At 72.1% G+C, this 57,061-nt stretch carries 48 protein-coding genes and 2 pseudogenes (1 of these 50 cut by a window edge); 23 read left to right on the top strand and 27 right to left on the bottom strand.

Annotated features, from left to right (window positions below):
• The 4 genes from ABZ562_RS32205 to ABZ562_RS32190 form a co-directional block, all read left to right on the top strand.
• Positions 1–681: the 3' portion of an FAD-dependent oxidoreductase gene (locus ABZ562_RS32205; protein ID WP_361486411.1), read on the top strand. Its footprint begins 624 nt before the window's first position; only the last 681 of its 1,305 coding nucleotides appear in the window; the start codon falls outside the window, past its left edge; its stop codon occupies positions 679–681.
• A gap of 79 nt (positions 682–760) precedes the next feature.
• On the top strand, positions 761–2,227 hold the full coding sequence (gene mptB / locus ABZ562_RS32200; RefSeq protein WP_361486408.1) for a polyprenol phosphomannose-dependent alpha 1,6 mannosyltransferase MptB: 1,467 nt from the start codon (positions 761–763) through the stop codon (positions 2,225–2,227).
• Entirely contained in the window at positions 2,224–3,462 is a 1,239-nt protein-coding gene (locus tag ABZ562_RS32195) for a glycosyltransferase 87 family protein (protein ID WP_361486406.1), read from the top strand. Before mptB ends, ABZ562_RS32195 begins: the two co-directional genes overlap by 4 nt.
• A 28-nt stretch (positions 3,463–3,490) precedes the next feature.
• Positions 3,491–4,465, top strand: a complete 975-nt coding sequence (locus ABZ562_RS32190) for a lysylphosphatidylglycerol synthase transmembrane domain-containing protein (protein ID WP_361486403.1) — start codon at positions 3,491–3,493, stop codon at positions 4,463–4,465.
• Positions 4,466–4,483: 18 nt separating this feature from the next.
• Here the strand turns inward: ABZ562_RS32190 and ABZ562_RS32185 are convergent, their stop codons facing one another.
• On the bottom strand, positions 4,484–5,602 hold the full coding sequence (locus ABZ562_RS32185; protein WP_361486400.1) for a CapA family protein: 1,119 nt from the start codon (positions 5,600–5,602) through the stop codon (positions 4,484–4,486).
• A gap of 161 nt (positions 5,603–5,763) precedes the next feature.
• Here ABZ562_RS32185 and ABZ562_RS32180 point away from each other — a divergent pair, with 161 nt between their 5' ends.
• A complete protein-coding gene (locus tag ABZ562_RS32180) occupies positions 5,764–7,815 on the top strand; it encodes a phosphocholine-specific phospholipase C (protein ID WP_361486397.1) in 2,052 nt (683 codons plus the stop codon).
• 47 nt (positions 7,816–7,862) lie between these two features.
• On the opposite strand, the gene ABZ562_RS32175 is transcribed toward ABZ562_RS32180, so the two are convergent.
• The 4 genes from ABZ562_RS32175 to ABZ562_RS32160 form a co-directional block, all read right to left on the bottom strand.
• Entirely contained in the window at positions 7,863–8,834 is a 972-nt protein-coding gene (locus tag ABZ562_RS32175) for an antibiotic biosynthesis monooxygenase (protein ID WP_361486394.1), read from the bottom strand.
• Between the two features lie 4 nt (positions 8,835–8,838).
• Positions 8,839–11,556 (bottom strand): molybdopterin-dependent oxidoreductase, encoded by a 2,718-nt coding sequence (locus ABZ562_RS32170; RefSeq protein ID WP_361486392.1) that lies wholly within the window; start codon positions 11,554–11,556, stop codon positions 8,839–8,841.
• Entirely contained in the window at positions 11,553–12,380 is an 828-nt protein-coding gene (locus ABZ562_RS32165) for an FAD binding domain-containing protein (RefSeq protein ID WP_361486389.1), read from the bottom strand. The genes ABZ562_RS32170 and ABZ562_RS32165 overlap by 4 nt, the downstream gene beginning before the upstream one ends.
• Before the next feature lie 115 nt (positions 12,381–12,495).
• On the bottom strand, positions 12,496–13,392 hold the full coding sequence (locus ABZ562_RS32160) for an AraC family transcriptional regulator (RefSeq protein ID WP_361486387.1): 897 nt from the start codon (positions 13,390–13,392) through the stop codon (positions 12,496–12,498).
• 126 nt (positions 13,393–13,518) lie between these two features.
• Here ABZ562_RS32160 and ABZ562_RS32155 point away from each other — a divergent pair, with 126 nt between their 5' ends.
• From ABZ562_RS32155 to ABZ562_RS32145, 3 genes are read left to right on the top strand one after another with little or no spacing between them, the layout of a single operon-like run.
• Entirely contained in the window at positions 13,519–14,100 is a 582-nt protein-coding gene (locus ABZ562_RS32155; RefSeq protein WP_361486385.1) for a non-oxidative hydroxyarylic acid decarboxylases subunit B, read from the top strand.
• Positions 14,101–14,113: 13 nt separating this feature from the next.
• Entirely contained in the window at positions 14,114–15,538 is a 1,425-nt protein-coding gene (locus tag ABZ562_RS32150; protein ID WP_361486382.1) for a non-oxidative hydroxyarylic acid decarboxylases subunit C, read from the top strand.
• A gap of 36 nt (positions 15,539–15,574) precedes the next feature.
• Entirely contained in the window at positions 15,575–15,823 is a 249-nt protein-coding gene (locus ABZ562_RS32145) for a non-oxidative hydroxyarylic acid decarboxylases subunit D (RefSeq protein WP_361486379.1), read from the top strand.
• A gap of 53 nt (positions 15,824–15,876) precedes the next feature.
• Here the strand turns inward: ABZ562_RS32145 and ABZ562_RS32140 are convergent.
• From ABZ562_RS32140 to ABZ562_RS32110, 7 genes and pseudogenes are all read right to left on the bottom strand, one after another.
• Positions 15,877–16,011, bottom strand: a pseudogene (locus ABZ562_RS32140) (TetR family transcriptional regulator); the annotation flags it as partial.
• Between the two features lie 21 nt (positions 16,012–16,032).
• Positions 16,033–17,064: a class I mannose-6-phosphate isomerase gene (locus ABZ562_RS32135; RefSeq protein ID WP_361486377.1), complete on the bottom strand. Its 1,032-nt coding sequence runs from the start codon at positions 17,062–17,064 to the stop codon at positions 16,033–16,035.
• Positions 17,065–17,171: 107 nt separating this feature from the next.
• Entirely contained in the window at positions 17,172–18,185 is a 1,014-nt protein-coding gene (locus ABZ562_RS32130; RefSeq protein WP_361486375.1) for a tagatose 1,6-diphosphate aldolase, read from the bottom strand.
• The gene (locus ABZ562_RS32125) at positions 18,182–19,516 is read right to left on the bottom strand and encodes an ADP-dependent glucokinase/phosphofructokinase (protein ID WP_361486372.1); all 1,335 of its coding nucleotides are present in this window, start codon (positions 19,514–19,516) and stop codon (positions 18,182–18,184) included. Before ABZ562_RS32125 ends, ABZ562_RS32130 begins: the two co-directional genes overlap by 4 nt.
• Complete coding sequence (locus ABZ562_RS32120) at positions 19,513–20,379, bottom strand: carbohydrate ABC transporter permease (protein WP_361486369.1); 867 nt, start codon at positions 20,377–20,379, stop codon at positions 19,513–19,515. Before ABZ562_RS32120 ends, ABZ562_RS32125 begins: the two co-directional genes overlap by 4 nt.
• Before the next feature lie 3 nt (positions 20,380–20,382).
• Complete coding sequence (locus ABZ562_RS32115) at positions 20,383–21,402, bottom strand: sugar ABC transporter permease (protein ID WP_361486367.1); 1,020 nt, start codon at positions 21,400–21,402, stop codon at positions 20,383–20,385.
• A complete protein-coding gene (locus ABZ562_RS32110) occupies positions 21,402–22,742 on the bottom strand; it encodes an ABC transporter substrate-binding protein (RefSeq protein WP_361486365.1) in 1,341 nt (446 codons plus the stop codon). Before ABZ562_RS32110 ends, ABZ562_RS32115 begins: the two co-directional genes overlap by 1 nt.
• Positions 22,743–22,936: 194 nt before the next feature.
• Between ABZ562_RS32110 and ABZ562_RS32105 the strand changes: the two genes are divergently transcribed.
• Positions 22,937–23,746 carry a DeoR/GlpR family DNA-binding transcription regulator gene (locus ABZ562_RS32105; protein ID WP_361486362.1) on the top strand — a complete coding sequence of 270 codons (810 nt, stop codon included), beginning with the start codon at positions 22,937–22,939 and terminating at the stop codon, positions 23,744–23,746.
• Between the two features lie 71 nt (positions 23,747–23,817).
• Here the strand turns inward: ABZ562_RS32105 and ABZ562_RS32100 are convergent.
• Positions 23,818–24,006: pseudogene (locus ABZ562_RS32100) on the bottom strand (FAD-dependent oxidoreductase); the annotation flags it as partial.
• Positions 24,007–24,032: 26 nt separating this feature from the next.
• Here ABZ562_RS32100 and ABZ562_RS32095 point away from each other — a divergent pair.
• Together ABZ562_RS32095 and ABZ562_RS32090 are read left to right on the top strand one after the other, a co-directional pair.
• Complete coding sequence (locus ABZ562_RS32095) at positions 24,033–24,452, top strand: IclR family transcriptional regulator C-terminal domain-containing protein (protein WP_361486360.1); 420 nt, start codon at positions 24,033–24,035, stop codon at positions 24,450–24,452.
• A gap of 227 nt (positions 24,453–24,679) precedes the next feature.
• Positions 24,680–27,376 (top strand): carbohydrate-binding protein, encoded by a 2,697-nt coding sequence (locus tag ABZ562_RS32090; protein ID WP_361486357.1) that lies wholly within the window; start codon positions 24,680–24,682, stop codon positions 27,374–27,376.
• A 37-nt stretch (positions 27,377–27,413) separates the two neighbouring features.
• Here the strand turns inward: ABZ562_RS32090 and ABZ562_RS32085 are convergent, their stop codons facing one another.
• Entirely contained in the window at positions 27,414–28,358 is a 945-nt protein-coding gene (locus tag ABZ562_RS32085) for a LysR substrate-binding domain-containing protein (protein WP_361486355.1), read from the bottom strand.
• 128 nt (positions 28,359–28,486) lie between these two features.
• Here ABZ562_RS32085 and ABZ562_RS32080 point away from each other — a divergent pair, with 128 nt between their 5' ends.
• Entirely contained in the window at positions 28,487–29,368 is an 882-nt protein-coding gene (locus tag ABZ562_RS32080; RefSeq protein ID WP_361486353.1) for an alpha/beta hydrolase, read from the top strand.
• Positions 29,369–29,451: 83 nt separating this feature from the next.
• Here ABZ562_RS32080 and ABZ562_RS32075 read toward each other — a convergent pair whose 3' ends face one another.
• Complete coding sequence (locus tag ABZ562_RS32075) at positions 29,452–30,219, bottom strand: hypothetical protein (protein WP_361486350.1); 768 nt, start codon at positions 30,217–30,219, stop codon at positions 29,452–29,454.
• Between the two features lie 137 nt (positions 30,220–30,356).
• Between ABZ562_RS32075 and ABZ562_RS32070 the strand changes: the two genes are divergently transcribed.
• Positions 30,357–30,863: a DUF664 domain-containing protein gene (locus ABZ562_RS32070; RefSeq protein WP_361486348.1), complete on the top strand. Its 507-nt coding sequence runs from the start codon at positions 30,357–30,359 to the stop codon at positions 30,861–30,863.
• An 81-nt stretch (positions 30,864–30,944) separates the two neighbouring features.
• Entirely contained in the window at positions 30,945–31,706 is a 762-nt protein-coding gene (locus ABZ562_RS32065; protein ID WP_361486478.1) for a metalloregulator ArsR/SmtB family transcription factor, read from the top strand.
• Between the two features lie 24 nt (positions 31,707–31,730).
• Here ABZ562_RS32065 and ABZ562_RS32060 read toward each other — a convergent pair whose 3' ends face one another.
• Together ABZ562_RS32060 and ABZ562_RS32055 are read right to left on the bottom strand one after the other, a co-directional pair.
• Positions 31,731–32,999 carry an MFS transporter gene (locus ABZ562_RS32060; RefSeq protein WP_361486346.1) on the bottom strand — a complete coding sequence of 423 codons (1,269 nt, stop codon included), beginning with the start codon at positions 32,997–32,999 and terminating at the stop codon, positions 31,731–31,733.
• Complete coding sequence (locus ABZ562_RS32055; protein WP_361486344.1) at positions 32,999–33,700, bottom strand: pentapeptide repeat-containing protein; 702 nt, start codon at positions 33,698–33,700, stop codon at positions 32,999–33,001. Before ABZ562_RS32055 ends, ABZ562_RS32060 begins: the two co-directional genes overlap by 1 nt.
• 191 nt (positions 33,701–33,891) lie before the next feature.
• Here ABZ562_RS32055 and ABZ562_RS32050 point away from each other — a divergent pair, with 191 nt between their 5' ends.
• The 4 genes from ABZ562_RS32050 to ABZ562_RS32035 are packed head-to-tail and all read left to right on the top strand — an operon-like array spanning position 33,892 to position 38,070.
• Entirely contained in the window at positions 33,892–34,944 is a 1,053-nt protein-coding gene (locus ABZ562_RS32050; RefSeq protein ID WP_361486342.1) for a LacI family DNA-binding transcriptional regulator, read from the top strand.
• 24 nt (positions 34,945–34,968) lie between these two features.
• On the top strand, positions 34,969–36,249 hold the full coding sequence (locus ABZ562_RS32045) for a sugar ABC transporter substrate-binding protein (protein WP_361486339.1): 1,281 nt from the start codon (positions 34,969–34,971) through the stop codon (positions 36,247–36,249).
• Positions 36,250–36,259: 10 nt separating this feature from the next.
• Positions 36,260–37,246 (top strand): sugar ABC transporter permease, encoded by a 987-nt coding sequence (locus ABZ562_RS32040; protein WP_361486336.1) that lies wholly within the window; start codon positions 36,260–36,262, stop codon positions 37,244–37,246.
• On the top strand, positions 37,243–38,070 hold the full coding sequence (locus ABZ562_RS32035; RefSeq protein ID WP_361486334.1) for a carbohydrate ABC transporter permease: 828 nt from the start codon (positions 37,243–37,245) through the stop codon (positions 38,068–38,070). The genes ABZ562_RS32040 and ABZ562_RS32035 overlap by 4 nt, the downstream gene beginning before the upstream one ends.
• Positions 38,071–38,082: 12 nt before the next feature.
• On the opposite strand, the gene ABZ562_RS32030 is transcribed toward ABZ562_RS32035, so the two are convergent.
• Genes ABZ562_RS32030 through ABZ562_RS32015 form a run of 4 tightly spaced genes read right to left on the bottom strand, consistent with a single transcriptional unit; the run spans position 38,083 to position 44,162 of the window.
• Positions 38,083–41,046, bottom strand: a complete 2,964-nt coding sequence (locus tag ABZ562_RS32030; RefSeq protein ID WP_361486331.1) for a glycoside hydrolase family 2 TIM barrel-domain containing protein — start codon at positions 41,044–41,046, stop codon at positions 38,083–38,085.
• Positions 41,046–41,900: a carbohydrate ABC transporter permease gene (locus tag ABZ562_RS32025; RefSeq protein ID WP_361486328.1), complete on the bottom strand. Its 855-nt coding sequence runs from the start codon at positions 41,898–41,900 to the stop codon at positions 41,046–41,048. Before ABZ562_RS32025 ends, ABZ562_RS32030 begins: the two co-directional genes overlap by 1 nt.
• 10 nt (positions 41,901–41,910) lie before the next feature.
• Positions 41,911–42,882, bottom strand: coding sequence for a sugar ABC transporter permease (locus ABZ562_RS32020; RefSeq protein ID WP_361486326.1), 972 nt, complete (start codon positions 42,880–42,882; stop codon positions 41,911–41,913).
• Positions 42,879–44,162 carry an extracellular solute-binding protein gene (locus tag ABZ562_RS32015; RefSeq protein WP_361486475.1) on the bottom strand — a complete coding sequence of 428 codons (1,284 nt, stop codon included), beginning with the start codon at positions 44,160–44,162 and terminating at the stop codon, positions 42,879–42,881. Before ABZ562_RS32015 ends, ABZ562_RS32020 begins: the two co-directional genes overlap by 4 nt.
• Positions 44,163–44,289: 127 nt before the next feature.
• On the opposite strand from ABZ562_RS32015, the gene ABZ562_RS32010 reads away from it, so the two are divergent.
• From ABZ562_RS32010 to ABZ562_RS31995, 4 genes are read left to right on the top strand one after another with little or no spacing between them, the layout of a single operon-like run.
• The gene (locus ABZ562_RS32010) at positions 44,290–45,039 is read left to right on the top strand and encodes a DeoR/GlpR family DNA-binding transcription regulator (protein WP_361486472.1); all 750 of its coding nucleotides are present in this window, start codon (positions 44,290–44,292) and stop codon (positions 45,037–45,039) included.
• Positions 45,036–46,382: a 6-phospho-beta-glucosidase gene (locus tag ABZ562_RS32005; protein WP_361486324.1), complete on the top strand. Its 1,347-nt coding sequence runs from the start codon at positions 45,036–45,038 to the stop codon at positions 46,380–46,382. Before ABZ562_RS32010 ends, ABZ562_RS32005 begins: the two co-directional genes overlap by 4 nt.
• Before the next feature lie 11 nt (positions 46,383–46,393).
• Positions 46,394–49,507, top strand: coding sequence for a glycoside hydrolase family 38 C-terminal domain-containing protein (locus ABZ562_RS32000; RefSeq protein ID WP_361486321.1), 3,114 nt, complete (start codon positions 46,394–46,396; stop codon positions 49,505–49,507).
• Positions 49,508–49,512: 5 nt separating this feature from the next.
• Positions 49,513–50,781 (top strand): alpha-L-fucosidase, encoded by a 1,269-nt coding sequence (locus ABZ562_RS31995; protein WP_361486319.1) that lies wholly within the window; start codon positions 49,513–49,515, stop codon positions 50,779–50,781.
• Positions 50,782–50,794: 13 nt separating this feature from the next.
• Here ABZ562_RS31995 and ABZ562_RS31990 read toward each other — a convergent pair whose 3' ends face one another.
• The 6 genes from ABZ562_RS31990 to ABZ562_RS31965 form a co-directional block, all read right to left on the bottom strand.
• On the bottom strand, positions 50,795–51,964 hold the full coding sequence (locus ABZ562_RS31990) for a damage-control phosphatase ARMT1 family protein (RefSeq protein WP_361486317.1): 1,170 nt from the start codon (positions 51,962–51,964) through the stop codon (positions 50,795–50,797).
• 34 nt (positions 51,965–51,998) lie between these two features.
• Positions 51,999–52,844 carry a pentapeptide repeat-containing protein gene (locus ABZ562_RS31985; protein ID WP_361486315.1) on the bottom strand — a complete coding sequence of 282 codons (846 nt, stop codon included), beginning with the start codon at positions 52,842–52,844 and terminating at the stop codon, positions 51,999–52,001.
• 86 nt (positions 52,845–52,930) lie between these two features.
• Entirely contained in the window at positions 52,931–53,179 is a 249-nt protein-coding gene (locus tag ABZ562_RS31980; RefSeq protein WP_361486312.1) for a hypothetical protein, read from the bottom strand.
• Positions 53,180–53,213: 34 nt separating this feature from the next.
• A complete protein-coding gene (locus tag ABZ562_RS31975; RefSeq protein WP_361486309.1) occupies positions 53,214–54,356 on the bottom strand; it encodes an inorganic phosphate transporter in 1,143 nt (380 codons plus the stop codon).
• 149 nt (positions 54,357–54,505) lie between these two features.
• Positions 54,506–55,729 carry a flavin-dependent oxidoreductase gene (locus tag ABZ562_RS31970; protein WP_361486307.1) on the bottom strand — a complete coding sequence of 408 codons (1,224 nt, stop codon included), beginning with the start codon at positions 55,727–55,729 and terminating at the stop codon, positions 54,506–54,508.
• Positions 55,726–56,109, bottom strand: coding sequence for an SgcJ/EcaC family oxidoreductase (locus ABZ562_RS31965; RefSeq protein WP_361486305.1), 384 nt, complete (start codon positions 56,107–56,109; stop codon positions 55,726–55,728). The genes ABZ562_RS31970 and ABZ562_RS31965 overlap by 4 nt, the downstream gene beginning before the upstream one ends.
• 113 nt (positions 56,110–56,222) lie before the next feature.
• Here ABZ562_RS31965 and ABZ562_RS31960 point away from each other — a divergent pair.
• Positions 56,223–57,061, top strand: an 839-nt coding sequence (locus ABZ562_RS31960; RefSeq protein WP_361486302.1) for a LysR substrate-binding domain-containing protein, incomplete at its 3' end; no start/stop codon positions are given.

Genomic DNA, 57,061 nt, shown 5'->3' with positions numbered 1-57,061 from the left:
GGCGACCGGATCGCGGGGCTCGTCGGGCAGCTGCACCGGGACAACGGCGTGTCCATGCGCTGCGGCACGGGGGTGACCCGGTTCCTCTCGGCCGGCGGCCATGTCACCGGGCTCGAACTGACCGACGGGACGGTGCTGTGTGCCGATCTCGTCGTGGTCGCCATCGGCGCGGTCCCGTCGACCGGCTGGCTGGCCGGGTCCGGTCTGGCCTTGAGCAACGGCGTGGAGTGCGACGCCGCCTGCCGGGCGGCGCCGGGCATCTACGCGGCCGGTGACGTCGCCTCCTGGTACAACGAACACTTCGGGGCCCGCATGCGGCTGGAGCACCGGCTGAACGCGACCGAACAGGCCCAGGCGGTCGCCCGCAACCTGCTCGGCGACGACCGGCCGTTCGCCCCCGTGCCGTACTTCTGGACCGACCAGTACGACGCCCACATCCAGGCCTACGGCATCTTTCCGGCCGACGCGGAACTCGCCGTGCTCCACGGCGCGCTGGACGACCGCCACTTCGTGGTCGGCTACGGCCACCGGGGGCGGGTGGTGGGGGTGCTGGGCTGGAACAGCCCGCGTGAAGTGCTGGAACTCCGCCGGCTGGTGGCCGACAAGGCGGCCTGGTCGTCGATCGAGGGCAGCGCGCCCCCGGTCGGGGCGCTCGCCGGAGTCGCCGGCCCGGGCGGGTGACGGGGCCGACACCTCCCGGTCGGCCATCGGTGACCACGGCGTCACGTTTCGGCCATACGTCACGGCGAGTGTGGGGCGGGTGCTGGTCCGTCGTGTTCTTCTCCAAGGTGCCGCCATCGCTCCGCACCACTGCCGGCTTCTCGGGTTCGCGGGCTCGGTCGCCCTCGCCGCCGGGGGCGCGACGGCCGGAGCGCTGCCCGTGGGGGATGCCCTCACCCCGGACTCCGGAAGAGCCGCGCTCGGCCTGGTCAGCACCTACTTCGGACTGGTGTTGCTGGTGGCGGCCTGGTGGTGGCTGGGGCGCGAGGTGCGCGGGCCGCGCCCGCCCGGCGTCCGCAGCCTGCTGGTGACGCTCGCCGCCTGGGCGGCCCCGCTGCTGCCCACTCCCCCGCTGTTCAGCCGGGACGTGTACAGCTACCTCGCCCAAGGCGCGATGGTGCACGCGCGCATCGACGTCTACACCCATGGCCCGGTACGGCTCGGCGGGCCGATCGCGGCCGAGGTGGCGCCGGTGTGGCAGCACACGCCCACCCCGTACGGCCCAGTCTCGCTGGCCTTCGAGAGCGCGATCGCGCACGCCTCGCGCGCCGAACTGCCCCTGGGCGTCTTCGGGTTGCGGCTGATGGCGCTGCTCGGGGTGGCGCTGATGGTGCTCGCCCTGCCGGTGCTGGCCCGCCGCTGCGGCACCGACCCGGGCGCCGCGCTGTGGCTGGGCGGGCTCAACCCGCTGTTGCTGCTGCACCTGGTCGGCGGGGCGCACAACGACGCGGTGATGCTGGGGCTGCTCGGCGCCGGGCTGGTGGCCGCGACCGGCCGGTGGCCCGCCTGCGGCGCCGTCCTGGTCACGCTCGCCGCGCTGGTCAAGGCGCCCGCCGCGCTGGGGCTGCTGGCGGTGGCCTCGCTCTGGGCGCGCCGGGCGCCGGACCGCAGACGGCGCGTCGGCGCCTTCCTCGCCACGGCCGCGCTGGCGCTCGTCACCACGGGCGTGGCCACGGCCGTCACCGGCACCGGCTACGGCTGGATCGGGGCGCTGTCCACCCCCGCCTCCGCCGGCAACTGGGCGCTGACCAGCGCCCTCGGCCGGGCCACCGGTGCCCTGCTGCAGGCCGTCGGCAGTGGGCTGGCGCCGCTGGCCACCCCGGCGTGGCACGCGCTGGGGCTGCTCGCGACCGCGGTCGCCGTGGTGGCCGTCTGGCTGTGGCCACCACGCCGCGGGCCGCTGTACGCGCTGGGGCTGAGCCTGACCGCGGTGGCGGTGCTCGGCCCGGCGATCCGGCCCTGGTACCTGCTGTGGGGGCTGTTCCTGATCGCCGCGGCCGCGCCGAGCGGCACGGTGCGCCGCGCGGTGGCCGGGGTGAGCGGGGTGCTCGCGCTGGCCGTACTGCCCAGCGGCTTCGCCCCGGATTCCCGGCAGCTCACGTTCGCGGTGTGCGGGGGCGGGCTGGCGCTGTGCGTGCTGTGGTGTGCGCGGTGGGCCCCGGGGTTCGCCGCCGGGCCGGGGCTGTCCCCGGCGAAGGGCGCGCGCAGGCCGGAGCGTTCGGCATGACGGGGCCCACCACGCCCCGCGGACGGCTGCTGCTGGCGGCCGGGCTCACCACGGCCGCCGCGCTCTTCCTGGCCTTCGTCCCGCTGCACCGGGACTGGTTCGACCTGGGCGTCTACTACGGGGCCGTCGGCCAGTGGCTGCACGACGGCCACATCTACGACTTCACCACGCCGGGTGCGGACGGGGCGGACTACGGCTTCACCTATCCGCCGTTCGCGGCCCTGTGCATGCTGCCGATGACGCTGCTGAGCTGGCCGGAGGCGGTCGGCGTCAGCATGCTGCTCAACGTGGCCGCCTCGGCGGTCGTCCTGACCTGGCTGATCGGGCCGGTCGTGCGCCGCCGGGGCTGGAACACCTGGTTCGCCTTCACCGTGGCGGGCTGTCTGTTCTCGCTGCTGGAACCGGTCCGGGACACCTTCAGCTTCGGCCAGGTCAATCTGCTGCTGCTGGTCCTGGTGCTGCTGGACGCCCGGCTGCTGGCCACCGGGTACGGCCGCTTCGCCGGGTACGGGACCGGGCTGGCCGCGGCCGTCAAGCTCACCCCGGCGATCTTCATCGTCTATCTCGTGGTCACCCGGCGGTGGCGGGCCGCCACCGCCGCCACGGCCACGGCGGTGGGCGCCACGCTGCTGGCCGTGTGCGCGGCGCCCACCGCCTCCCGGGTCTACTGGACCGAGGCGCTGTGGGACACCGACCGCATCGGGGTGCTGTCCTACGTCTCCAACCAGTCATGGGAGGGCGTGCTGGCGCGGCTCGTGGCCCCGGTCGAGCCCAGCGGTGCGGTCTGGGCGGCCGGGGTGCTGGCCCTGCTGGCGGTGTGGGCGTACCGGGTGCGGCAGGCGGCCGCCGTCGGCGACGAACCGGCGGGCTACGCCCTCACCGGCATCGCCGCCTGCCTGGTCAGCCCGATCACCTGGGTGCACCACCTGGTGTGGCTGATCCCGGCGCTCATCGTGCTCGCCGAGTCCGGGCTGCGGCCGGATACGCCACCGCGGCGGCGCCGGACGCTGTTGCGGGTCGCCGCGGTGGTCTATGTGATCCTCTGCAGCAGCCTGGTGTGGCTGTGGCGGTTCGACGCGACCGGGGTGACCGGTTTCCTCGGCAGCAACGCGTATGTGTGGATCTGCCTCGGGCTGCTGCTGGCGCTGCCGCTGCGGGAGGCGGCTCCGGGTACGGCCCCGGCGCGCGCCCCGGCACCGCGGTCGGCCCCGACCGGCCGCGCGGCGACGGGATAGGGACGATGCGATGCGGCTGACAGTACCCGTGCGGCACCCAGTGCCCATACGGCGGGAACCCCGCCCCCTGTACCGGCGGCTGCCGCTGCGCCAGGTCCTGTGCCTCGCGCCGCTGGTCGCGGTCGCCGTCTGGGTGGGCCGGCACCGCTCGCTGATCGGTTCCGGGGCCCGTCAGATGCTCACCGCCGATCCGTGGTGGCTGCTGACGGCGGTCGCGACGACGGGGCTCGGCTGGGTCGCGGTGTCGTTCGCCCGGCAGGGCACGGTGCTGGAACGGCTTCCGGCCAGGCGGCTGTTCGCCACCCAGTTCGCCGCGGGCGCCGCCAACCATGTGCTGCCGTCGGGGATCGGGGCGAGCGCGGTCAACATCCGCTTCATGACCGGCTGCGGGCTTCCCCCGGCCCGCTCCTCGGCCGCGCTCGCCCTGTACTTCCTGGCGGAGGCCGTCACCCGGATCGTGCTGCTGCTGGTGCTGCTCGCCGCCTTCCCGGAGGCGCTGCGCGTCGGCCCGCTGCTGCCGGAGCGGACCGCCGGGCTGGTGGTGTGGGCGGCGGTGGCGGGGGCGGTCGTCCTGGTGGCGGGGCTGCTGCTGGTCCGCCGGGTGCGCCAGCTGATCCGTGACTTCCTGCGCACCGCGCTGGCCGACGCCCGCTCCCTGCATCTGCGGCCGTCCCGGGCGCTGGCCCTGTGGGGCGGTTCGCTGGCGTTCCCGCTGCTGCAGGCGTCCGGTCTGGTGGCGGTGGCCCTCGCGCTGGAGCTGGACGTCTGGCCGCCGCATGTGATGCTCGCCTATCTGGCCGCCTCCGCGGTGGCCGCCGTGGTCCCCTCCCCCGGCGGCATCGGCTCGGTCGACGCGGCGCTGGTGATCGCGCTGGTCGCGGCGGGCGCCCCGGTCGAGGCCGCCACGTCCACGGTGCTCGCCTACCGCTTCATCACGCTGTGGCTTCCGCTGGTCCCGGGTGCGCTGGTGCTCGGCGCCCTGGTCCGTTCCAAGATCCTCTGACCGCTGCGGGGTCACGGCTCAGGGCTCGGCGCGGTGCGCGGTGAGCACGTCGTCGCGGCCGAGGGCGATACGGGTGCCGAGGGCGGAGCCGGCGCGGGCCAGGGTGCGGGCCAGCCATGCGGCGTCCTCGTGCGGGGCGCGGCACAGCCGCATCCGCCGGGCCCGGAGGACCACCATCCGCAAGCCCAGGAGCGCACCGGTGTCCGGCCGCAGCGTGGCGAAGTACAGCAGCCGCAGATCATCGCGGTACCGCTCGTGGCCCCCGATGCCCTCGTAGTCGTCGATGAGGTCGCCGCAGCCGTAGAGGACCAGCTTGTCGCGGTAGATCTCCAGGGGGCGGGGGTGGTGGGAGGAGTGGCCGTGGACGAGGTCCACACCGCCGTCGATCAGGGCGTGGGCGAAGCGGATCTGGTCCTCGGGCACGTCGTATCCCCAGTTGCCGCCCCAGTGGATCGAGACCACGGCGAGGTCGCCGGGCCGCTTGAGCTGCCGTACGCGGTGGGCGAGGGCGGCGGCGTCACCGGCCGCGTGCTCGGACACCACGTCGACGCCGGATCGCTCACCGGCCGCCGACCAGCCGGGCGGGATGCCGCTGGAGGCGGTCCCGCAGCCGAAGACCAGGACGCGCCGGTGGTCACCGACCGGGACGGCCGCGGGGCGGCGCGCCGACCGCTTGTCCCGGCCCGCGCCCGCCACCTGGATGCCCGCGGCGGCCAGGGTGTCGAGGGTGTCCTCGAGGCCGGGCCGTCCGCGGTCCAGTACGTGGTTGTTCGCCAGGACGCAGACATCGGGCCGGGCCACGGCCAGACCGGGGAGGTTGGCGGGGCTCATCCGGTAGTGGATCTCCTTGCCGGGCGCGAAGGCGCCGCCGCCGGTGATGCTCGTCTCCAGGTTCACCACCCGGGCATCGGGTGCCGCCCGGTCCAGCACCGGCAGCGCCTCCCCCCACGGCCAGGAGAAGCCGGCCGGCCGCGGGATCGGACCGCTCGCCTCCTCCACCAGTTCGACGTACGCCCGGGAGTCGCGGATGTAGGGCTCCCGCAGCGCCGGATCGCCGGGGTGGGGCAGGATCTGGTCGACGCCGCGGCCGAGCATCACATCGCCGCAGAGGAACAGCGTCACCGCGTCACCGCGCATACCTCCACGTTAATGCGGTCCCCGCCGTGAATGCCGCGACCAAGGTTCAACCAGTCTTTTCCGCCGTTTCCTCCAGGCGCCGTTGTGCCCGTCGACCGGGCGGAAGACACTTCCCCGGTTCCCCCGCTCCACTTCGCCACGCCACAGGAGACCGGATTCTCATGACATCCATGGACCGTCGAAGATTCATGCAACTGGCCGGTGCCGGCACGGCCCTGCCCCTGCTGTCCACGAGCATCGCGCGCGCCGCGGAGATACCGGCGAACCGCCGCACCGGCAGCCTCCGGGACGTGGAGCACATCGTGGTCCTGATGCAGGAGAACCGCTCCTTCGACCACTACTTCGGCACCCTGCGCGGGGTGCGGGGATTCGGCGATCCACGCCCGGTGAGCCTGCCCAGCGGCAAGACGGTGTGGCACCAGTCCGACGGCACGAGGGACATCTTGCCGTTCCGGCCCGACGCCGACGACCTGGGCCTGCAGTTCCTCCGGGACCTTCCGCACGGCTGGGGCGACACCCACGCCGCGGTCAACGGCGGCGCGTACGACAAGTGGGTGCCGGCGAAGTCGGCCACGACGATGGCGTACCTGACCCGTGAGGACATCCCGTTCCACTACGCGCTGGCCGACGCGTTCACCATCTGCGACGCCTACCACTGCTCGTTCATGGGCTCCACCGACCCCAACCGCTACTACATGTGGACCGGATACACCGGCAACGACGGGACGGGCGGCGGCCCGGTGCTCGACAACGCGGAGGCCGGATACGGCTGGACGACGTATCCGGAGCGGCTGGAGAAGGCCGGGGTGTCCTGGAAGATCTACCAGGACATCGGCGACGGCCTGGACGCCAAGGGCGGCTGGGGCTGGATCGACGACGCCTTCCGGGGCAACTACGGCGACAACTCGCTGCTGTACTTCAACCAGTACCGCGACGCCACGCCCGGCGACCCGCTCCACGACAAGGCCCGCACCGGCACCGACGCCCGCAAGGGCGAGGGCTACTTCGACCTGCTGAAGGCAGACGTGAAGGCCGGGACGCTGCCCCAGGTGTCCTGGATCGCGGCGCCCGAGGCGTTCACCGAACACCCCAACTGGCCCGCCAACTACGGCGCCTGGTACCTGGCCCAGGTGCTGGACGCGCTGACCTCGAACCCCGAGGTGTGGAGCAGGACCGCGCTGCTCATCACGTACGACGAGAACGACGGTTTCTTCGACCACGTCGTGCCGCCGTACGCGCCCTCCCCCGGGCGCGGCGGGTCGACCGTGACCACCTCCGGCGAGCTGTTCCCCGGCTCCTCCTCGCAAGCCCCCGGCGCGTACGGGCTGGGGCAGCGGGTCCCGATGCTCGTGGTGTCGCCGTGGAGCAAGGGCGGCTACGTGTGCTCGCAGACCCTCGACCACACCTCGATCCTGCGGTTCATCGAACGGCGGTTCGGCGTCGAGGAGCCCCACATCTCGCCGTGGCGGCGCGCGGTGTGCGGCGATCTGACCGCGGCGTTCGACTTCGGACGCACCGACCCGAGCATGCCCGCCATGCCGGACACCAGCGGCTACCTCCCCAAGGACCGCGACCGGCACCCCGACTACGTGCCCACGGTCCCCGCCGAGCCCGCCCTGCCCCGGCAGGAGCCGGGCCGGCGCCCCACCAGACCGCTGCCGTACGACCTGTCCGCCGACGCCACGGCGGGCGACGGCACCCTCCGCGCCGACTTCGCCAACCACGGCCGCGCGGGCGCCCACTTCCACGTCACCTCCCGGAGCCATCCCGGCGGCCCGTGGGGGTACACCGTCGAGGCGGGCAAGCGGCTGTCCGGCGAGTGGAGCGCGGCGCCCGGCAAGGCCGGCTACGACATCGAGGTGCACGGTCCGGACGGCTTCCAGCGGCGGTTCGCGGGGGCCCTCACCGGTGACGGCCCGCAGGTGAGCGCGCGCCACGACGGCAGGACCGGACAGCTCAGGCTGACCCTCAGCAACCCGGGCCGCACCACGGTACGGCTCACCGTCAGGGACGGACACCTGGACGGGCAGTCGGACACCTACCGGCTGCGCCCGGGCGCGCGGGTGACCCACACCGCGGATCTGCGCCGCAGCCACCAGTGGTACGACGTGACGGTGGTGTCCGACCACGACAGCACCTTCGTGCGGCGGCTCGCGGGCCATGTCGGGACGGGCCGCGCGGGCTTGAGCGACCCCGGGCTCGCGACCGGCTGAACCACCCCGCCCCCGGGCCCACGCCATGGGCCCGGGGATCCACCGGGTCAGGGCAGCGTCCAGATCAGGTTCGTCACGACGTAGAAGACGACGACCCAGAACACCATCACCGTGGCGACGATGCCGAGGCCCAGGAGATTGGTCTTCGTCGCCGACGCGCCCGGTGACGGCCGCAGCCATCGCTTGAGCAGCCGGTTCACGTAGTAGGGCATGGTGACGAAGCTCATGATGAAGCTCGACAGCAAGTTGCCCACCAGCAGCCCGAGCCAGAGCGGCAGCTTCAGCGGTGACAGGGCGAGCGTCAGAAGCACCACGGTCGGGTACAGGCCGACCCACACGGCGATGGCGGTCTTGGTCTCGGACGGTGGCGGCGCTTCCTTGCCGTTCTCCTCGAAGGCGAACCAGCTGCCGAAGGAGTTGTCGATGGTGCGCAGCTTGAAGTCCTTGAACTTCTCCCCTTCGGCAAGGGCCTCCCGCCGCTGGGCCGACGTCAGCCAGGCATCGAGGTGCTCGGCGTTGTCGAACCGGTACAGCGTGGTCCACTCGTCCTGAAGACCCTCGATCGGGCGGAAGAGCTCGGTTCCGCGGAATCCCTCGAAGGTGCTCTCCTCCTGGTTCAGGCGGTGCTGCCACTCGAGGAAACTGTCGACGTGCTCCGGGGCGACGCGGTGGGTGACCACCACCGTCACCAGCGGATCAGCCGGCTGCTTGCCGCCGCTGATGACCTGCTGGGTCGCGGGACCGTCGAAGTATTTGCCGCCGCTGTCGAGAAAGCGCTGCCGGGTCGCGCAGTTCATCCACGCCTGCAAGTGGGCTATCGAGTCGAACCGGTAGACGACGGTCCAGTCGGGCTGCACGTCTGTCGGCGGGGAGATCTCGGCACCGAGGTAGCCGGGGTAGCCCGCGGCCGCGGTGTTGAGGTCCCGCTGCCACGTTTCGTACTCCCGCTCCAGCCCGGGCTGGACCTTTTGGCCGATGATGACGGTTGCCGCGGAGTCGTCGGGGCTCTCGGTGTTCATCGTCTCACTCCCTGGGCACCGACCGGTCCTCGCCGAGCCGTCGGTAGATCCGTTCCGGAGTCAGGGGCAGCGCACGGCAGCGTACGCCCGTGGCATCGTGCAGCGCGTTGGCCAGCGCGGGGGCCACCGGGTTGATGCAGCATTCCGCCATCCCCTTCGAGCGCAGGGGCCCGAAGGAGTCGGCCGAATCCACCAGGAGCACGTCGGTGCGGGGGATGTCGGCGTAGGTGGGAATGCGATAGTTGCGCAGGTTGGGGTTGACCACGGCACCGTTCGCGTCGATGTGGTGGTTCTCGGTCAGCGCGAAGCCGATCCCCTGGGCGACCCCGCCTTCCACCTGCCCCCGGACCTGCGCGGGGTTGATGACGACTGCGGCGTCGGTCGCCTGGACGCTGCGCAGCACACGGATCTCACCCGTCACCCGATGGACCGCGATGCGGAATCCGTGGGCGTTGGAGGTGACGCTGCGCGGCGAGCCGTAGGCCTTGCGGGCCGCGGTGAACCGGATTCCGCGCGCCCGGGCAGACGCGAGGAGTTCGTCCAATGACACGTACCGGTCGCCGCAGACGACGCCCCCGTCCTCCAGCGAGCACGCCGCGAGGTCCGCGCCCGTGTGCGCGGCGGCGAATTCCAGGATGCGGTCGCGCACGGCATCGGCCGCCCGGAGTACCGCGTTGCCCGCCACGAAGAGCCCCGCGCTCGCGAAGGCACCGGTGTCGAACCCCGTGCGGTCGGTGTCGGATTGCACCAGCCGGATCCGCGACGGCGTCGTGCCCAGCCGGCCGGCCGCGATCTGCACATGCGCGGTCGACGTGCCCTCACCGAATTCGACGGTCCCGACGGCCAGTTCGTACACCAGGTCGTCGCCGAGGGTGACCCAGGCCTCCGAGATGTGCTCGGTCGGGGGCGCCGTCTCGTGCAGGGACGTCGCGACGCCGGTACCGAGAAGCCACCCGGGCCCGGGGGGTGGCTCGTCGGCGGTGCGGGCCATGGCGCCCTCCACCAGGTCCAGGCACTTCACGATCCCGTCCTCGCCGTACATCACGTCATCGGGGCCCTCCTGCATGGCGACGAGCGGCTCACCCGGCCGCACCACATTGCGCCGTCGCAGTTCGATCGGATCGATGCGCAGGGCGCGCGCCAGTTCGTCCATCGCCGATTCCACCGCGAACGCCGGTTGCGTCATCCCGTAGCCGCGCAGCGCCCCGCTGGGCACGGTGTTCGTATAGACGGAGAACGCGTCGTACTTCTTGTTGGGGCAGCGGTAGATCATGACGGCGGCGCCGCCCGCGTACAGCGTCTCGCCGCCGTGGTTGCCATAGGCGCCCGTGTCCGCCACGTTGCGGACCTGGAGCGCCGTGAGGGTTCCGTCCGCCTTCGCGCCGAGTGTGACCGTCAGCGTCATCGGATGCCGTGTGGACGCGGTGGTGAACTCCTCCTCACGGGTGTATTCGAAGCAGACGGGCCGTCCGGTGTCCAAGGCGGCGAGCGCCACCAGATCCTCCGAGATCACTTCCTGTTTGCCGCCGAAGCCGCCACCGACGCGTTCGCAGAACACCCTGAGCTGGTCCGGGCGCAGCGCGAAGAGATAGGAAATCTTGGACTTCGCGATCGACGGCGACTGTGAACTGGTGCGAATGTTCAGCCGGCCGTTCTCCATCCAGGCGATCGAGCCGTGGGTTTCGAGATGCGCGTGCTGCACGCGCGGCGAGAAGTACGTGCCCTCGTGGATCACATCGGCCTCGGCGAAGCCCGCGTCGACGTCCCCGATGTGGGAATGGATCTCGAACAGGACGTTGTGGACGGGGTCGCGGACGAAGGGGTCGTCCGTGTCGTGAATTTGCGGCGCCGCCTCGGTCATCGCCTCTTCGGGGTCGAACACCGGCGGCAGCACCTCGTATGCGACGGAGACCTTCCGGCAGCCCTCTTCCGCCGCCCTGACGGAATCGGCCAGCACCGCCACAACACGCTGGCCGACGAACCGCACCGTGTTGTCGAGAACGAAGGTGTCGTCCGGATCGACGAGATGGTCGGTATGGATCGCGGTGGTGAAACGCTTGCGCGGCACGTCTTCCCAGCTGTAGACCCGGTGCACGCCGGGAACGGCCAGTGCGGCGGTCTTGTCGACCGAGACGATCCGGGCGTGCGCGTGCGGCGAGTGCAGGACCTTGAGGTGCAGCATGCCCTCGATGTGGGTGTCCATCGTGAATTCGGCGCGGCCGGTCACCACCTCGTCGGCCGCCGGTGCGCCGACGCTCCTGCCGACGGCCTCTCCCGGCGCGGCCCTCTCCACACCGGCGACGCCCTTCACGGCATCCTCGATTCCGCGGTAGCCGGTGCAGCGGCACAGGTTGCCCTTCAGCGAGTGCGGCAGGTCCTCCTTCTGGGACTCGGTGAGCGCCGCCGACGTCATGATCATCCCTGCGGTGCAGAAGCCGCACTGGAAGCCGGGCGCGTCGCGGAACTGCCGCTGCACGGGGTGCAGATCGCCGGGTGTCCCGAGACCCTCGATCGTCGTCACCTCACGGCCGTCCGCGCGGAAGGCGGGAGTGATGCAGCTGTGGACCGGGTCGCCGTCCAGCCACACCGTGCACGCGCCGCAGTCGCCCGCGTCGCAGCCCTTTTTCACGCCGTGGTGCCCGAGTGAGCGGAGGAAGGTGCGCAGGCACTGACCGGGTTCCGGTTCGTCGTCGAAGGTCTTGCCGTTCACGATGTACGTCACACCGGGCCCCCAGCCGTGAGTTCGCGGCGAATCTCCTCGGCGAAGTGCCGTGTCAGATGGCGGCGGTGGTCGGGGCTCCCATTCGGGTCGGCGAACCAGTCGCCGTCGGGGACGGCCTCGATACTGCGCGCCAGACGTCGGGCGTCGGGCATGGTGTCGAAGGCGATGCGCACGGGCCGGACGGTGCCGGCCGTGACGGTGAGCAAAAGGTCGTTCGCTCCCGGCGTTCGCGTACCGACGAGGAATACCGTCGAACGGCCGAGCCTGGTCAGCGAAAAGCGGCGGTGCGCCGGACGCTTCCTCAGCGCGTGTGCCGGAATGTGGATACGCCGCAGCATTTCCCCGGGAGCGAGGATGTTTTGATGGTCGCCGGTGACGAAGTCGACGGCGTCGACGCTTCGTGTCGTTCCGTCAGGAGCCCACAGTTCGTATTGTGCCTCGAGTGCGACCGTCAGCGTGATCATCGGTCCCGCGGGCAGCGACAGGCAGATATTCCCGCCGACGGTCGCCGAGTTCCAGACTTTGAACGAGGACAAGAACGCCTCGCAGCTCTTCGCCAACAGCCCGCCCGCGGTCCAGTCATCCGGCGGCGCGAAGGCATGAAGGTCGCGGATGGTGCATGTGGCGCCCACATCGAGGCCCGTGTGACTCGGGTCAAGGGAATTCCAGCGCAACGGTGTCAGATCGATCAGGCGGCGCAGGCCCGGCTGCTCCACGGAATACAGCCAGGTGCCGCCCGCGAGCCAAGCGTCGCCTTCTCGCCAGTCCACGCCTGGCTCGGAGGACGGTCGCCGTATCACTTCGGTGATGGTGTTGAGGTCCATGGGAAGCGATCTCCCTTACGGCGGACGCGAACACTACTTCCAGCCTATCGCTGAACCGTTCGCCCGCCCGAGTTGCGGAACTCGGGAAAGAGTGCTCAGCGATTCCTTTCCGGTTTCAGGTCTGCGGGCCTCCGGCCCCCGAGGTGCGGGCCCGGAAGCCCGCCGGGGTCTCGCCCGCCCGGCGGCGGAAGAACTTGGTGAAGACGGTGGCGTCGGGGAAGCCGAGCCGCTCCCCTACGGCGGTGGCGGACAGTTCGGTGTGCACCAGCAGCCGCTTCGCCTCCAGCAGCACCCGGTCGTCGATGAACCGCTTGGCGCCGCACCCGACGGCGGCGCGGGTGGCCCGGGTGAGGGTGCGCACGCTGTAGCCCAGCCGTGCGGCGTAGTCCTCCACCCGGTGCGTACGGGCGAAGTCGCGCTCCACCGCATGGCGGAACCGCCGGAACGCCTCGCTGCCCGCGTCGCGGCCGCCCTCCGCGCCCGGCAGATGGGCCAGCCGCAGCACGAGCACGGCCACCAGGTGGCGCACCACCTCGATATGCGCCTCCAGGGGCCCGGCCATCGCCCGGTATTCGCCCTCCAGCAGGTCCCGGGCGGCCCGTACCGCCTCCCCGGCCTCCCCCTCGGGGGTCAGCGGGGACTGCCACGCGTAGCCGTGCAGCCGGGCGGCCTCCGCGGTGGCGGCGTCCAGGTAGCCGGCCGGGAAGAGCACGACGGTGCCCTGGGCGGTGGCGAGGTCGGAGCGGAACTGGTGGATCTGGCCGGGGCGCACCCACATCCAGCTGCCCTCGGCCAGCTCGTGCTCGGTGAAGTCCACCGAGCAGCGCAGCACCCCGGAGCGCACGCTGATCAGCTGGTGGAAGGCGAGCCGCATCGGGGCGTAGGCGTCGAGGTCATGGCCACGGGCGCGGGCGAGCAGCCCGGCGAAGTCGAGGACCGCCGCTCCCGGCGGGGCTCCCACGGAGGGCCGGAACGGAACCTCGGTGACCTCAGTGTGTCCGTTTCTGTCCATAGCGCGTCCTCAGTGTACGGCTGTGAGCCTTCGGATGGCTTCTAGCGTGGAGGGCGAGCCGAGGGCGGTGACCGAAAGAGTCGGCGTCCGCCCTTCCCGTGAGAGAGCCGAGGGGAGCGTACCGCCGTGCGATTGATCGTGGGCATGACAGGAGCCACGGGTGCCGTGTTCGGCATCCGGCTGCTGGAGGCGCTGGCCGAACTGCCCGAGGTGGAAACCCATCTGGTGCTCAGCCGCTGGGCCCGGACCACGATCGAGCTGGAGACCGGCCGGTCCGCCCGCGAGGTGGCCGCGCTCGCCGACGAGGCCCACTCCGCCGAGAACCAGGGCGCCGCGATCTCCTCCGGATCCTTCCGGACCGACGGCATGATCATCGCGCCGTGCTCGATGAAGACCCTCGCCGGAATCCGGGCCGGATACGCCGAAGGGCTGGTCGCCCGCGCCGCCGATGTGGTCCTCAAGGAGCGGCGCAGGCTGGTCCTGCTGCCCCGGGAGACCCCGCTGAGCGACATCCACCTGGAGAACATGCTCGCGCTGTCCCGGATGGGGGTGCGCATGGTGCCGCCCATGCCCGCCTTCTACAACCACCCCGAGTCGGTGGACGACATCGTCGACCACATCACGGCCCGGCTGCTCGACCAGTTCGACCTGCCCGCGCCCACCGCCAAGCGCTGGGCGGGCATGCGCGCCGCGCGCACCTCCGTATAGAGAAGGAGTTCCCATGGCCTACGACGACCTCCGCGGCTTCCTCGACGCCCTCGAGAAGGAGGGCCAGTTGCTGCGCGTCCCCGACGAGGTGATGCCGGAGCCGGACATCGCCGCCGCCGCCAACGCCGCCCCGCGGCTGGGCGACCACGCCCCCGCGCTGTACTTCGACAACGTCAAGGGCTTCACCGACGCCCGCATCGCGCTCAACGTGCACGGCTCCTGGGCCAATCACGCGCTCGCCCTCGGCCTGCCCAAGGAGACGGGCACCAAGGAGCAGGTGGAGGAGTTCATCCGCCGCTGGGACACCTTCCCGGTCGCCCCGGAGTGGCGCGAGAACCCGCCGTGGGCCGAGAACACCCTGGAGGGCGAGGACGCCGACATCTTCCGGGTGCTGCCGCTGATCCGGCTCAACGACGGTGACGGCGGCTTCTACATCGACAAGGCCGCGGTCGTCTCCAAGGACCCCGCCGACCCCGAGCACAGCGGCAAGCAGAACGTCGGCATCTACCGCATCGAGGTCAAGGGCCAGCGGCGGCTCGCGATCCAGCCGGTGCCGATGCACGACATCGCGCAGCATCTGCACACCGCCGAGGAGCGGGGCGAGGACCTGCCGGTGGCCATCACGCTCGGCAACGAACCGGTGATCTCCATCGTCGCCTCCACCCCCATGGAGTACGACCAGAACGAGTACGAGCTGGCCGGGGCGCTGCGCGGCGCGCCCGCCCCGGTGGCGAAGGCGCCGCTCACCGGGCTGCCCGTGCCGTGGGGCAGCGAAGTGGTCATCGAAGGTGTCATCGAGGGCCGCAAGCGGGAGATCGAGGGCCCGTTCGGCGAGTTCACCGGGCACTACTCCGGCGGCCGCACCATGCCGGTCATCCGCATCGACCGGATCTCGTACCGCACGCACCCGGTCTTCGAACACCTCTACCTCGGCATGCCGTGGACCGAGGTGGACTACCTGATCGCAGCCAACACCTGTGTGCCGCTGTACAAGCAGCTCACCCGGGACTTCCCGGAGGTCCGGGCGGTCAACGCGATGTACACCCACGGGCTGGTCGTCATCGTCTCCACCAAGAAGCGGTACGGCGGTTTCGCCAAGGCCGTCGGCATGCGGGTGCTGACCACCCCGCACGGGCTCGGCTACGCGGCCACCGTGATCGTGGTGGACGAGGACGTCGACCCGTTCAACCTGCCGCAGGTGATGTGGGCGCTGTCCACCAAGATGAACCCGGACGGCGATCTGGTCCAGGTCCCGGGGCTCCCGGTGCTCGAACTGGCCCCGCAGGCCCGTACGCCCGGCATCACGGACAAGCTCGTCATCGACGCCACCACCCCCGTCTCCCCCGACAACCGCGGCAACTACGGCACCCAGGTGCGCGATCTGCCGGAGGCGGCCGAGTGGCTGACCCGGCTGCAGAAGCTCGCCGCCGCCCGCTGAACCACCGCCGTCACCCACTCCACGGAAAGGACCGAGATGTCCGACACCCCTTCGCTGTGCCCGCGTTGCGCCCACGAGACGATCGAGCACATCTTCAGCTCTCCCGTCCCCGGGGTCTGGGAGGTGCTGCGGTGCGGGCGGTGCCTCTACATGTGGCGCACCAGCGAACCCGCCCGTCGCACCCGGCGCGACGCCTACCCCGAGGAGTTCATGATGACGCCCGAGGACATCGCCGCCGCGCCGGAGGTGCCCGCCGTGCCGCCGCTGCGGGCGGCCACGGCCTGAACGGGCTGCCAGGCGACGGGATCCTGGACCGCGAACCGGGCGTGCCAGGAGGGCTTGCGCTTGATGGCGCGCACCAGGTCCGCCCGGGTGCCGAAGTGGTAGCCGACCGCGGCGACATCGCCCTGTCCGGCCGCCTCGCTGATCTGCCGGTTGGACACCGCGACCAGCCCGTGTCCGGCGTGGAGCCGCCCGGTTTCCCGCTGCCGGGATCAGTGCCCGGGCGCGGGCGGGCGGCAGCGCAGGGCGGTCACCGGGCCGGACAGCCGGGCGGGCCCCGCCGCGTACGGAAGGAGCACGGTCTGCCCCTGCGCCACGTCGAGCGAGGTCCCGGAGCCGCAGGTCAGCGTCCCGGCACCGGTGAGGCAGACCAGCACCGAGAAACCCGCGTCCAGCGTGGCCGCCGGTTCGCCCCGGCACAGCTCGGCGCGGAAGCAGGGGTCGGCGTCCGGCGGGAGCACGCTCCCGGTCCCGGCCGCCGCGCCCGGTCCGCGCAGCCGGTCCAGCGCGGCGGCGGACAGGCCCCGGCGGTCGACTGTTCCGAGGGCCAGGTCGAAGCCGAGGCCGAGATGGCCCTCGGCGGCACCGTCGATCGCGAACCCCTCCCACTCCAGCAGCACCGAGAAGTCGGTCGGCTCCTGGAGTTCCACCAGCAGCACCCCCGCGCCGATCGCGTGCGGCATCCCCGCCGGGCACAGCAGCGCGTCGCCCGGGGCGACCGGCACCCGGTGGACGGCCTCCAGCATCGCGCCCGCGTCACCGGCCGCGACCCAGCCGGCCAGCTCGTCGGCGCTGACGTCGCGGGCGAAACCGAGCCGGACCTCGGCGCCGGGGGCGGCGTCCAGGACGTACCACGCCTCGGTCTTGCCGTGCGCGCTGCCCAGATGGGCACGGGCGAACGCGCGGTCGGGATGGGTGTGCAGGGGCAGCCGCTGCCCGGCGTCCAGCAGCTTGACCAGCAGCGCGGTGTCGGCCCCGTACGCCGCCGTGTGCTCCGGCCCCAGCCAGGCGGCCGGGTCGGCGGCCACGGCGTCGGCCAGCCGGACGCCGCCGGGCAGCGTGGTCAGCCCGGCCGGGGACCGGGCGAAGCGGGAGGTGGTCGAGGCGACCCAGTCCTCGGGGCGATAGCCGTCGCCGGCCGGCGCGGTGCGCCGGAAGCGGGCGATGGCGCCGGAGTCGCGGTAGAAGGAGCGCGGCTGATTCGGCGTCAGCGGGATGGGCGCGGCGGCGGGCTCGGCGGTCATGCGGGGCTTCTCCCGGTCGGATACGGCCGTACGAGATGTGCGGGGCCGGGGCGGGGAGCGGCGGGCGGGTCAGGGGCACCCGCCGCTCCCCGCCGGTCCACGGGTCGTCAGACGGCGGGATGCCAGTGGTGGAACCAGCCCTCGGGCTGGCGGTCCAGCGCCTGGTCGAGGGAGCGGCCCGGCAGGAACGGGCGGCCGTGCTCGCGGATGACCGCGTTCAGCTCGTCCAGCCGCCCCCGGGCCTGCTCGATGCCCTTGGCGCGCTCGGCCGGGTCGTGGGTGGAGACGGCGTCGCGCCAGATGGACCGGCCCGCCAGATAGCCGCACGCCCCGGCCTGGGCGGAGATCCGCACCTGGGTACGGAAGTCCTCGTAGCCGACGCCCGCGGACAGGATCACCCAGGGGACGTGGACCGAGGAGTCCAGCTCCTTGCACGCCGCGGCGGCCGCCTCGCGGCCCTGCTCGGTGTCGACGTAGCCGGGGAACTCGACCTTGAGCATGTCGACGCCGAGCCGGTCGGCGTCCACGGCCGACCGGATGATGCCCGCGACCCGGCGCTCCTTCCACTCCGCCGAGGACGGGTCCTCGCCGGGCAGCGGGTACCAGATGGGCTCGACGACCAGCGGCAGGCTCAGCTCCGCGCACTCGGCCACCAGGTCGCGTACCACCTGGCGCTGGTGTTCGGCGGTGGCCGGGTCGCCGTCCGGGCGGTACCACCACAGCAGTTTGGCCACATCCGCGCCGGACAGCTTGATCTGCCGGGTGGACCAGCCCTCGCGGTGCCGGGTGCGGCGCGGCCCCTCGGGGATGCTGTAGTCCTCGTCCTCGATGCTGGCCATCAGGCCGACGTCGCGCGGCACGGCGCCGCTCGCGGTGAGGTGGCCGATGCCGTAATGGGCGTCGAGGAGCACGGCGGTCACGCTGGGCGCGACGGCGCGGATGACGGCGTCCTTCGCCCGGACCACGTCGGCGAAGCCCACCGTGGAGGGGTCCGGGGCGAGCAGTTCGGCGAAGTCCGAGAGATGGTCGAGGGCGCAGATCAGGAAGAAGCCGTCCTCGCTGGTCACACGGGTCAGTCCGCGCAGTTTGCCCGGGTCGGTGGTCAGGTCAGGCGTGGTCATCGGGGTCCTTTCGGATACGGGCCGTTGCGGTCGGCCCTGTCGTGGAGCGAGCGGGCGAGCAGCAGCCCGCCCACGAACGTGTCACCGAGGCCGATGGTGGCCGCGGGGCGGCTGAGGTGGGGCGCGGGGACGCAGTCCGCGCGCAGCCCCTCCCCCACCGGCCCGTCGGCCGGGCGGTCCTCGGTGTAGCCGGCCGCCGGTGGCGGCTCCGGGTCGGCGGCGGGGGCGCCGCCCGCGGCCCGCGCGGCGGCGAGCAGGCTGCCCGTCATCAGCGCGGTCCGCTGTTCGGTGGGGTCGCCGCGGTGGACGGCGAGCACCCAGCCGTCCGCGTGCACACAGACCCGGTCCAGGTGGTACGCGGTGGCGAAGTGGGCCGCGGCGGCGACGGGCGTGGTACGGGCCGAGGGGCCGGCGAGCGCGGCGAGTTCGGACAGGCTCATGCCGACGGAGTCGGCCAGCGGGGCGTACTCGTCGCATCCCGCGCGCAGGGCGCGGACGCTGGTGAACTCGGCGAGTTCGAGATGGATCAGCGGCAGTCCGGCGTCCCGCCAGGTGCGCGCGACCCCGGTGAGCCAGGCCCGGTCGGCGGGCCCGGTGCCGTCCTCGGGCAGCCCGTTCATGCCGGACAGCAGCCCCGCCGCCGCGGTGCGGGCCAGTTCGCCGGAGCGGGCGGCGAACCATTCGTCGCGCTCGATCCCGTCGTCCATGAACCGAAGGATGATCCGGGAGGAGCGGGGCAGCCCGCCGGGCAGTCCGGGGGCGGGGGTGCCCGCGGCGAACTCCAGGACGGCGTGCGGCTGTTTGGGCACATTACCGGTGGGCGCGTCGGCGCCGGCCAGCCGCCCGGCGGGGGCGGTGCCCGCGGCCGTGCACAGCGTCACGTCGGGATGGAGCACCGCGAGCTGCTCGGCGCTGCGGTCGGCCAGCGGGACGACGCCGGGCGCGCCGAGCACGGCGAGCGCCCAAGCGGCCTGCGGTCCGGTGCCGCCGAGTTGCACCCGGTCGGGTGCGCCGAGCAGGGTGGCCACCCAGTCGGTGCCGCCGGGCCACGGCACGGCGATCTCGCCGCCGCGGCCGTGGCGGATGCGGCCGATGACCTCGGCGGCGACCTCACCGGCGGGTCCGGGCGCGGTGGCCTGGGCGGCGAGGGCGGCGATCCGCTCCGGGCCCATCCGGCGGACGTGGTCGACGCAGGCACTGAACCCGGCCAGTACGGGGGCGGCCTGCCGGGCCCGGGCGCGGACCCGGCCGGCCAGCGCGCGGTACCGCTCGGCCCACAGCTCGTCGCGGGCGACGACGCGCGGGACGGACAGGCCGGTGCGGGAGGTCACTGCTTCACCGCCCCGGAGGTGATGCCCGCGACGATGCGGCGCTGGAACACCATGACGATCAGCACCAGCGGCAGGGTGACCACGACGGACGCGGCGGCCATGTCGCCCCAGGGCACGAAGTACTGGGACTGGAAGCCCGCGATGCCGACCGGCACGGTCTGGTGCTCGGGAGAGGAGGTGAAGGCCAGCGCGAGCATGAACTCGTTCCAGTTGGTGATGAAGCCGAGCATTCCGGCGGCCGCGATCCCGGGCAGCGCGAGCGGCAGGATGACGCTGCGCAGGGTGCGCAGCAGTCCCGCGCCGTCGATGGCCGCGGCCTCGTCCAGCTGGGTGGGCAGGGACCGGAAGTGCGCGTACAGCACGAAGATCATCAGCGGCAGGGCGAGCCCGACGTACGAACCGGAAAGGCCCGTATAGGTGTCGAGCAGCCCGAGGGCGTTGAGCACCAGATAGAGCGGGACGACGATCGAGATCTGCGGGAACATCGACAGGCCGAGGACGACGGCGAGCACCACGCCCTTGCCGGGCACCGGCAGCCGGGCGAGGGCATAGGTGGCCAGGGCCGCCAGCAGCAGCCCGATCGTGGTCGCGGTGACCGTGACGATGACGCTGTTGACCAGGTACTTGCCGAACTCGTAGTCGGTGAAGACGGCCCGGTAGTGCTCCAGGGTGCCCGGGACGGGCAGCCAGTGCGGGGTCACCGAGGACAGGTCGCGGTCCCGCTGGAAGGACGTGCTGAGCTGCCACAGGAACGGTGCGACGGACCAGAGCACGACGGCGGCGACGGCCAGCCGGAACAGCGTCCGGCGGCGGGCCCGGATGGCGGCGGGCGCGGCGGGGACGGGCGCGGGGATGGCGGTCATGGCTCAGCCCTCCAGGGCGCGGTAGCGCCGGCTCAGGTAATAGGCGAAGCCCGCGGCGATGAGCACTTCGGTGAGGAAGGCGGCGGTGGCGATCATCGAGCCGTAGCCCAGTTCGAGACCGGAGAAGAGGGTCTTGTAGCCGAAGGTGGACAGCGTCTCGGTGGAGTCCGCCGGTCCGCCGCCGGTGAGGACGTACGGCAGGTCGAAGACCCGGAAGGCGTCGAGGACCCGGATGAGGGCGGCGATCAGCAGGGCGGGCGCGATCACCGGCAGGGTGAGGGAGCGGAAGGTGCGCCAGGGCGAGGCGCCGTCGATCTTCGCGGACTCGCCCAGTTCCTTCGGCACGGTCTGCAGCGCGGCGAGCACCAGCAGCGCCATGAACGGGGTGGTCTTCCAGACGTCGGCGAGCCCGATGGTGGGCAGGGCGGTGTGCGGATCGCCGAGGAAGTTGATGTAGCCGTCGGTCAGATGGAGGCGGGTCAGCAGGTAGTTGGCGACACCGGACTGGCCGTCGAAGATCCAGCCGAACATCCGCGAGGTGACGACGGTGGGGATGGCCCACGGGATGAGGACGGCGGCGCGGGCCCAGCCGCGGCCGCGGAAGGACTGGTGCAGCACGAGGGCGAAGCCGATGCCGAGCGCGGTCTCCACCAGGGTGGTGCCGAAGGCGAAGGCCACCGTGCGCCACCAGGCGTTCCAGAACAGGTCGTCGCCGAGCAGCCGGGACAGATTGGCGGTGCCGGTGAAGTGCGATCCGGTGGAGAACCCGGCGTCGTGCAGGGACAGCCACAGGGTGCGCAGCACCGGGTAGAGGGAGACGGCGAGGACGGCGGCGAGCGCGGGCGCCAGCAGCACGATGCCCGTCAGGCGCGGGCCCGCGGACGAGGACGCGCGCCGGGGCGCGCGGCGGCGCGGGGCGTCGGGGCCGGGCGTGAGCTGCGGCTGCTCCAGGGAGGGTGCGCGGTGCTTGCCGCGCAGCGGGGTGTGTCCGGGGGTTCTGTGGAAGAAGGCGAGGTGGCCCATCAGACGATCGCCTCCAGGTCGCGCCGGGCGGAGCGGAGGGTGCCGCGCACATCGCCGTGGACCAGGGCGCGGGAGACCGCGGACTGGAGGGCGAGGCTGACCCGGGAGTAGTGCGGGGTGACCGGGCGGGGCACGCCGTTGCCGAACGCCTCCTTCAGCTTGACCATCGCGGGCTGGGCCTTGGCGAGCTTCTTCTCGTCGTAGACCGAGACGCGGGAGGGGGCGTTGCCGAAGTCGAGCGCGAAGGCGAGCTGTGCCTCGGTGCCTGCGAGCCAGTGCAGGAAGTCCATGGCACCTTCCTTGTTGCGGGATCCCGCCGCGACGCCCAGCTGATAGCCGCCGAGGCAGGAGGAGGACGTGCCACCGGGGAAACGGGGCAGCGGGGCGACGTCGACCTTGCCGACGACCTTGGACTGGTCCGGGTTCTGGGAGACGCCGTAGACATAGCTCCAGTGCCGCATCATCCCGACCCGGCCCGCGGTGAAGGGCCGACGGCTGGGTTCCTCGTCCCACGAGAACACCTCGGAGGGGCTGACCTTGTAGCGGTACACCAGGTCGCGCATGAACTGGACGGCCTCGACACAGGCGGGGCTGTCCACGCCGACCGCGCCCGAGGGGTCGATGATGTGGCCGCGGTTGGAGGCGATGAACTCGACCAGGTCGCACAGCAGGATCTCGGCCTGTTTGGCCTGCCACAGATAGCCCATGGGCACCCGGCGGTGCTGCATCTCGGCCGCGATGTCGGCCAGTTCGTGCCAGCCGGTCGGCGGCTTGCGGCCCAGCGCCCGCATCAGGTCGGTGCGGTAGTAGAGGCCGCCCGCGTCCACGTACCAGGGCAGGGCGACGAGCCGGCCCTGGTAGGTGCACGCCTCGACCACACCGGGGAAGAAGGAGCGCCGCAGCGAGGCGGAGACGTCCTGGTCCAGGGGGTGCACCCAGCCCGCGTCGGCCAGTTCGGCGATCCACACCACGTCCTGGGCGAACACGTCGACCGTGCCGTCCTTGCGGGCCAGCAGCTGGGTGAGCTGCTGGTGGCATTCGGTGCTGGAGCTGGGTGGCGGCAGGTTGCGGACGGTCACCCGGTAGCGGCTCTGGGCGGCGTTGTACCGGTCGGCGAAGGACTGCATGCCGGCCGCGCCACCGGTGAACGCCGCGCAGGCGAAGGTGAGTTCGGTGCGTCGGCCGCCACCGCCGCCCACCCGCCGGGCCGGTTCGTCACCACCCCCGCAGGCGGTGAACAGGGGCGCGGCGGCGAGGGTGCCGAGGGTGAGGGCGCCGGTGGAAAGTGCCCGGCGGCGGGTCCACGGTGGTTCGGGACGGTTGGGTGGGTGCGGCTCCACGGCGACTCCAGTGACGCGACGCAAAGGCTATGCGGAGAGGTACGCAGAAAGACGTACAAAGAAGCGCTGGTTTATGCGGCTCTTTGCTGCAAGCTACGGCGGCAGCATCCACCGGTCAAGGGCCGTGCTGCAGCTTCTTGCGGTAAGGTGCGAGAATGTGCGGTGTTGCGCAGGTCGAGAAGGGGGAGCACACGATGACGTCAGCTGAGGGGACCCGGGCGGCGAACCTGCCCGCGCGCCGCCGGGCCGACCTCACCGCCTTCATCCAGCAGCGTGGCCAGGCCACCATCGGGGAGCTGGCGAAGGAGTTCGCCGTCTCGGTGGACACCGTACGGCGTGACCTGGACCATCTCGCGGCGCGCGGCCTGGTGGCGCGCACCCACGGCGGGGCGGTGCCGGGCGGCGAGCTGGCCACGGCGGACAGCCCGGTGGCGGACCGGATGAACGAGCGCCGGGAGGCCAAGGAGGCCATCGGGGCCGCCGCCGCCCGTCTGGTGCGGGACAACGAGACGCTTCTGGTCAACGGCGGCACCACGGTGCTCTCGGCGGTCGCCGCGCTCGGCGGCCACCGGGGGCTGACGATCGTCACCAACAATCTGCGAGTCCCGGGCATGGTCCCGGTTCAGGCGCTGCGCGATCTGTTCGTCCTCGGCGGCGGCTGCCGGACCTCCGCGCTGGTCACCATCGGCCCGATCCGCTTCCCCGACACCGCCGGGGTGAGCGCGGACACCGCCCTCATCGCGGTGGGCGGGGTCAGCGCCTCGGGGCTTTCGGTGTCCAGCATCCCGGAGGCGCAGATGATCCAGGAGATGATGGACTCCGCGTCCCGGGTCGTGGTGCTGGCGGACTCGGCCAAGTTCGAGCGCCGGGCGCTGGCCCGGATCTGCCCGCTCAGCCGCATCGACGTGCTGGTCAGCGAGCGCCCGCCGGGCGATGAGCTGGCCCGCACCCTGGAGCGGGCCGAGGTCGCCCTCGCCGGTCCGTACCTCCCCGAAGACGGCTGACCCCGCCGGGCGCGCGGCGCGGCGGGGTGCCAGGGGGCCAGGGGCGCCCGGGGTTGCGGGACGCCCGGGGATCACATGAGCCGGTCCTTGGCCTTGTAGTACGCCCCGGCGAAGGGCAGGAACCAGGCCGTCCCGTTACAGAAGGGCACCGGGATCTTCGGGAAGCCGATGCCGCGCAGCGGGTTGGCCTCCGGGTGGCCGTCCATCACCTCGGCCATGGCGCGCCCCATGTACGTGGCCATCTGGACGCCGTGGCCGCAGATCGCGGCCCGAGAACACGGTGGTGATGGAGGCCACCAGCACGCTGAGCGACAGCGCGGCGGGCCACTTGCTTCAGGTCGGCGACACCTCGCCGATGCACGCCACGGCCACCGGCCACGCGGTCCCCGCCCTTCTCCCCGCCGACGAGGTCGACGAGGTCATCGCGGACGGCCTGGCCCGCTACGGGGACGCCACCATCACCGATCCGCACGAGTTGCGCGCGGAGCTGGAGCGGGTCCGGCGGGACGGGTACGCCGTGAACCGCGATCAGTACCTGCCCGACGTCTGCGCCATCGCCGCGCCGATCGTCGCGGGGAGCGGAGCCCCGGTGGCCACCGTCGCCATCTCCATGCCCGACTCCCGCTACGACCCGCACGAGGTGGACCGGTCGGGGCGGCTGGTGGCCGACACGGCGGCGGAGATTAGCGCCCGTCGTTTCGAGTGATGTCCGTGATGTCCGTGATGCCGGTAGACATCCGGGCCATATTCGGCGAGTGAATAGCTCTTTGTCAATAAATCTATTTACCGAAAGAGGCACCCGTGGACGGGGAAGAGACATCGGATCTGTCGCGCGGGATTTCCGCGCATGCTGCCTAGAATTCGCCTCTTTCCGTTGACCTCATCCGATGTTTCTCCTAGGTTTCGGTCGACCCTGAACTCTGGAGGCGGTAGATGAGATCCACGCTCAGGCGCATTTCCCTGGCCGCCGTCGCGGCCATGGCCGTCCTCACCGCGGCACTGCCGGGCACCGCGACGGCGCAGGGAGGGCAGGGGCAGCAGGGGCGTACGTACCACGTCGCCACCTGGGGCTCCGACCGGGGCGGCGGCAGCGAGCGCCATCCCCTGCGCACCATCGGCCGCTGCACCGACCTGGTCCGGCCCGGGGACACCTGTCTGATCCACCGCGGCGACTACCGCGAGCGGGTCGCCCCGCCCTCGGGCCGCGCGGGCGCCCCGATCACCCTCGCGGCGTACGGGGACGGACCGGTCACCATCGACGGGACGCGGACCGTGACCGGCTGGAAGGACGCGGGCGGCGGTCTGGTGGCCGCCGATGTCGGCCTTCCGCTCGCCCGCGACGAGAACGCGCTGTTCCTCGACGGCGGCCGCGCCATGGAGGGCCGCTGGCCCAACTCCGGCCCCGATCCGCTCAATCCGTCCTGGGCGGTCGCGGAGCGCACCTCCACCGACCAGCACATCGACGACCCCGATCTGCCAGGCGGCGACTTCACCGGCGCCACCGTCCATCTGTGGGCCGGGTCCAACCCGTGGAGCCAGCAGACCGGCACCGTGACCGCCACCTCGGACGGCGCCCTCGATTTCAAGGGCGGCAATTACCGCTGCACCCCGCTGTGCATGGGGAACCAGAACTACCGCAACTATTACCTGGTGGGCGCGAAAGCCACCCTCGACCAGCCCGGTGAGTGGTATTACGACACCGGCGAGAAGCGGCTGTATCTGGTCCCGCCCAAGGACGGCATGGCGGGCCACACGGTGACCGCGACATACGAGAAATGGGGCCTGGACCTCTCCGGCAGCTCCCATGTCACCGTCCGCGGTCTCGGGGTGTGGGGCACCTCGCTGCGCACCGGGGAGAAGAGCACCGGTGTGCTGGTCGAGGGGTTGCGGGCCCGCTACATCTCCGAGTTCTCCACCCTGCCCATGCCGCGCGACGACGAGCTGGCCATCCCGCCGGGCGAGGGCCACATCGTCGCCTCCCGGGTGCTCGACTCCGGCGTCCAGATCCTCGGCACCGGCAACACGCTGCGGGACAGCGACATCGGCTACTCCGCGGGGACCGGGGTGCTGCTGCGCGGCAGTGGCAACACCGTCACCAACAACTACATCCACGACGTGGGCTGGATGGGCAGCTACACCCCCGGCATCGAGATCAACGGCAGCGGGCAGACCGTCACCCGCAACACCGTCCGGCGCACCGGCCGGGCGAGCATCGACACCGCCTGGCAGCTGAACGGCGTGCCGTTCCACGACAACCGCATCGCCTACAACGACCTGTCCGAGGCCATGCGCACCTCGCGCGACGGCAGCCCCTTCTACGTCTGCTGCAACCTGGACGCGACCGGTACGAGCGTCGACCACAACACCGTCCATGACGCCGACGGCCAGGTCGGCTACTACATCGACAACTCCTCCAGCCGGTTCCTGCTGCACCACAACGTGGCCTACAACACCGGCAACCGTGCCACCTTCTTCAACGGCCACAGCGGGGTCAGCCTCGGCAACCGCGACCACAACTCGTCGTACGGGGCGGGGGTTTCCACCGCCGTGCGGCTGAGCGGCGCGACGGACGCCAGCGGCACGTACGTCAGCAACGTCGTGGCGCTCGGCCCGATGGAGATCTCCGGACCGGGCGATCCGGCCCCCGTCGTCCGCAACAACCTGCTGCCACCGGCCGATCCGCGGTACACCGACACCCGCAACGGCGAGCTGTGGCCCCGCGCCGGGTCCCCCGCCATCGACGCGGGCGAGACGGTGGACGGGGTGACCACCGGGGTGCGGGGTGCCGGTCCCGATCAGGGCGCGTACGAGTACGGGGCGCCCATCTGGTCGGCCGGATGCGACCTTCCGGGGTGTGAGTCGCGGGTGCGCAACGACGGCTGGAAGGCCACGTTCTCCGGCGGCGGTGACGCCTCCACGGCCGTCGACGGGGTGCAGACCACCCAGTGGAAGGCGGACACCGCCCAGGCCGCCGGGCAGTCCCTCACCCTGGACCTGGGCGCGGCGAAGACCTTCTCCCGGCTGGCGATCGACGCCGGACTGGACGCCACGGGCCACCCCCACGGCTTCACGGTGTCCGTCAGCCGCGACGGCCACGACTGGGGCTCCCCCGTCGCCCGCGCCGCGGGCCGCTCCTTCACCCAGGACGCGGTCTTCGCGCAGCGCACGGCCCGCTACGTGCGGATCGAGCTGACCGCGGCCGGTGACGTGCCGTGGGCGGTGAACGAGATCCGGCTGTACGCGGACGGGCCGGACGCCGCCGCCACCCTGCAGGCCGAACGGGCTCAGGTGGTGCGCGGTGGCGAGCGCGGCGACGCGGCCACCGGCGTGCTGGGCTCCGGCGGTCTGCTCGGCTTCCGTCAGGTCTCGTTCGGCGCGGACGCCCCCGGCCGGCTGACGGTGCGGATGGCGTCGGCCGGCTGCGGCGGCTGTGCGCTGCGACTGCGGCTGGACGGACCCGAGGGCCGCGTGGTGGCGACGCTGCCGGTGCGGGACACGGGCGGCACGGACCAGTGGCGGGAGCGGTCGGTGCGGCTGGCGCGCGAGGTGACGGGCACCCATGATGTGTACCTCGTCGCGTCGGGTGCGCGGAAGGTGGCCGCGGTGGACTGGCTGACCGTGCGCGACTGAGAGCGGAGCTTCGCCGGAGCTGGAGCGTCCGGGCCGTTCAACGGCGGCCGAGGCGCTCCAGCCGCTCCAGCCGCTCGTTCACCCCGGGGCACAGCTCCCGGGCCGTGTCCAGGAAGGCCGCCAGGGCCGGAGAGCGGTCCTGGGCGCGGAAGGACATCACCAGATCCGGCAGTTCCACGCGCGGACTCATCTCGCACACCCAGGTGCCGGGCCGCGCCGCCACCCGCAGGCAGGCCGGGCCGAGCCCCACCCCGACCCCGCACGAGGCCAGCCCGATGATGGTGTGCACATCGCGGGCCTCGGTGACCCCGCCGCCCGGCGCGGCCGCCCCGGCTCCGTCGCCCAGCAGCGCGTCGAGCCATCCGGCGACCACCGGCTCCTCGTCCTGGGGCGCCACGATCAGATGCTGCCCCTTCAGCTGCTCGACGCTCACCTTCGGCTGCCCGGCAAGGGGATGGCCGGCTCCGACGACCGCGACCAGGTGGTCCCGGCCGACCGTGACCGACACCAGGTCCTCGGCACCGGCTCCCCGGGGCGCGCCACGCCCGATGGCGATGTCCAGCTCACCGTCGAGCAGGGCCGCCGCCGACCGGCAGGTCGACATCTCCTGCAGGCCCAACCGCACCTCGGGGCGTTCGCGGACGAACCGGCCGAGCAGGGACGGCAGCAGCTCCAGGAGCGCCGAGCCGATGAAGCCGAGCCGCAGACAGCCGATCTCGCCCCGGGCGGCCCGGCCCGCGTCGGACGCGGCGGCCGACATCTCGGCCAGCGCCCGGCGCGCCCTGGCCAGGAACGCCTCGCCCGCGGCCGTCGGGAACACCCCGCGCGCCGTACGGTCGAAGAGCCGCGCCCCCAGTTCCCGTTCCAGCGCGGCGATCTGCTGGGACAGCGGGGGCTGGGCGATCCCGAGGGAGGCGGCCGCCCGCCCGAAGTGCTGGTGGTCGGCCAGGGCCAGGGCGTACCGCAGGTGTCGTGCTTCCACCGGGCGATCATATCGAGGAGATATCGGCAAGCCACTCATGAGATATGGCCGTGGATAGCGCCCTGGCGCCGAGGTGGACTCTCGTCATGGGCAAGGGCCGCTCCCGGCCAGGAAAGGTGGTTTCACCGATGATTTTCGACCACGACGGAGAATCCCTCCGCACGAACCGTGCCACCGTCAACGGAACGAGCCTGCACTATCGGACGGGCGGATCCGGTCCGGCGGTGGTGCTGCTGCACGGCGTGCCCAAGACGGGCTACCACTGGCGCCACCTCGTGCCGAAGCTGACGCCGCGGCACACCGTCGTCGTCCCCGACCTGCGGGGCCTCGGTGACTCCGCCCGTCCCGCGGGCGGCTACGACTCCGCGACGATGGCCGACGACATCGCGGCGCTCATGGCACACCTCGGGCACGCGAACTACAGCGTGATGGGCGAGGACTGGGGAGCGGTGATCGGCTACCAGCTCGCCGCCCGGCACCGGGATCAGGTCACCTCGCTGGTGTTCGCCGAGGCACTGTTCCCCGGCTTCGGCTTCGAGGACCACACCGCGCTCACCGAGGAGAACGTCTCGACAGGGATGCACCTATGGCATCTGGGCTTCTATTTCCAGCCGGACGTACCCGAGATGCTGATCGCGGGGCACGAGCGCGAACTGATCACCTACATGATCAAGAACGAGCGCAGCCACCCCGACACCGCCACCCCCGACGCGGTCGAGGAATACGTGCGCTGCTACTCCCTGCCCGGCGGCATCCGCGCGATGCTCTCGATCTACCGCGCCATGCTCGTCGACGCCGAGCAGAACCGGGAGGCGGCGCGGAAGAAGCTGGACATCCCGGTGCTGGCGCTCGGCGGTTCGGCGTTCATCGGCGACCGGAACGAGACGCAGATGCGGCTGATGGCCCACGATGTCACCGGTCATGTCCTCGACGCCGGGCACGACCTCGCGGAGGAGGTGCCGGACGAGGTGGCCGCCGTGGTGCTGCCCTTCCTGGCCGGGCGGGGCTGAGGGCACCGTGAGCGCGAGGCCGCCACCCGCCGGGCCCCGGCTGGTCGACGGCCGGCCGCTCCTGCCCCCTCGCCCCGCCGGTGTCACTCCGGCCGCTGGTCGTACTCCTGGGAGATGACCTCGGTCCGCCGGGTGGCGGGGTCGACGCGCACCGTGTCGAGCCCCAGGGTGTCGAGCCGGCTGATCTCGTCCGCCTCCGCCACCGGGTCCAGGACGCGCAGGGCGATGGCCGGTTCGTCGTCACCGATCGCGGGCTGCTTCTCGAGCAGCGCCTTCATCAGCCGGTCCGCGGTGCCCTCGGGCGCCTGCGAACCGACGGCCATGTGCAGCATCAGCTGCTCCATACCGCTCTCGTTCCACCGGGCGTGCCCGATCCACACCGCGTGCACCTCGGGGAAGTCCAGCAGCCGGTCGCGCAGCGCGTCCCGCAGGGCCACCGCGCGCGGATGGGTGGACCGGCCGAGGGTGAGCGTACGGTCCTCCGGGAGCCGCTGGCCGCGCTGCTGGAGGACCTGGTGCAGCAGGGGCATGGGGATCCCGGCATAGCCCCCGGGAGAGAACACCGAAAGGGTCGCCACCTTGGTCTGCCGCTCGATGTCCAGCAGCCGCGCCACATCGCAGTGCACCGCCCCGGCGGACTGCGGAAGCCGCTCCCGGCAGCACTCTTCGCTGGTGTATCCGGGCAGGCTCGGGCCACTCCCCTCCATGCCCACGAACATCACCGAGCCGTTCGCGTCCACGGGCACGAGCACCCCGAAGTCGACGATGGCGTTGAGCAGTTGTTCCCCTTCGGTCCGGGCGGCCTGGCGGTCGAGTATGTCGGCGAGTACCGGGTTCCCTGTTGTCGTCACACACCCGAGCATAGAAGGCGGTCCATCCAGGTGACGACCGCCGGGTTCCCGGGCGCCGCCGCCGGGTCGCGTCCCCGCCGGGGCGGTGTGCGGATGCCACCATGAGCGGGCGGGGACGACGAGCGAGGGAGCCGCTCATGAAGAGCGCAGATCTGCTGGCAGACGCCTTCGGCCGGGTGCGGGAGGCCGTGCACGAGGCGGCCGGTGGGCTCACCACCGACGAACTGGCCGTGCGTCTGAACGACGGCGCGAATTCCATCGCCTGGCTGGTGTGGCATCTGACCCGCGTCCAGGACGACCACATCTCCGAGGTCGCCGGCGCCGAACAGGCCTGGACCACCGACGGCTGGTACGAGCGGTTCGGGCTGCCGTTCCCCCCTGAGGCCACCGGCTACGGTCACCGGGGCCGGGACGTGGCCAAGGTCCTGGCACCGGCCGATCTGCTCATCGGCTACCACGACGCCGTGCACGAGCGGACGGACGACTACGTACGCGGGCTGCGCAACGCCGATCTCGACCAGGTCGTGGACGAGGCGTGGACCCCACCGGTGACCCTCGGGGTGCGGCTGATCAGCGTCATCGAGGACGACCTGCAGCACGCGGGGCAGGCGGCGTTCGTCCGGGGCGCGCTCGCCAGGCGCTGAGCAACGCAGACCCCGCGACCGGGTTCGGCGGGCATTGACATGCAGGCGTTTGCCTGCATAACGTGAAGCGTGAGTTCGGAGATGGACAAGGTCTTCAAGGCGCTGGCCGACCAGACCCGCCGGTTTCTGCTGGACCGCCTGCATGAGCGGGGTGGTCAGACGCTCGGGGAGCTGTGCGAGCGCCTGGCGATGACGCGGCAGTCGGCGACGCAGCACCTGGGGGTCCTGGAGGCTGCCAACCTGGTCAGCGTCGTGCGCCGGGGGCGGGAAAAACTGCATTACCTCAACCCTGTCCCCCTTCAAGAGGTGCAGGAGCGGTGGATCGACAAGTTCGAGCGCCCCCGGCTGAGAGCGCTCGGCGCGGTGAAACGACAAGCGGAGGACGCCATGGCCGAGAGGCCGACGTACAGCTACGTCATCTACATCGAGAGCACCCCGGAGAAGGTCTGGCACGCGCTGACCGACGCCGACCTCACGGCCGCGTACTGGGGCCACAGCAATGTGTCCGACTGGCAGCCCGGATCACCCTGGGAGCACCGGCGCACGGACGGCAGCGGCATCGCCGACGTCGTGGGCACCGTGGTGGAGAGCGTGCCGCCCGAGCGCCTGGTGACCACCTGGGCGGCCCCCGACGCGGAGCCGGCGAGCGGCCCGTCCCGGGTCACCTTCGAGATCGAGCCGCACGAGGAGATCGTCCGGCTCACCGTGACCCACGAGAACCTGGCCGACGAGGCCGAGCGCCGGCAGGCGGCCGGTGGCTGGGCGGCCGTGCTGTCCAACCTCAAGTCCCTGCTGGAGACCGGAAGCCCGCTGCCGCGCGAGCCCTGGCGGGTGGGGAGCTGAGCGAGGACCGCCCGGGGGCGGCCGTCATCCGGCGGCCGCCCCGGGGGCGCGCTGTCGGATCGGGGTGCACGCCCCGACCGCCACGATGAGCAGGAACAGGACGGCGGAGCCGAGCAGCGGCCCGCGCACTCCGAACCGCGCCACCAGCGCGGTGAGCGCGGCGGCGCCGAGCGGGGCGAGCGAGTTGTGCAGCGTCCAGAAGGCGGAGGTGACCCGGCCGAGCAGATGGTCCGGGGTCACCGCCTGGCGCAGGGACATCGAGGAGATTCCCGCGAGCGCCATGCCGAACTGGTAGCACAGCACCGTCACCGCCGTAGCCCAAACGGTGGTGGACCGGGAGAGCATTCCCAGGGCCAGCCCGCACAGCGTGTACGAGCCCAGCCAGCACACGCCGAAGCCCCAGGTCCGGCGCAGCACCGGGATGAGCACGGCGGCCAGCACGGTCCCGGCCCCCGCCACGCCCATCACGACGCCGACCGTCCGGTCGCCCGCGCCCAGCCTCTCCCGTATCTGGTAGATGAAGACGTCGGTCATGCCCAGACCGAGCAGCGAGACGCCGGTGAGCAGCACGGTGAGCCAGCGCAGCACCGGCGACCGCCACAGGAAGACGAACCCGGCCAGGAACTCCCGCTTCGCTCCTCGCCACCCGGTGGCCGCGGCGGACGGGGCTGCCTCTGGTGCGGCCGCCGCCCGGAAGCGGATCAGCGAGAGCGCGAGGGCGGAGGCGGCGAAGCCCGCCGCGTCGACCGCGATGGCCGCGGTCGGCCCGAGCAGCCCGGACAGCCCGCCCGCCAGCATCGGCCCCACGATGAAGGCGATCGCGTTCGTCGTCTGCAGCCGCCCGTTGGCCTCGATGATCCGCTCGGGGTCCACCAGATTGGGTACGGCGGCGACGTACGTGACCTTGAAGACCATGTCGAAGACCGCGGCCGCCGCCATCACCAGGTAGAGCAGCCAGACCTGCGGCCCGGCCACGGCCCAGCTGACGGGGATGAGGGCGAAGAGCGCCACCCGGACCACATCGCACACGATCATCAACTGCCGCCGGGGCAACCGGTCGACGAGGACACCCGCGAACAGGCCGGTGACGATCGACGCGGCGCCCGCGACGGCCGTCAGCAGCCCCATCTGGGCGATGGACCCGGTGGCGTTCAGCACCAGCAGCGGCAGGGCCACCAGGGCGAAGGCGTTGCCCAGCTCGGACAGGGTCTGCCCGCACCAGAAGACGGTGAAGTCGCGGTTGGCCCGTAACGGGGCCGGCTTCGCGGCGGCCTCCTCCGTCGCGCCCGCCATCACGCGCCCCGGCGTCGCCGCTTGGCGGTGCCGGGCCTCAGGGCGGTACCGCTGTCTTGCACCGTGACGCCGAGGGCCTGGGCGAACCGCGGTGCCAATTCCAGCAGTTGACCGCCGGTGATGGTGGCCCCGCGCAGCGCGTCGACCCCTTCGGTGATGCCCAGCCGGGCGGCGTCGCGCAGATCGACCCGGGTCATGCGCGCGTCGCCGCAGCGCACACCGTCCAGCGTCGATCCGGGGAAGGAGACGTCCGTCAGCTTCGCTCCGCCGAGGTCGGTGTCCCGCAGGAGGCAGTCCGCGAAGGTGACCTCCCGCAGCTCGGTGCCGCGCAGATTGACCGATTCGAACTTGCAGCGGTGGAAGGTCACGCGGTGCATCACCGTGCCGAACATCTCCAGTCCGGCGAGTACGCAGCCGATCAGCTCACCGTCCAGCCAGTCGCCGTCCGCCAGGTCGGAGCCGACCCAGCGCACTCCGTCCAGCCAGACATCGTTGAAGCGGGCCCCGGAAAAGCGGCCGCCGGTGAAGCTCACCGCGGAGAAGGCGGATTCGAGGAATCGGGCCTGCCCGGCCTCGGCCCCCTCGAATTCCCCGCCGTCGAAGTGGACGGTGTCGTAGTCCCCCTCCACGGTCAAGGTGCCCTCGAACGGGCGCAGATGGCTCGCGTACGGCAGGTCGTCGAGCTGACGCGGGGCTGACATGGCGAATCCTCACTTCCGAAGGCACCACCGGCCCGGGCGCGCGGTGGGCGAGATCGATGGTGCCATCAACTTCTGCGTTCCCGACCGTTGACATGTGGTGTGGGCCACTCCTACGTTCAGGCAAGCCGGTTCGGGTCTCCGGCATCCCTTCGATATTTCGAACGCACGGATCTCCCGAGAGGTACGCGTCAGTGGTGTCGAACCGGTTCGACCAGCAACCGCCGCCCGTCAACATCGGCGAGATCGCCCGTCTCGCCGGGGTGTCGCGCAGCACGGTCAGTTACGCGCTCAGCGGCAAGCGGCCGATCTCCGACCGGACCCGGCAGCGCATCCAGCAGGTCATCGAGGACCGGGGCTTCCAGCCGAACGCCAGCGCCCGCGCGCTGGCCCACGGCCGCACCCGCACCCTCGGGCTGGTCTTTCCGACCGTCAGCCGCCGCTACACCGATATGCAGCTGGACTTCATCAACAGCGTCGTCGACGCCGCCGCCGCGCACGACCACGACATCCTGCTCTCGCGCAGCGACGGCGACGGCGACGATTCCTTCCGCCGGCTGGTCGGGGAACGGCGGGTCGACGGCGCGCTGCTGATGGAGATCCGGTCGCCGGACTCGCGGGTGGAGCGGCTGGTCCGCTCGGGCTTCCCGTTCGTGTCCATGGGGCACACCGAGCACACGGACCAGCTGTCCTGGGTCGATCTGGACTTCGCGGAGCTGACCGCCGCCTGCGTGCGCCATCTGGGGCGGCTCGGCCATCGCCACATCGCGCTGGTGGGACGGCCCCGGGAGCTGTACGACGCCGGATACGTGCCCGCGCACCGGGGGCAGGACGGCTTCCTGCGGGCCGTCCGTGAACTCGGGCTCACCGGCGAGGTCCACCACTGCGGCGACGACGCCGCCTCCGGCCAGGCCGTGGTGGCGCGGCTCCTCGACCGGGACCCGCGCACCACCGCGATCGTGACGCTCAACGAGGCGGCGCTGGTGGGCCTGTACCGGGGCCTCGGCCTCGCGGGCCGTTCCGTACCCGGGGACTTCTCGGTGACCGGAGTGGCGGCGGCCCGCTGGGCGGAGGCCGTCACCCCGATGATGACCGGCGCCGACGTGCCCTCCGATCTGATGGGCCGGCTCGCCGTCGATCTGCTGCTGGAGCGGCTGGACGACCCGGCCGCGGCGCCCCGGCAGCATCTGCTCGCCCCTCCGCTCACCCCGCGTGCCAGCACGGGACCGGCACCGCACCGCAACTGACCGACTCACCCCTCGGAGACGCACATGGCCAACCGAGCCAACAGGCCCCCGGCTACCGCGGAGAGAAGTCCTCTCGGCCGCCGCTCCTTCCTGCGGATATCGGGCTCCGGGCTGCTCGCCGCGGGGCTGGGCGGCCCCCTCACCGCCTGCGGCGGCGGGGGCGGCGGATCTTCGGCGAAGAACCTCGTCTGGTGGGACTACCTCGTCGAGGACGCCCGTCAGCCCGGCATCAAGGCCCTGATCGCCGGCATCGAGAAGAGCGTTCCGGGGCTGAAGATCACGAGGAGGACCTTTCCGTACGCCGAGCTGGAGCCCGCGATCATCAAGGGGGCCGCGTCCGGCGATCTGCCGGACCTGGCGATCATCGACAACACCTCGATGAACTCCCTCGCCCCGCAAGGGCTGCTCACCGACCTCACCGACCGGGTGAAGGAGTGGGGGCAGGCCGACGCGTACTACAAGGGCCCGTGGAGCAGCGGCGTCGTGGACGGCAAGACCTACTCGGTCCCCAACAACGCCAACTGCCTGGCCCTCTACTACAACACCGAGCTGCTGGAGAAGGCGGGCGTCACACCGCCGAAGACCTGGGACGAGCTGTCGGCGGCGGCGCGCGAGCTGACCCGGGGCAGCACCTTCGGGCTGGCGATGAGCGCGATCAGGACCGAGGAAGGGGTCTTCCAGTTCCTGCCCTTCCTGTGGTCGGCCGGCGGCGATCTGGACACCTTCGCCACCGGCGGCGCCACCGCGCTCGGTTATCTGGGGGATCTGGTGAAGGCGGGCGCGCTGTCCCGGCAGTGCGTGGGCTGGACCCAGCAGGACGTCAACACCCAGTTCACCTCCGGCCGCGCGGCCATGCAGATCAACGGGCCGTGGCAACTGCCCGGCCTCAAGCAGCAGTCCAAGGTGAAGTGGGGCGTGGTGCCCATCCCGGTGGACAAGGAGCCCGCGAGCTGCCTGGGCGGGGAGAACTGGGTGATCCTCAAGACCAGCGGCAAGGCCGACCAGGCGTGGCGGGCCATCGAGTACAGCCAGCGGAAGAAGCCCCTGGCGGCCTATCTGGGGTCGGTGGGGCTGCTGCCCGCGCGCAGCGACATGGCGGACAGCGGCGACTGGGCCACCGACCCCACCCTGAAGGTGTTCGTGCGGGAGTTCGGCAACGCCCGGCCGCGTTCGTACGGGGAACACTATCCGCAGATGTCCCAGGCCATGGCCGTGGCGTTGCAGGCCACCCTGACCGGCAGCTCCTCCCCCGGGGCCGCCGCGAAGAAGGCGGCGGACGCCATCACGCCGAAGCTGTCGAAGTAGCGGGGCCGCGATGACCACGCACAGCACACCCGGCACACAGGTGAAGGTCCGGGAGCCGGTGGTGTTCACCGGCCCGGCGGCGGGCGGTGGCCGGCGGCGCGGCGGCTCCCTCGCCACGCGCCGCACCCGGGCCGGATACGGCATGTCGGCGCCCGCGCTGCTCTTCCTGGGCGCGACCATGCTGTTCCCGCTCCTCTACAACCTCTGGACCTCGGTCCACCAGGTCGAGATCGGTGATCTGGTCACCGGCGACTGGGCGTACAACGGCACCGACAACTATGACGCGGTGGTCTCCGAGGGCGCCTTCTGGCACGCGGCCCGGATCTCCCTGCTGTTCACGGCCGGTTCGCTGGTCTTCCAGTTCACCATCGGCTTCGCGCTGGCGCTGCTGTTCGTACGGCGGTTCCCGCTGGCCGGGCTGTTCCGGGGGCTGATGCTGGTGGCGTGGCTGCTGCCGCCCATCGTCAGCGGCACCCTGTTCCGCTGGATGCTGGACGCCGACTCGGGCGCGTACAACGAACTGCTGCGCACCGTCGGGCTGGACGCGCTGGCGCACAACTGGCTGACCGACCCGGCCACCGCGCTGCCCGGTGTCATCGCCGCCAACGTGTGGGTGGGCGTGCCCTTCAACATGCTGCTGCTCCTGGTCGGGCTCCAGTCCATCGACCCCGCCCTCTACGAGGCGGCGGCCATCGACGGCGCGGGGCCCTGGCAGCGGCTGCGCCACCTCACGCTGCCGCTGATGCGGCCGGTGGCGGCGGCGGTGCTGCTGCTCGGCCTGGTGTACACCTTCAAGGTCTTCGACCTGGTCTTCGTGCTGACCGGCGGCGGCCCCGTCGACTCCACGACCGTCCTCCCCCTCTACGTCTACCAGTCGGCGTTTCTGCTCTTCCAGCTCGGCCGGGGCGCGGCGGCGGGCACCCTGTTGCTGCTGGTGCCGCTGCTGGTGGCCGTGGCGTACGTACGCCGGCTGCGCAAGGAAGGAGCCGCCGCATGACCCGCCCCCGCCACCCCTGGCTGCTCACCCTGGCCGCGGGCGTCATCACCGCCTTCTTCCTGCTGCCGCTGTACTGGATGATCGCCACCTCCCTGAAGCGGCCCGACGAGGTGCTCAGCTCGCCGCCGCAGTGGTTCCCCTCCCCGCCCAGCGGCGAGAGCTATGCCCGGGCGCTGGACAAGCCGATGCTCGGGCAGGCGCTGCTCAACAGCGTGGCGATTTCGCTGGGCGTGGTGGCGCTGACCCTGGTGCTCGCGGTGCCGCTCACCTACGCCGTGGCGCGCATCCGGATGCGCGGTTCGGCGGCGATGGTGCTGTCGCTGCTGGTGGCGCAGCTGCTGCCGAGCATCGTGCTGGCCGCCCCGCTGTTCATCGTGCTCCGGGACGCGGGGCTGAACAACACGCTGCTGGGCCTGGTGATCGCGGACACCACCCTCACCCTGCCCTTCGCGGTGATCGTGCTGCGGCCGCTGGTGCGCGCCATGCCCGCCGAGATCGAGGAGGCGGCGCTGGTGGACGGCTGCGGACTGCCGGGGGTGCTGTGGCGGATCGTGCTGCCGGTGATGCGGCCGGGGCTGATCGCGGTGGGCGCCTTCTCCTTCCTGCTCGGCTGGGGCGAGTTCGTGTTCGGCATCACCGTGAACAGCGACCCCGAGGTGCAGCCGGTCACGGTGCTGCTGAACACGTTCGTCGGCCAGACCGGCACCGCGTGGGGCCCCCTGATGGCGGCCGCCACGATCGTCAGCGTGCCGGTGGTGTGTGTCTTCGCGATGCTCCAGCGGTTCATCGTGGGCGGACTCACCGCCGGAAGCGTCAAATCCTGACCTCCACCGGCGTCACCGCCGGTGGAGGGTCCAGGCCCAGCGGTACGTGCCCGCCCCCAGCCGGTAGCGGGGCAGGGTGTCCGGACCGCAGGCCGCCGTGCCCAGACCGCGGTGCGCGGCGTCCAGGTGCACCACGCACCGCGGCCGGGGCACCAGCTCGTCGTGGTGGGTGGCGGCGGTCAGATCGGCCGCCCGGTAGCGGGTGACGGACACCTGCCGCGGCCGGTCCAGCCGTACCGCCAGCCCGCCGTCCGCGTCGGCCGACAGCAGCGAGAAGCCGCGCACCCCGTGCCGTCCGCCGCTCTCCTGTGGCCGGAGGTACGGGGTGAACAGCCGGTCGACCCGGGCGCTGTGGTGGCCGACCGGCCCGCCCGCGCACCGGTCCGGATACGTCTCCCAGGGGCCCTGGCCGTACCACTCCATGTGGTCGAGGCCGCACACCGTCTCGAAGACCGTGCCCACGCGCGCCGCGTCGGTCAGGCCCTCGGGAAGGTCGGCCGTCTCCTCCACCAGCAGGCCGCCGTCGGGCAGCGGGGTGAAGACCTGGAGGTGTTCGACGGTGCCCGCGGCGGTCGGGTACGCGCTGCGCACCAGGGTCCGGGCGCCGTCGCGGTCGACCGAGCGCGGCTCCCGGGTCAGCCGGTCCAGGCCCAGCGCGCGCCAGTGGTCGGCGGCGCCGCCCAGCACGTCGTTGTCGGTGGGCGCGCGCCACAGGCTGAGCACGGGCGGGGAGGTCAGCAGCGGATGGCGCAACAGCCCCTGGGCATCGACCGTGGCGGCCGGGACGGCCGGTCCGGAGGCGGTGACGGCCCAGGGCGCGGGCCGCTCACGGAGCCGGATCTGCGGGGTGCACACCTCGGTGCCGCGCGGCGCCCAGGGTTCGTCGCCGCGGGTGGTGACCCGCAGCGTGAGCCATGCCTCGCCGCCGTCCGCCGGCAGCCGGTCCACCAGCTCGGCCGGAAGGGCGAGGCGGGCCGACTCCCCGGGCGGGAGCGCGGCGGGCAGGGTGGCCGGGGCGGTACGGGTGCCCGCGTCCTCCAGGGACAGTCGCCACTCGGCCGTCAGCCAGGACAGGTCGCGGAAGTGCTGGGCGTTGGTGAGGCGCACCGAGCCGTCCGGTTCGCGCGACAGCCGCACGGGCGCGGCGAGTTCACGGTGTTCGTACAGCGCGGGTTTCGGGGTGCGGTCGGGGAAGACCACTCCGTCCGCGCAGAACACGCCGTCGTTCGGGGTGTCGCCGAAGTCGCCGCCGTACGCCCAGCGGTGGCCCTCGGCGGCCACCCCGTGGGCGTACGCGCCCACGCCGCCGCGACCGGCGGGGCGGCCGTCGGACAGCCGCTGGAGGATGCCGTGGTCCCAGAACTCCCAGATGAAGCCGCCCTGGAGCCCGGGGGTGGTCTCGATGGCGGCCCAGTGGTCGGCGAGGGTGCCGTTGCTGTTGCCCATGGCGTGCGAGTACTCGCACAGGATGAGCGGCTTGATCTGCTCGCCGGAGGTGGCGTGCGCCACGATCTCGTCCAGCGAGGCGTACATCGGGCAGACGATGTCGCTCGCCACCTCCGGCGAGGCCCAGCCGGTCTTGGCCGCGCCCTCGTACTGGAGCGGACGGGTCGGATCGTAGCGCCGCAGCCAGCCGGCGGCGGCGTCGTGGTTGGCGCCGTAGTCGCTCTCGTTGCCCAGCGACCAGATGACGACACTCGGGTGGTTCTTGTCCCGCAGCGCCATGCGCGCGACCCGGTCGGTGAAGGCGGCCAGGTAGCGCGGATCGTCGGCGATCTCATGGGCGTGGTCATGGCTCTCGATGTTCGCCTCGTCCACCAGGTAGAGGCCGAGTTCATCGGCGAGGTCCAGGAGCGCGGGGTCGTTGGGGTAGTGCGAGGCGCGGACGGCGTTGAAGCCGAAGCGCTTGATGGTCTCCAGGTCGGCGCGCATCTCCGCGGGGGTGACGGTGCGCCCGGTGAGCGGGTGGAAGTCGTGCCGGTTGACGCCGCGGATGAACACCCGCTCGCCGTTGATCAGCAGATCCCGGCCCACGACCGCGACGGTGCGGAAACCCACGCGGTGGTGCGAGGTGTCGGCGGTCGTCCCGTCGGGACGGTGCAGCGTCACGGTGAGCCCGTACAGCTCGGGCGTCTCGGCGGACCAGGTGCGGACCCCGGGTACGGCCAAGCGCAGCCGCGTCTCGCCGAGGAAGTCCGAGACCCGGGCCTCCTCGGCGCACCAGGCGGCGTACTCCTCGTCCACGGCCAGCTCCCCGACCCCGTCGAGGTGGGCCGAGACCCGCCATCCGGCGGGCAGCGCGCCGTCGGCCGAGCGCACCTGGACGTCGACCCGCAGCCGGCCGTCCGCCGGGGCGGTGATCCGCACATCGGCCAGGTGCAGCGGGTCGGTGGCGTAGAGGAGGACCGGCCGGGTGATGCCGCCGTGCCACCACTGGTCCTGGTCCTCGATGTGCGAGGCGTCGGACCACTTCACCACGGTCAGCCGTACGGTGCCGGTCGCCCCGGGGCGTACCGCGTGGCTGATGTCGAACTCGCTCGCGAGGTGGGAGTCCTTGGCGATCCCCACCGGACGGCCGTCCACCTCGGCGAGCAGCACGCTCTCCGCGGCGCCGACCCGCAGGACGATGCGGCGGCCCGCCCACGCTTCCGGGACGGTGAACTCCCGCTCGTGCACTCCGGTGGGGTTGTCGGCGGGGGTGTGCGGCGGGTACTGCGGCCAGGGCATCCGCGCGTTGGTGTACCAGGGGACGTCGCCGGTGTCCTGGGTGGTCCAGGGGCCGGGGACCTCCAGCCGGGTCCAGGCGCCGGTGGGCTCGGCGGTGGGCGCGGGCAGCAGCTGGAAGCGCCACGGGCCGTCCAGGGAGAGGCTGCCCGGCACGCGGTCGACCGCGTGCATCGGCAGCCGCCGCCAGGACGTCAGCTCGGGGGACTCCCACGGCCGCAGCTCTCCCCACATCTTCGCGTGCGCGGCCATCAGCGGATGGCCCCCTTGCCGAGGTCCGCCATGATCTGGCGGGCGCCGATGAAGAACACCACGAGCAGCGGGAGCAGCGCGAGCAGCGCCCCGGCCATCACCATGCCGTAGTCGGTGGTGCCATGGACGCTGTTGAGCTGGGACAGCGCGACCTGGAGCGTCACATGGTCGGGGTTGATCAGCGCGATCAGCGGCCAGGCGTAGTCGTTCCACTGGCCCATGAAGGTGAAGATGCCGAGGAAGGCGAGGCCCGGCCGGACCACGGGCAGCGCCACGTGCCAGTACTGCCGCAGGAAGCCGCAGCCGTCGAGCCGGGAGGAGTCCATCAGCTCGTCGTGGATGGCGCCCTTCATGTACTGGCGCATCCAGAAGATGCCGAAGGCGTTGGCCGCGGCCGGTACCACCAGGGCGGTGAGGGAGCCGATCCAGCCCAGCTTCGCCATGATGACGAACTGCGGGATGGCCTGGAGCTGGGCGGGCACCATGAAGATGCCCATCATCACGACGAACAGCACCCGGCGGCCGGGGAATTCGTACTTGGCGAAGACGAAGGCCGCGAGCGAGTCGAAGAAGAGCACCAGGAAGGTCACGGAGACCGCGACGATCAGGGTGTTGGCCATCGAGCCGAAGAAGTCGATGTTCTGGAAGAGATGGCGGACGTTCTCCAGGAAGTGCGAGCCCGGCAGCAGCTTCGGCGGGAACTGGAAGATCTCGGTCGACGTGCGGGTCGACATCACGATGGTCCAGTAGAAGGGGAAGAGCGAGACCAGCACCCCGGCGAGGAGCGAGATATGGAGGCTCAGCCCTCGGGCGCGTGTGCCCTTCATGCCCCTCACACCTTTTATACGCTGCATGACGGTCTCCCTACGCGTTGTCCTTGCGCTGCACCAAGCGCCAGTTGATGATCGAGAAGAGGGCGACGACGAGGAAGATGCCCCAGGCGATCGCGGCGCCGTAGCCGAAGTCGTTGTTGTCGAAGCTCTGCTGGAAGAAGTAGAGGACCATCGTCTGGCCGGAGTTGCCGGGGCCGCCCGCGAAGGTCGAGGTGTTGTTGGTGTTGGAGAGCAGCACCTGGGGTTCGGTGAAGCTCTGCAGGCCGGTGACGGTCGAGACGACGAGGGTGAAGAGGATGATCGGGCGCATCATCGGCACGGTGACGCGGAAGAAGGTCTGCACCGGTCCCGCGCCGTCCACGCGGGCGGCCTCGTACAGCTCGCCGGGGATGGTCTGCAGCCCGGCCAGGAAGATCAGCGCGTTGTAGCCGGTCCACTGCCAGGTCATCAGCACGGCGATGGCGACCTTGATGCCCCAGGTGGAGTTCAGCCAGGCCACCTGGTCCAGCCCTAGCCCCTGCAGCACGGCGTTGGCGAGGCCGAAGTTGGTGGAGAACACCGAGGAGAAGATGATCGCGACGGCGACGACGGAGGTGACGTTCGGCAGGAAGTAGGCGAAGCGGTAGAACTGCTTGAAGCGCACCGCGGAGTTGAGCATCACGGCGGTCACCAGCGCGATGAAGAGCATCGGCAGGGTGGACATGACCCAGATGGTCAGGGTGTTGGTGAGGGCGTGCCAGAACTGGGCGTCGCCGAGCAGATAGCGGTACTGCGACAGCCCCGCGTATTCCATGGGCCCCAGGCCGTCCCAGCGGTGGAACGAGAGGTAGAGGGAGTACCCCACCGGGATGAGGCCGAAGCCGAGGAAGAGCAGGTAGAACGGGGAGATCGCGAGGTAGAGCCGCCAGTATCCGAGGATGGAGCGGGGCTTGTGGGGCACGGAGGCGGCCTTCGCGCCGCCCCGGGCGGCGGGCGGGGCACCGAGCCCGGGCACGGCGGTCATATCAGCACCCCCATGTGCTCCGCTATGCGTCGGCATTTGCTCATGGCGTCCTTCCAGGCCCGGGCGGGGTTCTTGTCGAGCATGTTCACGTTGCGCAGTTCGTCGTTGACGACCTGGTCCAGGGCGTAGTCATAGGGGCTGTGGTAGGCCACCGGGACCTTCTCGGCCGCCGGGCCGAAGACGTCGATGGTGACCTGGCCGCCGAAGAACGGGTCCGGCGCGCGCATCGCCTTGCGCCGGTACGAGGCGGGGGTGGACGGGAAGAGGGTGGCGTCCGTGAAGCCACGGGCCTGGTTGGCGGGGTCCAGCAGCCAGGTGATGATCTCGAAGGCTTGCTCGGGTTCCCGGCAGTACTTGGTGATGGCGAGGAACGATCCGCCGTTGTTGGCGGCGCCGCCGGGCATGGCCGCCACCCGCCATTTGCCACTGGTCTTCGGCACGCTCAGCTTGAGGTCCCCGGCCGCCCAGGAGGCCCCGAGCTGGCTGGGCAGCAGGCCCTTCTCGATCGCGGCGTTGGAGTCCGGCGTACCGGACTGGTACTTCGAGCACAGGCCGCGCTGGTACGCCTCGATCGACTTGCCCCAGGCGCGGCGCACATGCTCGTGGTCGCCGATGAACCGCCGCTCCTTGTCGACGTACCGCAGGGTGCTCTGCGCGAGCATGTACTGGTAGACGGTGAGCGCGTCGATGAGCAGATACGCGCCGTGGACCTTCCGCTTCAGCCGCTCGCCCGCCGCGAAGTAGGCGTCCCAGGTGTTCATCTCCCGGGCGACGTCGGCGGGGTCCGTGGGCAGTCCGGCCCGGTCGAACACGGCGGGCATGTAGTAGTGGGCGACCGGGCCGGTGTCGATGGGGAAGCCGACCATGCGGCCGTCGGGGGTGCAGCCCTCCGCCCATTTCCAGGGCAGGTACTGGCTCTTGAGCCGGTCCGCGCCGAGGGTGCGCAGATCGACGAACTGTCCGGCGTTCGGGAGGTACGAGGCCATGTCCTCGCCCTTGAGGCCGGTGATGTCGGGGACGTACGACCGGCCGGCCATCGTGGTCAGCAGCTTGGACTTGAAGTATCCGCCGATCTGGGCCGGCTTCAGCGAGACGTCGGTGAAGCGCCTCCTGGCGTCGGCGACGACTTTGTCGCTGAGCCCGCCGGTCCAGTACCAGAGGGTCATGTCGCGGCCCGTGGACCCGCTCGGTACCGAGCAGCCCGCTGTGGTGCCGCCGAGCGTCGCGACCGCCGTGGTGGCCAGTCCCGCGCGCAGCAGCCCTCTCCGGGAGAGGTGCACCGCTCCCACCGCCCTTCAAAAGTGTGCAAGGTGTGGCACAGGATCGTGCGCCTCCCGATCAGAAAGAGCAATAGTTGAGCAGAAGCAAGCATAGAAATGATTGAGAATGACGAGTACTGTGCACGGCGTGCTGGCTGAGCGACGACATCAGATGATCTTGCGAGCGCTGCGTTCCGGTGGACCGGCCGCTGTGGCGGACCTGTCCGCCCAGCTGAACGTGAGCGCCGCGACAATCCGCCGCGATCTGCTGAAGCTGGAGGAGGAGGGGCTGCTCACCCGCGTGCACGGCGGCGCGGTCGTGGAGAGCGGCGACCAGCCCTTCGCCGAGGTCGCCGAGGTACGGGTGGCGGAGAAGGACGCCATAGCGCTGCGGGCCGCCGACATGGTCGAGGACGGGCAGACCGTGCTGCTGGACATCGGCACCACCGCCTACCGCCTCGCCCGGCAGCTGCACGGCCGCAGACTGACCGTGATCACCAGCAATCTGGTGGTCTACGAGGAGCTGGCCGACGACACCGCCATCGAGCTGGTGCTGCTCGGCGGGGTCCTCCGGCGCGAGTACCGCTCGCTGGTCGGCTTCCTCACCGAGGACAACCTGCGCCAGCTGCACGCCGACTGGCTCTTCCTGGGCACCAGCGGCGTCCGCCCCAGCGGCCAGGTCATGGACACCACGGTCGTCGAGGTGCCGGTCAAGCGGGCCATGATCGCGGCCTGTGACCGGGTGGTGCTCCTCGCCGACGCGGCCAAGTTCCCCGGCACCGGGATGGCCAAGGTGTGCGAACCCGGCGACCTCGACGCCGTCGTGACCAATGTCCCCTCGACCCTGCCGGCCTGTGCCGCGTTCGAGGAGGCCGGAGTGGAAGTGGTGCGGATATGAAACTCACGATCCTCGGCGGCGGCGGATTCCGCGTCCCGCTGGTGTACGGGGCGCTGCTCGGCGATCACGCGGAGGGCCGCGTCACCGAGGTCACCCTGCACGACCTGGACCCCGCCCGGCTCGCGGCCGTCGCCCGGGTGCTCGGCGAGCAGGCCGACGGCGTACCGGACGCCCCGGCCGTGACCGTCACCACCGACCTGGACGAGGCGCTGCGCGGGGCCGCGTTCGTGTTCTCCGCGATCCGCGTCGGCGGTCTGGAGGGCCGGGCCACCGATGAGCGGATCGCCCTCGACCAGGGCGTTCTCGGTCAGGAGACGGTCGGCGCCGGTGGCATCGCGTACGGGCTGCGCACCGTGCCCGTCGCCGTGGACATCGCGCGGCGCGTCGCCCGGCTCGCGCCCGACGCCTGGGTCATCAACTTCACCAACCCGGCGGGGCTCGTCACCGAGGCCATGTCCCGCCACCTCGGCGACCGGGTCATGGGCATCTGCGACACCCCGGTGGGTCTCGGCCGCCGCGTCGCCCGTGTCCTGGGCGCCGATCCGGACCGGGTGTGGATCGACTACGTCGGGCTCAACCACCTCGGCTGGCTGCGGGGCCTGCGCGTCGACGGGCGCGACGAGCTGCCGCGGCTGCTCGCCGACGACACCGCCCTCGACTCGTTCGAGGAGGGCAGGCTGTTCGGTCAGGCCTGGCTGCGCTCCCTCGGCGCGATCCCCAATGAATACCTGCACTACTACTACTTCAACCGCGAGGCGGTGCGCGCCTACCAGGAGGCGAAGCAGACCCGCGGCGCGTTCCTCCGCGACCAGCAGGCGGCGTTCTACGAGGCGATGCGCGACCCCGCCGCCCCGCCGCTGGCCACCTGGGACCGCGTCCGCGCCGAGCGCGAGGCCACGTACATGGCCGAGAACCGCGAGGCGGCGGGCGCCGGTGAGCGCGACACCCAGGACGCGGAGTCCGGCGGCTACGAGCAGGTGGCGCTCGCCCTGATGCGCGCCATCGCCCGCGACGAGCGCGCCACGCTGATCCTCAACGTGCGCAACGGCACCACCCTGGGCGTCCTGGACGCGGACGCGGTCATCGAGGTGCCCTGCCTGGTCGACGCCAACGGCGCCCGCCCCGTCTCCGTCGCTCCCCTCCCCCATCACGCCACCGGCCTGGTGTGCTCCGTCAAGGCCGTCGAACGCGAGGTCATGGCCGCCGCCGAGAGCGGTTCGCGCACCACCGCGGCCAAGGCGTTCGCCCTCCATCCGCTCGTGGACTCGGTGGCCGTCGCCCGCCGTCTCGTCGACGACTACGCGAGCGGGCACCCCGGCCTCGCGTATCTGAACCGGAAGTAGGAACCCCCGTCATGCACGATGAACGCCGTCGTATCGAGGAGCGCGTCGAGCGCGTCCTGACCCAGCGCATACAGCCGGCCGTCCACGCCGCGTCCGTGCCCCTCACCCTCGAGGCGTGGCAGGTGCCGGACGAGCCGGTGCCGTATCGGGAGGCCGCGGCCGCCCCGTACGAGCCGTTCGCCCTCGGCACCCCGTGGGGGCCGCCGTGGGGCACCACCTGGTTCCGGGCCCGGGGCGAGGTGCCGGCGGCGTGGGCGGGGCGGCGGGTCGAGGCCGTCTTCGACCTGGGCTTCGTCGGCGACTGGCCGGGCAACCAGGCCGAGGCGCTGGTCCACACCCTGGACGGCAGCCCGCTGAAGGCCGTCAACCCGCAGAACCAGTACGTGGCCGTGGCGAACCCGGCCGAGGGCGGCGAACAGGTCGCGTACCTCATCGAGGCCGCCTCCAACCCCGACATCCTGGCGAACGACTTCGCCGCCCCCACCCCGCTGGGCGACAAGCTCACCGCGGGCCGCGCCCCGCTGTACACCTTCGCCCGCGCCGATCTCGCGGTGCTGGACGAGAACGTGTGGCACCTCGCCCTGGACCTCGCGGTGCTGCGCGAACTGATGCTGGAGCTGGACGAGCACCAGCCGCGCCGCCACGAGATCGCGCACGCCATCGACCGGGCGCTGGGACGGCTGGACCTGGAGGACGTGTCCGGCACCGCCGGCGCCGTGCGCGACGCCCTGCGCGGTGTGCTGGAGCGCCCCGCGCACGCCTCCGCCCACACCATGTCGGCCGTCGGCCACGCCCATATCGACTCCGCGTGGCTGTGGCCGATCCGCGAGACCAAGCGCAAGACCTCGCGCACCTTCTCCAACGTCACGGCGCTGGCCGCCGAGTACCCCGAGTTCATCTTCGCCTGCTCGCAGGCGCAGCAGTACGCATGGGTCAAGGAGGGGTATCCGCAGGTCTGGGAGCGGATCCACCAGGCGGTACGGGCCGGGCAGTGGGCGCCGGTCGGCGGCATGTGGGTCGAGGCGGACGGCAACCTGCCCGGCGGCGAGGCCATGGCCCGCCAGCTCGTGCACGGCAAGCGCTTCTTCCTGGACGAGTTCGGCATCGAGACCAAGGGGGTGTGGCTGCCGGACTCCTTCGGCTACAACGCCTGCTTCCCGCAGCTGGCGCGGCTCGCCGGGAACGAGTGGTTCCTGACCCAGAAGCTCTCCTGGAACCAGACCAACAAGCTCCCCCACCACACCTTCTGGTGGGAAGGGCTCGACGGGTCCCGGATCTTCACCCACTTCCCGCCGGTGGACACCTACAACGCCGAGTTCTCCGGTCAGGAGATGGCGCACGCGGTCCGCAACTACGCCGACAAGGGGCGCGGTACGCGCTCGCTGGCCCCCTTCGGGCACGGCGACGGAGGCGGCGGCCCCACCCGCGAGATGCTGGAGCGGGCGCGCCGGCTGGCCGATCTGGAGGGCTCGGCGAAGGTCGTCATCGAGCACCCGGACGACTTCTTCGCCGCCGCGCGCGCCGAGTACCCGGACGCCCCCGTGTGGTCCGGGGAGCTGTATCTGGAGCTGCACCGCGCCACGTACACCTCCCAGGCCCGCACCAAGCAGGGGAACCGGCGCAGCGAGCATCTGCTGCGCGAGGCGGAGCTGTGGGCGACGGCGGCCGCGCTGCGCGCGCCCGGCTACGCGTATCCGTACGAGCGGCTCGACCGGCTGTGGAAGACGGTGCTGCTGCACCAGTTCCACGACATCCTGCCGGGCTCGTCCATCGCCTGGGTGCACCGGGAGGCGGAGGCGGAGTACGCGCGGGTGGCGGCGGAGCTGGCGGAGGTCATCTCCTCGGCCCTGGAGGCGCCGGCCGCCCCGGGGGGTGGCGAGGATCCCGCCCGGCCGCATGTGTACAACACCAGCCCCCGCCCGCGCGCCGAGGTCATCGCCGTGCCCGCGGGCCTCGCCGACGGGCAGCCGCTGTCCGACGGCCGGGTCGCCGTCCACGCCGAGGTCCCCGCGTCCGGCAGCGCCCCGCTCGCCCCGAGTCCCGGAATCGAGCCCGTCGTCGTCGGCGACCGGGTGCTCGACAACGGCCTCATCCGTCTCGAACTGGCCGAGAACGGCACCTTCGCCTCCTTGCGCGACCTCACCGCCGACCGCGAGGTCTTCGCCCCGGGCGCCCCCGGCAATCTGCTGCGGCTCCACACCGACCTCCCCAACTGCTGGGACGCCTGGGACGTCGACAAGCACTACCAGCAGCGCTACACCGACCTGCTCGACGCCGAGTCGGTCACCGTCGCCGAAGCCGGCCCGCTGCTCGGTGCGCTGCGCGTCGAGCGCGCCTTCGGCAAGGGCTCGCGGATCGTCCAGACGATCACGGTCCGGGCGGGCAGCCGCCGTATCGACATCGACACCGACATCGACTGGCACGAGAGCGAGAAGCTCCTCAAGGCGGCGTTCCCCGTGGACGTCCACGCCGACCGCTCCACCGCCGAGATCCAGTTCGGCCACGTCCACCGCCCGACGCACACCAACACCAGCTGGGAGGCGGCCCGGTTCGAGGTGTACGGCCACCGGTGGGTGCATGTGGGCGAGCCCGGCTACGGGGTCGCGGTGATCAACGACGCGACGTACGGGCACGACGTGTCCCGCACCACCCGCGAGGACGGCGGCACGACGACCACGGTGCGGCTCAGCCTGGTGCGCGCCCCGCGCGTCCCCGACCCCGAGGCGGACCAGGGCCGGCACCGCTTCACCTACGCCCTGCTCCCGGGCGCCACCATCCAGGACGCGATCGCCGAGGGGTACGCGCTCAACCTCCCGCTGCGGGTGGCCGAGGCCCGGACCGCGCCCGCCCCGCTGGTCACCACGGACGGCCCGGCCGCCGCCGTCGAGGCGGTCAAGATGGCCGACGACCGCTCCGGCGATGTCGTCGTGCGGCTCTACGAATCGCTCGGCGGCCGCGCCCGCACCACCCTCCGTCCGGGCTTCACGCACACCGGGGCCACGGTCGTGGATCTCCTGGAGCGGCCGGTCGACGACGCGCAGCCGGTCACCGGGCACGAGGACGGCAGTGTCACCGTGACCTTGCGGCCCTTCCAGATCCTCACCCTCCGGTTCACGAGGGGCTGACCCGCATGGCCATGCAGCCGTGGTTCCCGGACGCCAAGTTCGGCATCTTCATCCACTGGGGCATCTACGCCGTCGACGGTGTGCAGGAGTCGTGGTCCTTCTTCGAGGGCGACGTCCCGCACGACCAGTACATGGCGCAGCTCGACCGGTTCACCGCCGCGGCTTACGACCCCGCCGCGTGGGCGCGGCTGTTCGCCCGCGCGGGGGCCCGCTACGCGGTGCTCACCAGCCGCCACCACGACGGCGTCGCCCTGTGGGACACCGCCCAGGGCGAGCTGAACGTCGCGACGCGCACCCCGGCCGGGCGCGATCTGGTCGCCCCGTACGTGGACGCGCTGCGCGCGGAGGGGCTGAAGGTCGGACTGTATTACGCGCACAACGACTGGAACCACCCCGATTACGCCACCACCCGCTACACGGGCAGGCCCCCGGAGCAGGAGAACAATCCGTACGCCGAGGTCCCCGAGGAGGAGGCGGACCCGGCGGCCTGGGCGCGCTACCTCGCCTACCGCGACGCCCAGGTGCACGAGCTGACCACCCGCTTCCGCCCCGATCTGCTCTGGTTCGACGGGGAGTGGGAGCGTACCGAGGAGCAGTGGCGGATCCGGGAGCTGGCCGCGCTGATCCGCGCGGAGGTGCCGGACTGCGTGCTGAACGCGCGCATGCTCAGCGAGGGCGACTACGCGACACCGGAACAGGGCGTGCCGATCGAGCCACCGGCCGGGCCCTGGGAGCTGTGCCTGACCTTCAACGACTCCTGGGGTTTCCAGCACCACGACCACAACTACAAGTCGACCGGGCAGCTGATCCGCTACTTCACCGAGACCATCGGCGCCGGTGGCAATCTGCTGCTGTCGGTCGGTCCGAGGGAGGACGGCACGATCCCGGCCGAGCAGATCGAGCGGCTGGAGGGCATGGGCGACTGGATCGCCCGCCACGCGGAGGCCGTGTACGGCACGGTGCGCGGCCTGCCCGCCGGGCACCACTACGGCCCCAGCACCCTCGGCTCCGACCGCCGCACCCTCTATCTGACCGTCTTCGACATCCCGCGCGGCCCCATCGGCGTGCGGGGCCTGCGCACCCCGGTCCGCCGGGTGCGGGTGCTGGGCACCGGCACCCCGCTGGACCACCGGGTCATCGGCGGTCTCCACGAGGTGCCGGGGGTGCTGTGGATCGACCCGCCCGCGGCCGCCGACCTGGACGACCACGCGACCGTGCTCGCCGTGGAGCTGGACGGCGAGCTGGAGCTGTACCGGGGATCCGGGCGCAGCTGAATCGCGAGAAGGGTCAGGGCCGCACCTGGATCAGCGCATGGGTGCCACTGGTGCGCCAGTAGCGCTCCCGCGCGTCCAGCGCGGCCACGGTGTCCGCGTCGAGGCCGGTGATGACGTCCGACTTCAGGGTGCGCAGGGCGGCCACCGGCCCGGGGAAGTACGCGGTGCGGTCGGCGAAGGGCGTGGTCGGGGGCCACATCCGGTCGCCGACCAGGCGACGGTAGTTCAGATCGCCCTTGAGCACGGTCACGGTGGCGTCCGCGAACTCCCGCCGCAGATCGTCCGGCATCTCGGCGTACGGCAGCGGCGCGCAGAAGAAGTCGTGCGCCCGGACGGTGAGCCGCCCGTCGGCCATGGCCGCCCACAGCCGCGCCCCGGCCTCGCCCGCGGCGCCCTCGGCGTGCGCCAGACGGCGCAGACAGTCGACGACGTCGGAGGTGGTGGCGTCGGAGACGTAGTACGGATACGGCTTCACCTGCAGGACGACCCGCTCGGCGCGCCGGTGGCGGAGCAGATGGTCGATGAGGACGAGGTCGGGGAGCAGCTCGCGGCCCGCGTTGTCGGCGACCAGGCACAGCGTGGCCGGGGCCCCGGCGGGCAGCAGCCGCCACAGCACGTCCGCGTCGTCGGCCACCAGCGGTGCCGCCGCCGACGACGCGGCGCCGCCGGAGGTGATGCGGAAGCCGAGGTCCGCGCGGTTGCCCCAGAGCGAGCCGTGCAGCAGCGCGTCCCCGGCCTCGTCGGCGGGCCGGTCCAGGAGGTGGTCGAGAGCGGTCAGCTCGCGGGCGGCCTCGGGGGTGTCCAGCTCGGCCTGTTTGAAGGGCCGGAACGGGTCGATGCCCTGCCAGGGGCCGGGGGCGAAGTAGCCGACGGCCCCGAGGAGGCGGCGGTAGAAGTAGCTCTCGATCCAGAGGAAGGGCACCTCGAACCATGAGCGGCCGACGTACCCCCGCCCCCAGGTCCGCCATCGGTCGTGGTCGTGGGCGCCCGGGTCGAGCGGGGTGATGACGCCCTCGGCGTGGTCGTGGCGCAGGGCGTCGAGCGCCCGGTGCTGTTCGGGGCCGTACGGGAAGGCGTCCCGTACCTTCTCGATGAGCGCCGGATGCCGCTCGGCCAGCACACTCCGGGCGAACGATCCGGGCTCATCGCCGAGGATCACGGGCGCGTCGGCGGGTTCGGACATGGCAGCCAGGGTTTCACACCGCGCCGGGGGACGGTTACCAGTGCGCGGGGCGCGTGAGGCCGGACGGCAGCCGGGTGGCGGCGTCGCCCCGGGCGGCGTTCAGCTGGGCCTGGGTGAGGAAGACGGCGCCGGTCAGGTCGGCGCCGCTCAGGTCGGCGTCGCGGAGGTCGGCCCCGATGAGATCGGCGGCGCTCAGGTCGGCGCCGGTGAGATCGGCCGCGATGAGGAGAGCCCCGCGGAGGCCGGCGCCGCGCAGATCGGCGCCCCGGAGGCGGGCCCCGATGAGATCGGCGCCCCGGTGGTTCTTCCGCTTGCCCCGGCCCTTGGGCCGGACCCCGGCCCGGGCCAGTTCGCTCGTGCGCAGCAGCAGGGCGTTGACCTCGTCCCGGTGGGCGGCCACGTCCAGCGCGAGGAGTTCTTCCGCGCTGCCCTCGGTCAGCCGCTCGGTGGTGCGCAGCGCCCGGCGCAGCTCGTCGTGGAGGGGGCGGGCCGCAGGGAGGGTGAGGGCCTCGGTGAGGTACCAGAGGAGTTCGTGGAGCTGCCGCATCACGGGGAAGACGGCGAACATGCGGGACGCGGTGTCCGGGCGCGTCCGCCAGTCGCGGCCCTCGAAGGTGCTCCGGGAGACCTTCTGACCGGCGCCGAAGCAGTCGAAGACGGTGCAGCCCGCGAAGCCCTTCTCGCGCAGCCGGGAGTGGATGCCGCAGCGGAAATCGCTCTCCAGGTTGCGGCAGGGCTGCCCGGCCGCCTTGTCGACGGCGAAGTCGGCCGAGGCCGCGAAGGGCAGGGCGACGCAGCACAGCCCGAAACAGCTGCCGCAGTCGGCCCGCAGATCGGGGCGGACCGCGTCGGATATGGGGGCGTCGGCTCCGGATGACACCGTGTGTTCTCCCAGGGGACGGGCACCGCCCTGGTCCCGGCGGTGCTCTTGCGAACTCCCATGATCCCAGGGATGCGGCGGTCCCGTCAGCCCGGGACGATCAGGTCGATGCCGTACCCGGCGACCGCCAGGCAGGCGGCGAAGCACACCATCGCGATGGCCACGGCCGGCTTGTCCCGGCCCCGGCGCCCCTGGCGGGCGGACCCGCCGGGGCCGGGCCCGCCCGCGGCGCGGGCCCAGGCGGCGATGCCCAGGGAGAACATCACGACCACCACGATGGTGATCCCCAGGCTGACGCCGAAGACCCCTCCGAGAATGCCCCACTCGACGTCCATCGCGCTCACCTCCTCACGCCGGGCCGCTTACGGGTCAGGCCGCCGGACGGACGGTCTCCTCCGGGCGCTCGGCGGCGGGCAGCTCGTTGACGTTGCCGGAGGTCACCGGGCGGCGGCGGGAGAGCGCGTAGAAGCCCGCGGCCGCCACCACCGCGACGCTCGCCACCAGGGCCACGCCCGCGTCGCCCCGGTCGGCGACCCAGGCCGCGACGCCTCCCACGGCCGCCGCAGCGGGCAGGGTGAGCAGCCAGGACACCGCGATCCGCCCGGCGATCCCCCAGCGCACCTGGGCCAGCTTGCGGCCCAGACCGGCGCCCAGGATGCTGCCGGTGCAGACCTGGGTGGTGGACAGCGCGAAGCCCATGTGGGACGAGGCCAGGATGACCGCGGTGGCGCTGGTCTCGGCCGCGAACCCCTGCGGGGTCTGGATGTCGGTCAGCCCGCGGCCCATGGTCCGGATGATCCGCCACCCCCCGGCGTACGTCCCCAGGGAGATCGCCAGGCCCGCGGTCAGCACCACCCACCACGGCGGTCCGGTGCCGTGGCCGAGCACCCCGGCGGAGATGAGGGAGAGGGTGATGACGCCCATCGTCTTCTGCGCGTCGTTGGTGCCGTGGGCCAGGGCCACCAGGGAGGCCGAGCCGACCTGGCCCGCGCGGAAACCCTTGCGGACCGCCCCGCTCGCCACGCGGCGGGTGATCACGTAGGCCAGATACGTGGCGAACGTGGCCACCACGCAGGCCACCAGCGGGGAGGCGACCGCCGGGATCACGATCTTCTTGAGGATCTCGGCGAACCGCACCGCCGATCCCCCGGCGCCCACCCACACCGCGCCGATCAGCCCGCCGAAGAGGGCGTGCGACGAGCTGGAGGGCAGCCCCACGAGCCAGGTGATCAGATTCCACAGGATCGCCCCGACCAGCCCCGCGAAGATCATCGCCAGGGAGACCCGGGCATCGTCCACGATGCCGTTGGAGATCGTCTTGGCCACTTCGGTGGAGAGAAACGCACCGGCCAGGTTGAGCACTCCGGCGACGGTGACGGCGATCCGCGGGGACAGCGCCCCGGTGGCGATGGAGGTGGCCATGGAGTTGGCCGTGTCGTGGAAGCCATTGGTGAAGTCGAAGGCCAACGCCGTGATGATCACTACGATGAGCAGGAAGGAGACGGACCCCATCCGGACCTCCTGCGCCGGGGTTCCGCGCGACGCCGCACCGAACCGTCCGCGAATGCGCTGCCTTTCCCACGCTATGCGCGAGTTCACCCGCCCGCCATCGCACGCCCGGGCCGTGCCGGCGGCGCCGCGCGCCCGAGGGCCGTGGGCGCTCAGCGGTGGATCGGGGACGAGCGGGTCAGGGAGGGGCGGCTCAGGGACGGGCGGGTGTTCAGCGACTCCACCTCGCTTCCGGTGGCGCGCCGATAGGTGTCGGTGATCCGGGCCAGCTCCCGGGGGCCGCGCCCGCCGTCCCGGTGCATGGCCCGGTTCGCCCGTACGACGGCCGCCGTCGCGTCGCGGCGCGCGGCCTCGTAGCGGGCCAATCCGGTCCCTATCCCGTCCGGTGCGGACAGCTCGTACGCCAGGACCCGGGCGTCGACGATGGCCTGGGAGGCGCCGTTGGCACCCACCGGGTACATCGGGTGCGCGGCGTCGCCGAGCAGGGTGACGCGGCCGCTCCCCCAGGACGGCAGCGGGTCCCGGTCGGCCATCGGGTATTCCAGGATCTCCCCGCTGCCGGCCAGCAGGGCGGGTACGTCGAGCCAGCCGAGCGTCCAGTGCGCGTAGTGCGGCAGCACATCGGCCGCACGCCCGGGGCGGTTCCAGCCCGCGTCCCCGGTGAGCGGGCCCGGTTCGGCCACCCTCACCTGGCACACCCAGTTGATCCGGTCGCGGCCGATCGGGTACGCGACCAGCTCGGCGTCCCCGTCGCGCACCATGGCCATCGAGCGGCCGGTGAGGAACGGCGCGGCCTTGGTCGTGCCGCGCCACATCCGGATGCCCGACCACAGCGGCGGCCCCTCGTCCGGGTGGAGTGCGGCGCGCACCGCCGAGTGCAGCCCGTCGGCGCCGATGAGGGCGTCGGCGTGGCGTTCCGCGACCGTGCCGGTGGCCCGGTCGAGCACCCGCGCCCACACGCCGTCCGCCTCCCCGGGGCCGTGCGCGAAGCCGGTGACGCGGGCTCCGGTGCGGACCGCGCCGGGGCCCAGCCGCTCCCGGACCGCCGCGAGGAGCAGAAGTTGCAGCTCCCCGCGGTGGATCGAGTACTGCGGCCAGCGGTAGCCCTGGGCCACGCCGCGCGGCTCGCTGAAGATGTGGCGGCCGTGCCGGTCGGCGTACACGTTCTCGGCGATGGCCACGCCGAGTCCGGCGAGGGCGTCGCCGAGACCGAGTTCGGTCAGCTCCCGTACGGCGTGGGGCAGCAGGTTGATGCCGACGCCGAGCGGGCGGATCTCCCGGGCGCTCTCGACGACGGTGGCCTCGATCCCCGCGGCGTGCAGGCTCAGCGCGGCGGTCAGCCCGCCGATGCCCGCACCGGCGATGACCACGCTCATGACGCGGAGCGGGCCGCGGGGCGGACCTCGGGGCGGTCGATGACGCGCAGCCAGGTGCCGTCGGGCTCGCGGCGGACGACCTGCACCCGGCCGCCGGTGTTGTCGGAGGACGGGGTCGAGGTCAGGGCGAGGTCGCCGTAGCGGACGGTGGGCAGCGGCTCCTCCGGCCGGAAGGGCTCGGTCGTGTGGTCGAGCAGGGCCTGGCACACCGCGCGGATGGCCTCCCGGCCGACGGTCACGGATCCCGGGGGGTACGCGAGCACCGCGTCGGGTGCGTACAGCTCGGCCATGCCCTCGGCGTCGCCCGCGTTGGCGCGCTCGACGAACAGCCGGGTCAGGTCCTCGGGGGTGGTGGCGCGTGCGCGCGTCGTCCCGGTCATGTCGGATCCTCCTGTGTCCGGTCCTCTGTGCTCCGTCTTCGCGTTCTCCACTCTCCGGCCGACCGGGCCAGAAGTCCAAGAGATGGCAGGTCTGGCCGCTAGAATGAATGCTTATGGAATTGCGTCAGCTCGCCTACTTCGTCGCGGTGGCCGAGGAGCGGAACTTCACCCGGGCAGCGGAGCGGGAGCATGTGGCCCAGCCCGGGGTGAGCGCCCAGATCCGGCGGCTGGAGCGGGAGCTGGGCCAGGAGCTGCTGGACCGCTCCGGCCGCTCGGTGCGGCTGACCGAGGCGGGCGAGGCCGTCCTGCCGTACGCGCGGGCGGCGCTCGCCGCGGTGGAGGGGGCGCGGCAGGCCGTGGACGAGCTGACCGGGCTGCTCCGGGGGCAGGTGGCGGTGGGGACGGTGACCTCGCACACCGTCGATTTGCCGGACCTGCTGGCGGAGTTCCACGACGCCCATCCGGCGGTGGAGATCACCCTGTCCGAGGCCAACTCGGACCAGCTCCTCGAGGGCTTGCGCACGGGGCGGCTCGACGCCGCGATCGTCAGCGTCGGCAGGGAGACGCCGCCCGGGATCGAGCTGCAGGTGCTCACCGACCAGCCGATCGTCGCGGCGGTCGGCCACGACCATGAGCTGGCCGTCCACTCCGCCATCTCCCTGGACACCCTGCGCGGGCGGCCCCTGATCAGCCTGCCGCCCGGTACCGGGCTGCGCACCCGGCTCGACGAGGCGTGCGCGGCCGCCGGATTCGCGCCGCGCATCGCCTTCGAGGCGAGCGATCCGGAGGTGCTCGCCCAGCTCGCCGAGCGCGGACTGGGCGCGGCGATCCTGCCCGGTTCGTTCGCCGGGGCGCGGGCACTTGGTGCGACGCTGAGCTGTATGAACATCCCCTTCCTGGACAACTGGCGCAAGCGGCACGGTGCGGCCTCCGGTACGGCTCTGATGAGCGC

The sequence above is a fragment of the Streptomyces sp. NPDC019937 genome, from assembly GCF_040631655.1.
Lineage (GTDB): Bacteria > Actinomycetota > Actinomycetes > Streptomycetales > Streptomycetaceae > Streptomyces.
This window is presented reverse-complemented; position numbering and strand designations above follow the sequence as displayed.

What these genes read in the sequence shown, in the direction of transcription:
- ABZ562_RS32150 (WP_361486382.1), top strand. Translation starts at nt 14,114, where the DNA reads ATGGCCTACGACGACCTCCGCGGCTTCCTCGACGCCCTCGAGAAGGAG.
- ABZ562_RS32040 (WP_361486336.1), top strand. Translation starts at nt 36,260, where the DNA reads ATGACCACGCACAGCACACCCGGCACACAGGTGAAGGTCCGGGAGCCG.
- ABZ562_RS32185 (WP_361486400.1), bottom strand. Translation starts at nt 5,602, where the DNA reads ATGCGCGGTGACGCGGTGACGCTGTTCCTCTGCGGCGATGTGATGCTC.
- ABZ562_RS32030 (WP_361486331.1), bottom strand. Translation starts at nt 41,046, where the DNA reads ATGGCCGCGCACGCGAAGATGTGGGGAGAGCTGCGGCCGTGGGAGTCC.
- ABZ562_RS32180 (WP_361486397.1), top strand. Translation starts at nt 5,764, where the DNA reads ATGACATCCATGGACCGTCGAAGATTCATGCAACTGGCCGGTGCCGGC.
- ABZ562_RS32160 (WP_361486387.1), bottom strand. Translation starts at nt 13,392, where the DNA reads ATGGACAGAAACGGACACACTGAGGTCACCGAGGTTCCGTTCCGGCCC.
- ABZ562_RS32025 (WP_361486328.1), bottom strand. Translation starts at nt 41,900, where the DNA reads ATGCAGCGTATAAAAGGTGTGAGGGGCATGAAGGGCACACGCGCCCGA.
- ABZ562_RS31980 (WP_361486312.1), bottom strand. Translation starts at nt 53,179, where the DNA reads ATGGACGTCGAGTGGGGCATTCTCGGAGGGGTCTTCGGCGTCAGCCTG.
- ABZ562_RS32055 (WP_361486344.1), bottom strand. Translation starts at nt 33,700, where the DNA reads ATGTCAGCCCCGCGTCAGCTCGACGACCTGCCGTACGCGAGCCATCTG.
- ABZ562_RS32115 (WP_361486367.1), bottom strand. Translation starts at nt 21,402, where the DNA reads ATGGGCCACCTCGCCTTCTTCCACAGAACCCCCGGACACACCCCGCTG.
- ABZ562_RS32065 (WP_361486478.1), top strand. Translation starts at nt 30,945, where the DNA reads ATGGACAAGGTCTTCAAGGCGCTGGCCGACCAGACCCGCCGGTTTCTG.
- ABZ562_RS32165 (WP_361486389.1), bottom strand. Translation starts at nt 12,380, where the DNA reads ATGGACCTCAACACCATCACCGAAGTGATACGGCGACCGTCCTCCGAG.
- ABZ562_RS32130 (WP_361486375.1), bottom strand. Translation starts at nt 18,185, where the DNA reads ATGACCACGCCTGACCTGACCACCGACCCGGGCAAACTGCGCGGACTG.
- ABZ562_RS31970 (WP_361486307.1), bottom strand. Translation starts at nt 55,729, where the DNA reads ATGAGCGTGGTCATCGCCGGTGCGGGCATCGGCGGGCTGACCGCCGCG.
- ABZ562_RS31975 (WP_361486309.1), bottom strand. Translation starts at nt 54,356, where the DNA reads ATGGGGTCCGTCTCCTTCCTGCTCATCGTAGTGATCATCACGGCGTTG.
- ABZ562_RS32120 (WP_361486369.1), bottom strand. Translation starts at nt 20,379, where the DNA reads ATGACCGCCATCCCCGCGCCCGTCCCCGCCGCGCCCGCCGCCATCCGG.
- ABZ562_RS31990 (WP_361486317.1), bottom strand. Translation starts at nt 51,964, where the DNA reads ATGTCCGAACCCGCCGACGCGCCCGTGATCCTCGGCGATGAGCCCGGA.
- ABZ562_RS32145 (WP_361486379.1), top strand. Translation starts at nt 15,575, where the DNA reads ATGTCCGACACCCCTTCGCTGTGCCCGCGTTGCGCCCACGAGACGATC.
- ABZ562_RS32080 (WP_361486353.1), top strand. Translation starts at nt 28,487, where the DNA reads ATGATTTTCGACCACGACGGAGAATCCCTCCGCACGAACCGTGCCACC.
- ABZ562_RS32070 (WP_361486348.1), top strand. Translation starts at nt 30,357, where the DNA reads ATGAAGAGCGCAGATCTGCTGGCAGACGCCTTCGGCCGGGTGCGGGAG.
- ABZ562_RS32090 (WP_361486357.1), top strand. Translation starts at nt 24,680, where the DNA reads ATGAGATCCACGCTCAGGCGCATTTCCCTGGCCGCCGTCGCGGCCATG.
- ABZ562_RS31995 (WP_361486319.1), top strand. Translation starts at nt 49,513, where the DNA reads ATGGCCATGCAGCCGTGGTTCCCGGACGCCAAGTTCGGCATCTTCATC.
- ABZ562_RS32175 (WP_361486394.1), bottom strand. Translation starts at nt 8,834, where the DNA reads ATGAACACCGAGAGCCCCGACGACTCCGCGGCAACCGTCATCATCGGC.
- ABZ562_RS32045 (WP_361486339.1), top strand. Translation starts at nt 34,969, where the DNA reads ATGGCCAACCGAGCCAACAGGCCCCCGGCTACCGCGGAGAGAAGTCCT.
- ABZ562_RS32020 (WP_361486326.1), bottom strand. Translation starts at nt 42,882, where the DNA reads ATGACCGCCGTGCCCGGGCTCGGTGCCCCGCCCGCCGCCCGGGGCGGC.
- ABZ562_RS32060 (WP_361486346.1), bottom strand. Translation starts at nt 32,999, where the DNA reads ATGGCGGGCGCGACGGAGGAGGCCGCCGCGAAGCCGGCCCCGTTACGG.
- ABZ562_RS32135 (WP_361486377.1), bottom strand. Translation starts at nt 17,064, where the DNA reads ATGACCGCCGAGCCCGCCGCCGCGCCCATCCCGCTGACGCCGAATCAG.
- ABZ562_RS32195 (WP_361486406.1), top strand. Translation starts at nt 2,224, where the DNA reads ATGACGGGGCCCACCACGCCCCGCGGACGGCTGCTGCTGGCGGCCGGG.
- ABZ562_RS32005 (WP_361486324.1), top strand. Translation starts at nt 45,036, where the DNA reads ATGAAACTCACGATCCTCGGCGGCGGCGGATTCCGCGTCCCGCTGGTG.
- ABZ562_RS32035 (WP_361486334.1), top strand. Translation starts at nt 37,243, where the DNA reads ATGACCCGCCCCCGCCACCCCTGGCTGCTCACCCTGGCCGCGGGCGTC.
- ABZ562_RS32095 (WP_361486360.1), top strand. Translation starts at nt 24,033, where the DNA reads ATGGAGGCCACCAGCACGCTGAGCGACAGCGCGGCGGGCCACTTGCTT.
- ABZ562_RS32105 (WP_361486362.1), top strand. Translation starts at nt 22,937, where the DNA reads ATGACGTCAGCTGAGGGGACCCGGGCGGCGAACCTGCCCGCGCGCCGC.
- ABZ562_RS32000 (WP_361486321.1), top strand. Translation starts at nt 46,394, where the DNA reads ATGCACGATGAACGCCGTCGTATCGAGGAGCGCGTCGAGCGCGTCCTG.
- ABZ562_RS31965 (WP_361486305.1), bottom strand. Translation starts at nt 56,109, where the DNA reads ATGACCGGGACGACGCGCGCACGCGCCACCACCCCCGAGGACCTGACC.